Here is a 40,539-nt window from a genome sequence, read left to right as displayed (position 1 = left end):
GCGCGAGACCCCCGCCAAGCTCCCAAGCCGTCAGCAGACGGCGTCAAACCATGGGTAGCGGGCATTCGGCAACAGCCTCATATATTCCATAATATACCGTTCCATGCTCCGGAATACATATCGATGCGCGCACAGGAAATAACATCTAAGAATATCAATCACCGATTTCATGACAGTTATGTGAACATCTCCATCGTTCCCTGATCGATGGAGGACGACATGCCCCTTGACATGCACGCCGACAGCCGCCGGCCCGACAGCCCCGCCACCCGATCCCGCGCATTCCGCGATCTGCTGTCATCGCCCGATCTGACCTTTCTGATGGAGGCGCATAACGCGCTCTCCGCCCGTATCGTCGAGGAGGCGGGCTTTCCCGCCATCTGGGCGTTGGGGCTGTCGGTCGCGACCGCGCTTGGCCTGCGCGATGCCAACGAGGCATCGTGGACCCAGGTTCTGGACGTGGTGGAATTCATGGCCGACGCCACCCGCGTCCCGATCCTGATCAATGGCGATACCGGCTATGGCAACTTCAACAATGTCCGCCGGCTGGTGCGCAAGCTGGGCACGATCGGCGTCGCCGCCGTCTGCCTGGAAGACAAACTGTTCCCGAAGATGAACTCATTCGTGGGTGAGCGTCAGCCGCTGGCCGACGTGGCCGAGTTCTGCGGCCGCATCGCCGCCGGCTGCGACGCACGCCTCGACGACAATTTCTCGATCGTGGCCCGCGTCGAGGCGCTGATCGCCGGCCACGGCATGGACGAGGCGCTGCGGCGCGCCGAGGCCTATCACCGCGCCGGCGCCGACGCGATCCTGATTCATTCCAAACGCGCCGAGCCCGACGAGATCCTGGCCTTCGCGCAGCGCTGGGGCAACCGGGCGCCAGTGGTGATCGTGCCCACGAAATACTACCGCACCCCGGCCGCAGCCTATCGCGGCGCCGGCATTTCCACCGTGATCTGGGCCAACCACAACATGCGCGCATCGATCAGCGCCATGAGCCGTCTGTGCCGGCGGATCCGCGACGACGAGGCGATCGCCGGTGTCGAGGACGAGATCGCCACGCTGGATCAGGTCTTCGCCATGCTCGATTACGACGAGCTGGCCCATGCGGAAGGCGTCTATCTGCCCGCCACCTGATCCGCCCGCCCATCCCGCGCGTCCACCAACATCGTCAAGGACCATGGCCATGACGCTCGCAGACAGCCCCGCTCTCACGCAGGATCGGCCCCCCGCCGGCGGCCGCCCGCAGCGACAGCCGCTTGCCGGCCGGACGGCACTGGTATCGGCCTCCGAAACCGCCCGGATGCGGACGCTGGGCCGCGAGCTTGCGGCGGCCGGCCGGCGGATCGCCAATATGGCCGCCGGCGAACTGGACACAGCCCTGGCGGCGCCGGTGCGGCGGGCGGCGATCGCCGCGATCGAGGCCGGGCACAACCGCTATACCGACACCTCCGGCCTGCCGGGCCTCAGATCCGCGATCGCCGGGCTGGTGGCGGAGAAGACCGGCCTTGCCTGGACCCCGGCCGGCATATCGGTGACGGCGGGAGCGAAGCAGGCACTGTTCAACGCGGCCATGACCCTGATCGATCCCGGCTGCGAGGTTCTGATCCCCTGCCCCTATTGGACGACCTTCCCCACCCAGATCCGCATCGCCGGAGGCACCCCGGTCGCGCTCGACACCACCGCTACCGGCTATCTGCCGACACCCGCCATGATCCGGGCCGCGATCACGCCGGCCACCCGGATGATCGTGCTCAACACGCCCAACAACCCGACCGGCCGGGTCTATGACGCCGGTCTTCTCGACCAGATCGCCAGCATCGCGCAGGACCATGATCTGTGGATCCTGTTCGACGAATGCTATGGCGCGCTGGTGCCGGCGCCGGCCGTGCATGTGAACCTGCTGCGGCTGCGCCCCGATCTGCGCGACCGCGTGGTTCTGGTCGACAGCTTCTCGAAAAGCTGCGCGATGACCGGCTGGCGCATCGGCTATCTGGCGGCACCCGAGCCGGTGATCAAGGCCGCCAGCGCCTTTCAGAGCCATACCGCATCGAACCCCAACGTCATCGCCCAGCATGCGGTATTGGCGGCGCTGACCACCGGCCGCGCCGAGCTTGACGCCTTTCAGGCCGATATCCGCGCCCTGCTGGCGGGCAACCGGGCGCTGGCGCTCGATATCCTGGCCGGGCTCGATCGCGTGACGGTCCGGCCCGGCGAGGGCGGGTTCTATCTCTATCTCGACCTCGGCCGGCTGATCGGCCGGCAATTCGCCGATGGCAGCCCGGTCACCGATGCCGATGCGGTGGCCGAACATCTGCTCAGCGAGGCCGGCGTCGCCTCGGTGCCCGGCAGCGCCTTCGGCGACCCCCGGGGCCTGCGCCTGTCCTATGCGATCGATGGCGACGATCTCGCGACGGGCTTGCGCGCCCTGGTGGCGACATTGAACCGCGTCGCCTGATCCCTCTATCGCCCGATCCGTTCACAGCCTGCCGAAAGCACCCGCCATGACCTTGACCGCCATACCGATCAACGGCACGCCGCGCGGCCCCGGCCGCGCCGTCATCCTGGCCGCCGGCCTGGGCTCGCGCCTGCGCCCCTATACCGACAGCATCCCCAAGCCGCTGGTGCCGGTGGCCGGCCGGCCGATGCTGATCAATGCCCTGGACTGCCTGCACGCGGCCGGTGTGCGCGAGGTGGTGATCGTCACCGGCTATCGCGGCGAGCAGGTGCGCGCCGCCGCCCTGGCGCATGGCCGCAGGCTCGACAATGGCAATGGCCAGACCCTCGATATCCGCTTCGTCGACGCGCCGGATTACAGCGCCAGCAACAACAGCGTCTCGCTCTGGCAGGCGCGCGCCCATCTCGATCGCGACCTGTTCCTGATCGAGGGCGATGTGATGTTCGACCGGCACCTGCTCCCCCGCCTGATCAGCGCCGGTCCCGGCAGTGTGACGGCGGTGGCGCCCTTCCTGCCGCCGATGTCGGGGTCCACGGTCGCGATCGACCATGCGTCGCGGGTACTGAGCTTCCGCACCCGGATGCGGGCGGGCGAGCCCGGCACCGGCCGCCTGCTGAAGACCATAAACATCCATCTGCTGCGACAGGATTTCCTGCAACAGCAACTGGTGCCGGCGCTGGCGGCATCGGTCGCGGGCGGCCATGTGACCGCCTATGTCGAGGAGGTCATGGATCAGGCGCTCACCCGCGGCATGGCCGGCTTGCGGGCGGTGTCGTGCCAGGATCTGCCGTGGTTCGAGGTCGACGACGCCGGCGATCTGGAGACGGCCAACCAACTGTTCCGCAACGTCGCCTGACGGCCGGCCATCCACCACGCCACACAGTCCACGACGCCACACACCCAGACGCCACAGGAGGCCCGATCCATGATCCGTGCGCTTCTCGACCTACCCAATCTCATCACGCTGACCGGGCTGGCGCTGGCCATCGGCGGGTTCGCGGCCCTGCTGTCGGGCGCGCCGGCGGTGGCGATCGTCTGCCTGCTCTGGGCGCTGCTCGCCGACCATTTCGACGGGCTGGTGGCGCGGCGGATGGCGAACCGCGCCGCCGACATGCCGCAGATCGGCAAGCAGCTCGACAGCCTGACCGACATGGTCACCGGCGGCGCGTTTCCGGCGGTGCTGCTGCTTCAGGCCAGCGGCAGCGCGCCCTGGGCGATCGCCATCGGCATCGCCCATGCGGTCGCGGTCGCGGTGCGCCTGGGCTGGTTCACCGTCCACGGGCTGGATGGCGGCCGGTTCCACGGCGTGCCGATGACCTGGAACCTGCCGGTGGTGGCGATCATCCATCTGGCCACCGGCGGTGCAGCACCGCTGTTTCCGGTCGCGCTGGCAGCCGCCCTGGCGATCCTGGCCGTGCTGCATCTGGCGCCGGTCAGGGTGCCGCCGATCGGCGGGGTGATGTATCTGGTCGTCACGGCCTTCGTTGCCGCCACGACCGTGTTTCTGATCGGCTGATCCGCGGAGAGGCGCATTCATGACCACGATCTATGGCATCATCGGCCCCTCGGATGCCGGGGAGATGGCGGCGATGGCCGGCCGGCTGGCCCATCATGGCGCCCCCGGCCCGGTCTGGAGCCCGGCGCCGGATGTCCGCTTCGGCCGGGTCGGCCCAGGTGCCGCACCGGCACTCGATGGCGACCGCGTGCTGTTTGCCGGCCATATCGTCGGCGGTGGCGGCACCGCCGGCCAGCCCGATGGCATCACGCCCGAAGCGCTGCTGATCCAGGCGCTTTCCCTGAACGGACCCGACGCGCTGGCCGGCATCGATGGCGGCTTCGCGGTGGCGCTGGTCGACCCGTCCGGCCGATGGCTTCATCTCGCCCGCGATCCATACGGGCTGGAACCGCTGTCGTTCGCGCGGCTGGGGCGTGGCGGCATCGCCTTCGCGGGCGAATATAAGGCCCTGCTCGCTCTCGACGACGTGATCGCGCGGCCCGATCCGGATGCCATCACCCATTTCCTGCACACCGGCTATTGCCGGCCGGATGAATGCTTTCTGGCCGATATCCGGCCGATCCCGCCCGGGCACGGCATCACGTTCGGGCTCGACCGACCTGCCCCTGCCGATCGGCGCCGGTTCGCCCTGCCCGGCCCCTGCACCAGCACCCGCCCGCCCGAAGCGCATGCCGCCGGGCTGGAGGCAGCACTCACCGATGCCGTGCGCCGCCGCCTGCCGCCCGCCGGGTCACCCCCCACCGGGCCGATCGGGGTCTCGTTGAGCGGCGGGGTCGACAGCGCCTTCATGCTGGCGGCAATCCGGGCCTGCCGGCCGGACGCGGACATCCACAGCTTCACGGTCGGCCATGGCGAGGACGACCCTGAAATCGAGGGCGCCCGCCTGGCCGCCGCCCATATGGAGACCCACCACCACGAGGTGATCCTGTCGCCGCGCGATCTGGCGGCGATCCTTCCCGACGCCATCGCCCATGTCGAGGATCCGATCGGCAACGAGGAATACCCGTGTCTTTTCGCCATGGGCCGTGTGGCGGCGGAGCATGTCGACACGCTGTTCATCGGCAACGGCTCCGACACCCTGTTCGCCGGCATGCCAAGCCACCGCGTCGCCCATGCGGCCTTTGCCCGCCCCCGCCTGCGCCGGGGCCTGGAAGAGCTGATGACCGCCGAGCGGTCGGGCATCCCGCCCGCCAGCCGGGCCGGACGGCTGCTGCTGCATGCCCGTCACGGCGACCACCCGCCGGCGGCACCGCCACCGGTCAACGGCGCACGCCATGTGGTGCCGCCCGTGTCCTTCACGCCCGAGGCACCCGAGCCGCTGACCCGCATGCTTCATCGCAGCATCGCCGATTACGACGGCCGGATGGGCGCCCAGCACATGCTGTTCGCGGGCCCGGGCCTGTCGGTGCGCATGCCCTATTGGGACCGCGACGTCATCCGGGCGGCGATGGAGATGCCCGACGGGGTGAAGATCCACGATGGCCAGGGCAAGCATGTGCTGCGCTCTGCGGCCGCCCGCCGTCTGCTGCCGCCAGCCATCGCCTGGCGACGCAAGGGTATTCAGCAACTGCGCCATGACCGGGATTTCGCCGACATGCTGGACGGGCTGGCCTGCGACCTGCTGCATCCGCAGGCGCTCGATCATCGCGGCCTGTTCACCCGCGACCAGATCGACCGGTTGCAGGCCGCCCGGCGTGATGTCTATGCCAGCGCCGACGCCTATCGGTTGTGGTCGGTGATCGTGGTCGAGATCTGGGCGCGGCTGTTCGTCGATGCCCGGGGCGCGCGGCCGGCCCGTTGATCGGCCATCACGCCATCAATTCACCCCGCGCCCCTGCCCCGCCCAATGGGGTTCGCGCAGCACCCGCTTCAGGATCTTGCCGGCGGGGTTGCGGGGCAGGCGGTCGATGAAGGCCACGTCGCGGATCATCTTGAAGGCGGCGATGGTCTCGCGGGCATGGGCCATCACGGCGGCGCGGGTCAGCCCCGATCCGGGCCGCGCCACCACATAGGCCAGCGGCACCTCGCCCCAGCGCTTGTCGGGGATGCCGATCACCGCCACGTCGTCGATATCGGGATGGGCCGCCAGCACCCGTTCAATCTCGGCCGGATAGATGTTCTCACCGGCCGAGATGATCAGATCCTTGATCCGGTCGGTGATGTGCAGATAGCCATCGGCATCGACATGGCCGGCATCGCCGGTCAGGATCCAGCCATCCACCAGGGCGCGGGCGGTGGCCTCGGGCTGGTTCCAATAGCCCAGCATGCGTGTGGGGGTGTGAAAGGCGATCTCGCCGGTCTGGCCGGGCGGCAGCGGATTGCCCTGGGCGTCGATGATCTTCAGCCCCACCCCGCGCAGCGGCCGGCCGGCGGCGGTGCTGCCGGCGGCCGCAAGCGCCGCGTGTTCCGGCGCCGGCAGGAAGATCGCCATGTTGCTGGTTTCCGACAGGCCGTAATTCTGCGCGAAGCGGCAGCGGAACAGCGCCTGGGCCGCATCCAGAATCGGCCGGGGCATCGGCGATCCGCCATAGATCACCAGCCCCACCGACGAGACATCGGTGGTGGCCGCCGCCGGTTCCGACAGCATGAAGCGCAGCATCGCCGGCACGAAGGCGAGTTTGGTGGCGCGATGGCGGCCGATCGCTGTCAGCGCCGCCGCACCGGTGAAGGCCGGCAGCACGATGTTGGCGGCACCGTTGATCAACCCCTGGATCGCCCACCACAGCCCGCCGACATGGAAGCTGGGCAGGGCCAGCAGCGACACGTCGCCCGGCCGCCAGTCGATGAAATCATCGCCCGCGCGTTCGATCTCGCGCACCAGATCGATGAAGCCGCGATGGCACAGCACCACGCCCTTGGGCCGGCCGCTGGTGCCGCTGGTATAGACCTGGATCACGGGTGCGTCGGGGTCGGCTGCGTCCCGGCCGGGCGCGGCCGCGCCCTTCTCCAGCCAGTCTTCGAACCGTGTGGCGCCGCCCGTCCCCCCATCCGTATCGGCCGTGCCATCCATCACCACCAGCCCGCGCAGGGTTTGGCAGGTATCGGCGATATCGCGCGCCACACCGGCCATATCGGCGCTGACGAACAGCAGTTCGGCGCCGCTATCGGCCATGATATAGCGCAGATCGTCGGGCTCCAGCTTCCAGTTCACCGGAACGAACACCATGCCGGCCCGCGCGCAGCCGAACAGCAGGGCATAGGCGCGGTCGCTGTCCAACCCCAGAAAGCCCACCCGGGCGTGCCGGCCCAACCCCGATGCCACCAGCGCCGCCGCCACCCGGTCGGCGGTGGCGCGCAGATCCGGATAGGTCGTCACGCGGTCGCCGAAGATCAGCGCGGTGCCTTCATCATGCAGGTCTGGAATGTCGGCAAGCGTGCGCGTGGCGTCATAGAAGCTCAGCATCGGCGTCATCCGGCTTGGGTGTCGATCGCGGCAAGGATCAGGTCGCGCACCAGATCGGGCGCATCGGTGTGCAGGTTATGGCTGCCGGCAATGGTCAGACTGCGCGACCCTGGCAGGTTCAAATCCGGGTCCAGCAGCACCGGCGTACCGGCGAACCGGCTCTCGGCGCCGTGAATGCGGGTGCTGGGCACGCGCAAGCCGGCCAGCAGATCCAGATAGCCCTGGCAGGACAGGCCCGGATCGGCGCCAAGCGGGTTGCGCAACCGTGTATCCCAGATCCACGACACGCCACCGGCAACCGGCCGGGTCACCCGCCGGGCCAGCGCCAGCGCCAGCGCCGCATCCAGATGCGGATGGTTCAGCCCCAGCATCCGCGCGGCGGTGGCGATGTCGGGATAGACCGGATGGGCGGGCGCCTCGGTCAGATAGCGCAGGTCGGTCGCCAGCCGCTCCACCACCGGCCGGCCATCGCGCAGCGCCGGGGTCACCGGCTCCACCAGCACCAGATGCGCCAACCCGTCGGGCGCATGGGCGGCATACAGCGCCGCCGCCAGCGAGCCGATCGAATGACCGACCAGCACATAGGGCCGCCCCTCTCCTGACAGATCCACCACCTGGCGCACGACCCTGGCCAGATCGGCCACGAAATCGAACACCGTCGGCAGCACACCGGCGGGCGCATGGTCGCTGACCCCGTGGCCGCGCAGATCCGGGGCCACCACCTCATGGCCCGCCGCCGCCAGCCGGGCCGCGACCGGCCCCCAGATCGCGCCCTGATCCAGAATGCCATGCACGCAGATGATCAGCGGCGCCGGCGCGCGCGCGGCACCGGTCGCGGCCGCCCAGCGGCACAGGCCCAGGCGCGGGCCGCCACCATCGATCACCGCGCCCTCGATCATCCCGGCCTCGATCATCCCGGCCTCCATCGCCCGGCCGCTGTCGCCATCATCATCGGATGACCGGTTATCCGAGCCCGCCGGCACTGCCGCCACCGCCGCCTCGCCGGTCAGCCCCAGCACCGCGCCGGCCAGATGCCGGCCCAGCGCCTGAAGGGTCGGGTGGTCGAACAGCAGGGTCGGGTTCAGCGTGCAGCGCAAGCCGGCCTCGATCCGGTTCTTCAGCTCCACCGCCATCAGCGAGTCGATGCCCAGCTTCAGCAGGGGCTGATCCAGGCCGATATCGTCGGGTGCCGGCAGCCCGACCACGATGGCCACCTCAGCGCGCAGGGCGGCGATCAGCAGCCGCTCACGATCGGCGGGCGCCGCCGCCTTCAGCCGGTCGAACAGCGCGCCGGTCGCGGCGCCGCCCGATGCAACCGCCTGACGGTCGACAAGGGCGAAGGTGGCGCCGGCGGCGGCGGATGGCAGGCCGCGCCGGAACCGGGGCCAGTTGATATCGGCCACCATCGCCACCGGCAGATCCGCTGTCAGCAGATGGCTGAAGACATCCAGATTATGGGCGGCCGGCATCCGGCCCAGCCCCAGCGCCGCGAAACGCGCGTGGTTGGCGGCCTGCGTGCGCGCGGCCATGCCGCCATCGGTGGCGCCGTCGGTGGCGCCCTTATCGGCGTCCCATGGTCCCCAGTTGATGCAGGTGACCGGCAGCCCCTGTGCCTGACGCAGCCGCGCCAGCGCATCCATGGCGGCATTGGCGGCGGCATAATTGGCCTGCCCCGGCGCGCCGGTCACCGATGCGATCGACGAGAACAGCACGAAGACATCCAGCGCCGGCCCGCCGGCCGCCGCCCATGCCTCGGATGCCCGATGCAGGGTCCAGGCTCCATCCACCTTCGGCGCCAGAACACGGGCGAACCGGTCCATGTCCTGACGGGTGATCACGCCATCATCCAGCACGCCGGCCGCATGGATGATGCCGCCGGGTGGCGCCAGCTCGCGCCCCATCCGCGCCAGAACCGCATCGACGGCCGCGCGGTCGGTCACATCCAGCGGCCACACCCGGATATCGGCGCCGGTATCGGCGAAGCGCGCGATCAGGGCCGCCGCCGCGTCGTCGTCGGCATGACGCCCGGCCAGCACCACATGGCGGGCGCCGTCCTCCACCAGCCGCCGGGCGATGGCGCGCCCCAGCGACCCCAACCCGCCGGTGACCAGATAGCTGCGATCGGCGCGGATCGGCCCGGCGCCACCGGCAGCGGCCTCAGCGTCAGCGTCGGGCATGGTCAGCACCACCTTGCCGATATTGCGCGCCTGGGCCAGATGGCGGAACGCGGCCTCGGCGCGGGTGATCGGAAAGCCGCGCACCGGCAGCGGCCGCAGATGGCCGGCCTCCAGCCCGCGCACCACATCGCCCAGCAATTCGGCCTGAAGCCCGCCACCGGTCTCGTCGATCTCGCCCAGATCGAAGGCCGCGTAACTGATATCGGGGCGATAGGCCGCCATCCGCTCGGCGCTCCAGATGCCGATCTTGCCGATTTCGATGAAACGGCCGCCCGGCGCCAGCACGTCGGCGCTCTTCTCGATCACCGCGCCGGTCAGGCTGTTGATCACGATGTCGACGCCGCGGCCCTCGGTCACCGCCATGATCTCGTCGGCGAAATCCAGCGTGCGGGAATGCATCACATGGGCGACACCCTGCGCCTTCAGCACCGGCCATTTCGCCGGGCTGGCGGTGCCATAGACGATGGCGCCGGCGCGCCGGGCAATCTGGATCGCCGCCTGCCCCACGCCACCCGCACAGGCATGGATCAGCACCCGGTCGCCGGGGCGGATGCCGGCCAGCCGCTCAAGGCTGTAGATCGCGGTCATGAACACGGTGGGCAAGGCTGCGGCCTCGGCGAAGCTCAATTCCCCCGACATGCGATGGCCCGCCGGCATGCGGTGGACCAGCCGCCGGTCGACGGTCACGTGGCTGGCCATCGCCGAGGGCGCCATGGCGAAGACGGCATCGCCCACCGCCAGCCCGCGCACCGCCGCGCCCAGCCGCACCACCCGGCCGGCGCATTCGAAACCCAGCGGCTGATCGGGCGCGGTCATGATCCCGGCGGCCTCGCTGAACGCGGTCAGCATGCCCAGGGCATAGAGCACGTCCTTGAAGTTGACCGCGGCCGCCCGAACCTCGATTTCCACCGCGTCATCGGCCGGCGCCACGCGGGCCGCCGGCAGCAGCCGCAGCCGGTCGAAGGCGCCATAGCCGGTCGCGCGCAGCCGGAAGCCCTGATCGGCGCCCACCGGCGGCAGGGTCAGGGCCGGCCGGCCCTGCAACGACACGGCCCGGCTCAACCGCGCCACATGGCGCTGCCCCTGGCGCCAGGCCAGTTGCGGTTCGGTCGCCGGCGCCAGCAGATCGGCCAGAATCCCCGCAACCAGATCGTCGTCCAGCCGGGTTTCATGGGGCGGCAGGTCGATGCAGGTGCAGTCCAGCGCCGGATGTTCCAGCGCGATGCTGCGCCCGAAGCCCCACAACATCGCCTGCATCATCCCGGCCGGGCCGCTATCGGCGACCATCTGGCTGCCGGCGGTGATCAGCCACAGCCGCGGCAGGCGCCGGTCGGGCATCGCCGCCAGCGCCTTCACCAGCCCCAGCGTGCTGCCGCAGATCAACCGCGCCGCCGCCGCGCGCGCGGCCGGATCGTCGCTGTCGGTCACGTCCAGCGCCCACAGGTGCAGGATGCCGGCCAGCGCCATGCCCTCGGCGTCGATCCGCCCGGCGATCAGCCGCATCCAGGCCGCCGGGTCATCCACCGCACCCGCCAGATCATCCGGGCCGATCACCACCACCCGCCGACCACCGGCCGCCAGCGCCGCCGCCAGCCGGGCACCGGCGCCGCCCCGGTCGGCCAGCACCAGCCAGCCGCCATCGCCGGCAGCCGGATCGGGGGCCGTCGGATCGGCGGCTGGCTGCGGTTCCGGGTGCGGCTGCGGCACCCAGCCCGGCACATAGACCTTGTCCTTCCAGCCGGCGGTGACGAAGGCCAGGGCGCGCCGGTCGACCGGCACCGCCTGAAGCCCGTCCACCACCACCACCACCCGGCCATCCGGGTCGATCAGCCGCAGATCGGCAACCGCGCGCGGGTCGCCATCCTGGCGCCGGGGGCGCAGCACGGCATGGCTCCACACCATGGCCGGCACGGCGTGCAGCACGCGGACGGCCTCGATCCCCACCGGCAGCCAGGCGGGGCCCATGCCCAGATCGGCGAAGACCGCGCCAAGTGCCTGGAAGCAGCCATCCAGCAGCGCCGGATGCACGACATGGCCGGCCATGGCCGCCGGATCGACCGCCACCTCGGCCAGACTTTCAAGCACCGGCGGTTCCGGGTCCGCCGCGTCCGACATCCGGAACACCTGCCGCACACTGCGGAAGGCCGGGCCGTATTGCAGCCCCATCGCCGCATAGCGGCCATAGAAATCATCGGCGGTCATCGCGTGGCCACCGGCCGCGAAGCGCCGGCGCAGGCCCGCCAGATCAACGGGCTGTGGCGCGTCCTGGTTATGATCCCCGGTCACGATATCGCCGGCGGCATGCAGCGCCCAGGCGGCATCCGCCTCAGCGCCGCCATCGGTCGCGGCGGTGCTGAAGATCCGGAAACCGCTGCCACCGCCATCATCGCGGGCGCCGATCACGGTCTGCACGACCTGCGGCCGATCGGCGGCCAGCACCATCGCCGCCTGGATCGACAGATTGCGCAGGGCCGGCCGCCCCCTGCCCCCCGATGCCGCGCCGCCCGCCGCCGAGCCGCCCGCCGCCAGGGCCATGTCCACATAAGCGGCCCCCGGCACCACCACCCGGTCATACACCCGGTGATCGGCCAGCAGCCGCGACCGTCCGGTCGACAGCACCGCCTGATACAGCCGGTCGCCGGCCGGCTGGGCGGCATTGATCAGGGGCTGGCCCAGCAAGGGATGATGGCCGGTCTCACCGTCGCGGGCGGCGGCGGCCGCGATCACACCGCCGCCGGCCTTGGGCTCGGGCAGCCAGTACCGGTTGCGCTGGAAGGGATAGACCGGCAGCGCCAGACGCCGGGGCAGCGGCTGATCCAGCCGGCCGGCGCGGCGCCAGTCCAGCGCCACGCCGCCCAGATGCAGCCGGGCCAGCGCGTCGAGCATCCGCAACCAGTCGTCACCATCGGCGGCAAGGCTCGCCACGGTCAGCGGCGGTGCTGGCGTATCGAGGCAGGCGCGGGCAAGCCCGGTCAGCGTCGCGCGCGGACCGATTTCAAGCCACGCACCCACCCCATGCCCGGCCATGCAGGCCACGGCATCCATGAACCGCACCGGCGCCAGCACATGGCGCACCCAGTATTCCGGATCGCGGATCTCGTCGCCGGCCACCCGTCCGGTCAGGCCCGAGACGATGCCGATCGACGGCCGGGCATAGGTCACGCTGCGGGCGACCGCGCGGAAATCATCCAGCATCGGTCGCATCAGCGGCGAATGAAAGGCGTGGGAGACGTCGAGCAGGCCGCGATCGGCGACGCCATAATCGGCCTTCATCCGCGCACACACCGCCAGCACGGCATCGCGTGCGCCGGATATCACCGTCTGATCGGGGGCGTTGATGCCGGCGATCGCCACCACATCGCCCATCCGCTCAACGATCGCCGCCACCGCCGGCGCCACCTGTGCTGCACCCGCCGGCACCACCGCCATGGCGCCGCCGTCCGGCAGAGCCTGCATCAGCCGGCCGCGCGCCGCGATCAGCCGCAGGCCGTCATCCAGGCTGAACACCCCGGCGATACAGGCGGCGGCAAATTCACCCACGCTATGCCCGGCCACGAAGGCCGGCCGCAGCCCCCAGGACAGCCACAGCCGCGCCAGCGCATATTCCAGCGCGAACAGCGCCGGCTGGGTGAAGCCGGTCTCGGACAGGCGATGGCCAGGATCGCCCCACAGCAGATCGCGCAGATCGGCGCCGATCAGCGGTGCCAGGATCGCCGCCGCCCGGTCGATCGCGGCGCGGAACACCGGATGCAGGTCATAGAGCCGCCGGCCCATGCCCGGATATTGCGCGCCCTGGCCCGAGAACAGCAGCCCCAGGCGCGGCGCCGATGCCGGCGCCTGCCCGCGCCGGCCGGCCGCGCCACCATCCGCCGCCCGTTCCAATGCCATGGCCAATCCGGCCATATCGGTCGCGGTCACCGCCAGCCGGTGGGGCAGATGGTCGCGACCGGTGGCGAGTGTCGCACTCAAGGCATCCAGCGGCAGATCGGGATGGGCGCGCAGATGGGCCGCATGGCGCGCGGCAAGCGCGGTGAGCGCCGCATCGCCGCGCGCCGACAGCAGGACCAGATGCGCCGGCTGCGCGGGCGCCGCCTCACCGGTCTTCTCGGGCGTCACCGCCTCCGGCGCCTCGACGATCAGATGGGCATTGGTGCCGCTGAAGCCGAAGCCGCTGATACCGGCGATCCGTGGACCCCGGGGCCAGGGCATGGGCTCGCGCACCACGTTGAACGGCAGCGCCGCCCAGGGGATATGCGGGCTCAGATCGCCAAGCTGCGGATAGCCGGGGATGATGCCGTGGTTCAGCGACAGCACCAGCTTGATCAGCCCGGCCATGCCGGCCGCGACCTCCAGATGCCCGACCAGGGTCTTCACCGATCCCAGATACAGGGGCCGGTCGGCCGAATGGCTTTGGCCGAAGACCTGGCCCAGCGCGCCCACCTCGATCGGGTCGCCCAGCGCCGTGCCGGTGCCATGGGCCTCGATATAGCCGATCTGGTCGGGTGCCAGGCCGGCATTGGCCAGGGCCTGACGGATCAGCGCCACCTGTGACGGGCCGTTGGGCACCGTCAACCCGCCGCTCGCCCCATCCTGATTGACGGCGCTGCCCCGGATCACCGCCCACACCCGGTCGCCATCGGCGCGGGCGCGGCTCAAGGTCTTCAGCACCAGCACCGCCGCCCCTTCAGAGCGGACATAGCCATTGGCGCGGGCATCGAAGGTCTGGCAGCGGCCATCGGGCGACATCATATGCGCCTTGGAAAAGGCGATGGTCGGCTCGGGCGCCAGAACCAGATTGGCGCTGGCAGCCAGCGCCGCGTCGCATTCGCCGCGCCGCAGACTGTCGGCCGCGCAATGCACCGCCACCAGCGCCGACGAACAGGCGGTGTCGATCGACATGCACGGGCCGGTCAACCCGAAGCTATAGGCGATGCGCCCGGCGGCGACGCTCGGCACATTGCCGGTGCCCCAATAGGCGTTGAGGTTATCGGCATCCGCCGCCGCCATCCGGCCGTAATCGGAGGCGCAGATGCCGACGAACACCCCCGCCGGCGTGCCCTGAAGGCTGTCGGGGGCGATGGCCGCATGTTCCAGCGCGTGCCACGACAGTTCCAGCAGCAGCCGCTGCTGCGGGTCCATCAACGCCGCCTCACGCGGTGCAATGTTGAAGAACCCGGCATCGAACCGGTCGACCCCGCTGATGAACCCGCCACGCCGGGTCGACATCCGCCCCGGCCGGTCGGGATCGGGATCATACAGCGCGTCGATGTCCCAACGCTCGGGCGGCACCTCCACCACCGCGTCGCGACCTTGCGACAGCAGCGACCAGAACCCGTCCAGCCCGCCGCCGTCGCCATCGTCGCCGGCCACCCCCGGCATCCGGCAGGCCATGCCGACGATCGCCACCGGCTCGGCCAGGGCATCCGCCGGCGCCCTGGCCCCGCGCAGCGCCGCCACCTCGGCTTCAAGGTGCTGGATGACCCTGAAGGCCTTGTTGAGCTGATCGGATCCCTGCATCATCTGGCGGCGCTCCCGGTCGTCTGGTGTCTGGTGGTCAGAGGTCGTATTTCTCTAGCATCCGGCGCAGCGCCGCGCCGGGATCGTCACCGGCCGCATCGGCATCGGACGCGGCATCGGACGCGGTGTCGGGCGCGGCGTCGGGCGCGGCCTCGGGCGCGGCCTCGGCCAGCCCCACCGCATCGATGATGAAACCGGCCAGCCGGTCGGGGGTGGGGTAGTCGAACATCAGCGTGGTCTGAAGCGGATGGCCCAGCGCCTCTTCCAGATCCTCCTTCATCTCCAGCGCGCGCCGGCTGTCGATGCCCAGATCCTTGAACCGGTCATCGGGGCCGATCGCGGCATCATCCTCCAGCGCCAGCGCATCGCGCAGCCGCGCCATGATGTCGTCGACCAGCATCAACCGCCGGATCGCCGGCGGCGCCTCGGCAAGCCGCACCCGCAAAGCGCCGTTTTCCGCACCCGACCAGGTCATGACAGCGTGGTCTCCATCTGCTGCGCGGCCGGCTCTCGGGCTGGGATCGCCTCGGCCACCTGATTCTCGATGATCTTGGCCAGCAGGTTCAGCCAGCCATGGACGACATCGGCCGCGAACAGCCCGGTGTCGTAATCCAGCTCGATCCGCAGGCCATCGGGCAGCGGGAACAGGTTGATCATCAGATCGCATTCGATCCGCCCGTTCACCGGCGCCACCAGTTCGGGCACCGCCCCGCCGAATGACGGCATCCCGGTCAGCGGCTCGACATTGAAGGTGATGTCGACCGGGGTTTCGCGGCCGGCCACCGCCGCCGATCCGGCAGCGGCGGCCCGTGCCTGATAGGCATCGCAGATGTCGTGATACGCATAGCGGGCATGGTTGAACAGGCGGCTGGTCGCCTCGCGGGTGGCGGCCAGCGCCGCCGCGAAATCGCCCGCCTCGGCCGGCAGCAATGGCAGCAGGTTCACGCAATTGCCCACCAGCCCGCGCAGCCGGCTGGTGCGGTTGGCGACCGGCAGGCCGATCACCGGCAGCCGGTTGCGCGATACCCGGTTCAGAAACAACTGGGTGCAGGCCAGCAGCCAGGTGAAGCTGGTGGTGCCGGCGGCGCGGGCGGCATCGCCCACCCCGCGGCTGACCTCACCCGTCAGCGTCAACCGGGCGCGGGCTCCCGGCCGCGCGCCGATGCGGCCCTGGCGGAACCGCCCGCCGTCATTGCCGGGCGGGGTGGCGGCTGCCACCTGATGCGCGATCAGCGCCTCGATCGCCGGCCCCCAGAACGCCTTGTCGGCCAGATGGCGTTCGCTGGCCCGATAGTCGTGCTCATGGGCGATCCAGTCGCCATAGGCCAGCGCCGGCGCCGGGGTGTCGCCGGTCATGGCGGCCGCGATATTGCCCAGCAGCACGCTCAGGCTCCAGCCATCGGCCACCAGATGATGCAGGGTGATGCCAAGCAGGGCGGCGCCATCCTCGAACACATCGATCCGCAGCCGCAGGGTCTCGCCGCGCGCCAGATCCAGCGGCGTCATCTGCTCGGCGGCCATCATCCGCTCCACCCGATCGGGCGAGGCCGGCCCCGCCTGATCGGCCACCACCACCACCAGCCGTTCAGGATCGGCCGGCGCCTGGGCGCCGAGGTCGAGATCGGGCACCAGCGACAGGGCGTCATGGCGGCGGATCTCATCGGTCACGGCCCGCGCCAGCCGTGCCGGATCGATGCCGGCCTCGAACAGAAAGCCGAAGCTGATATTGCAGGCGGCCCGGCCATCGGGCCCCGACCGGTCCAGCCGATAGAAACGCTGCTGGGCATCGGAGAGCGGCAGGCGGTCGTCCACCACCGCCAGGGCATCGCGACTGGGGGCAGTGGGGCGGGCGGCAGTTGAACCGGCGGCGGCCGGCAGCGCCGGCATCAACCCCAGCGGCACCAGTTCGGCGCAGGTGGCGCGCACGACATCCACCAGCCGGTCAAGATCCGCCTGGGCATGGGCGGTCGACAGGAAGCAGTTGCGGCCTTCCCAGATATAGATGCCATTGGCCAGCAACTGATAGAAGAACAGGTCCAGATTGCCCTTCGACGCGAAGCGGAACAGCGAACTGAACTGTTCGATCGTCACATCGGCGCCGGTCTCGCGGAACACCTGGGTCAGCCGGGCGGCCAGCGTCTCGGTGGTGGCGTTCAGGCGGTCGTGCAGGCTGCCGTCATCGACGGCCAGATGTTCCAGCACCGCCAGCGATGCCGCCATGGTCAGCGGATGCTTGGAGAATGTCCCGGCAAAGAAGATCGTCGATCCGGCCGGATAGCTGGCATCGCCATATTGCCACCAGCCGCCGTCGATGCCGTCGAGGCAGGCGGCACTGCCGGCCACCACGCCGATCGGCATGCCGCCGCCCACCACCTTGCCATAGGTGCAGATATCGGCGCGCACCCCGAAATAGTCCTGGGCGCCGCCACGGGCGCAGCGGAAGCCCGATATCACCTCGTCGAAGATCAGCACGATGTCGCGAGCGGCGGTGATCGCGCGCAATTCCGCCAGGAACGCGGCCGGCCGCATCGCCGGCGCCCGGCTCTGCACCGGCTCCACCAGCACCGCCGCGATCCGGGCATGGTTGTCCTCGATATGGCGCAGCGCCGCGGGGTCGCCGTAATCCAGCACCACGGTGTCGGCGACCATCGATGGCGGCGTGCCCAGGCTGGCCGGCCGGGTCTGCCCGCCGGCGGCACTGCGGGCCAGGAAGCCATCGAAACTGCCATGATAGGAATTGCGGAAGATAACGACCTGCTCACGGCCCGGCGCGGCCTGCCCCGCCTTCAGCCGCGCCAGCCGCAAGGCGGTCATCGTGGCCTCGGTGCCGGAATTGCAGAACACCACCCGGTCATGGCCGGTCAGCTCGGCGATCAATTCGGCCACCCGCCCGGCCATGGGCGATTGCGGCCCGATCGCCATGCCCCGGTCGATCTGCGCGCGCACGCGGCTGGTGATGAATTCGGGCGCATGGCCGAACAGATGCACGCCGAAGCCCATGGTGAAATCGACATAGCGGTTGCCGTCGATATCCACCAGATGCGCGCCCTCGGCGGTTTCAGCCAGCACGGGATAGACCATGTCCTTCAGCAGTGGCCGGAACCCGGCCGATACCCGGTTGTCGGCCAGAACCCGGCGGTATTGCTGCGCCATCGCCTTCGATCCGCCGGTGCGCGCATTATGCGTGCGGGCCAGCGCCGTGATATGGGCCAGCTTGCGCGGATCCTCGTCGCGGCCGTCACGATCCAGCTTCACCGCGAAGGCGCTGAACCGGTCGCCTTCGCCGGCAGGCGTGGCCGGCGCGGTGGCAACCGGTGTGGGGGTGGCCAACACCGGGGGCGTCGCTGCCACGGGCGGCACCACCGCCGGCTGCCCGGCCAGCAGCCGCAACTGCCGCTCCATCAGATCGAGCTGGCGGCGGACGATGTCTTCGACCACCCCCGCCTCTGCCGACACAGCCCCCGCCAGTGCCGGTGCGGGCGCCATCTCTGGTGCGGGCGCCGGCGCCTCGACAGCCTCGCGCCCCGGAACCTTCTGCCCCGGAACCTCCGGCCCCAGAACCATCTGCCATTGACCATGGCTGTGGATGTAATCCGCCACCCTGGCAATGGTGTTGACGGACTCATAGATCTCGCCGATCGGCAGCGACACCCGATAGCACTGGTTGATGTCCTGAAGCGCCTCGGCCAGCATCAGCGAATCCGCGCCCATATCCACGAACAGCACATCCGGATCGATGCTGGCCGGCGGCTGGTCCAGGCTGTGGGCCAGTTCCCGAACGATATGGTCGATGATGGCCGAAACCGCGCCCGGCCTCTGATTGTCAGCCATGACGGCCGCCCTCCCGCTGCATGCTGGTCTGGTGTTTCAGGGTTTCGATCAGGCTCAACTGGTCGCGCATCACATCCAGTTGGCGGGCGATGATCTCCCGCGCCGGTGGCATCGCCACCACATCAGGCACCCGTGGCATCGCCACCACATCAGGCGCCGGCGCCGGCACTGTCGCCTTGTCGGGCGGCGGATCATCGCGCTTAACCGACACGCCCCAGCATGGCCGGCACGCCAGATGGCGCGCCGGCAGCCGCACAGGCTGTGCACCCGCGAACAGCGGTGTGGTGTCCAGGCCGAGCCCGGCCTCGAACGCCCGCCCCAGGGCCCCCAGCAGCGCCATCACCCCATCCGTCCCGCGCTGTTGCAGGCTGATCGCGGCCACGCCGCCACGGTCGCGGGCAATCAGCGGCGCCAGCACCCGGTCGGGGCCGATCTCGATGAACAGGTCGATGCCCGCGCCGTCCAGGTCGTCGCCCGCCACCAGCCTGGCGATGCCGGGCGCGAACGCCACCGGCGCCAACATCTGCCGGCTCCAGTAATCCGACCCGGCCGTCAGCGCCGCCAGCGGCCGGCCGTCCAGGTTCGATATCACCGGAATGGCCGGGGCCGCCGGCCGGATGTCGCGGCTGGCCCGCGCCAGCCGCGCCGCCGCCGCGGCAAAGGCCGGGGAATGAAAGGCATGGCGGGTGCGCAAGGGCCGGCTGGCAATGCCACGGGCGGTCATCGCCGCCGCGAACCGCTCAACCGCCACAGCCGGCCCGCTGATCACACAGGACCGCGCGGCGTTGATCGCCGCCAGATGGCACGGCTCGCCACCGGCATCCGACGCGAGATAGCCGCGAACCGTGTCGGCATCGGCCGTGACGGCGAGCATGGTGCCCCCCGGTGTCGTTCCCTGTGCCGTTCCCTGCATGGCGGCGGCCCGCTCATGCACCAGCCGAACCGCCTGATCCAGGGCCAACATGCCACCAATGGTCTGCGCCACCAGCTCGCCCAGGCTGTGACCGATCAGGGCGGCCGGCACCACCCCCGCCGCCATCACCAGCCGCGCCAGCGCCTGCTCGTGGCAGAACAGCGCCAGTTGCGCCAGATGGGTATCGGCCACAAGCCGGTCGTCGCCATTGGCACCGCCATGCAGCAGGTCATCGGTGGTGAAGCCCGCCACGCCCCGGATCAGCGCCGCGCAATCGTAGAATGCCGCGCGGAACACCGGGTTGCGGGCATGAAGGTCGGCGCCCATGCCGGCATGCTGGCTGCCCTGCCCGGTGAACACCAAGGCCACGCGCGGCGGTGCGGCACCCGCCCGGCCGGCATCGGCCGCCATCACCCGCAAGCGGCGGACGGCGTCGCCCCGGTCGGTTGCGGCCACCGCCACCCGGTGGCGCAGGGCATCGCGATCCCGCGCCAGGGCATGGCCATAGGCGGCCAGCGGCGCGGTGCCATCCTCGATCGCCTGGGCCAGATGCTGCATATCGGCGGACAGCAGCCCGGCATCATGGCTGGACAGCATCAGCAGCGCCGGCCCGTCATCCACCGACGCGACACTGTCGTCGCCGGCCGGTGCGGCCTGAAGGATGACATGGGCATTCGACCCGCCGAAACCGAACGAGCTGATCCCGATACAGGCATCGGCACGGTCGATCGCCACGGCACTGGTCGTAATCGCCAGCCGGCCCCCCGCCCGCGCCACCACATCGTTGAACGGCGGCGGCACCGGATGCGGCGGGATCATGCCGTGTTCCAGCATCAGCATCGCCTTGATCAGCCCGCCCATGCCGGCCGCGGCCTCCATATGGCCCAGATTGGCCTTGGCCGATCCGACATGGCAGGGCGCCGCCGCACCATTGTCCCGCCCCTTGCCCTGGCCCTTGTCCGGGCCGAACACATCGGCCAGCGCCTTGAATTCGATGGCGTCGCCCAGGGTGGTGCCGGTGCCGTGGGCCTCCATATAGGCCATGTCGGCGGGGGTGACGCCGGCGCGCGCCATGGCGCGGCGGATCACCTGCACCTGGGCCAGCCCGTTGGGGGCGGTGATGCCGTTGCTGCGCCCATCCTGATTGGCGGCCGATGCCCGGATCAGCGCGCGGGCCCGGCCATGGCCGCCGCAGGCCGCAAGCCGGTCGGGATGCGCCAGGATGACGACGCCCACGCCTTCGGCGCGGCCATAGCCATCGGCACCGGCGCCGAAGCTGTCGCAGCGCCCCGATGGCGACAGCATATTGGCCTGCGAGAAGGCCAGCGTCAGATCGGGCGACAGGATCAGGCTGACCCCGCCCACGATCGCCAGATCCAGATCATCCTGTGCCAGCGCCCCCAGCGCCACATGCAGCGCGGTCAGCGATGACGAACAGGCGGTGTCCACCGTCAGGCTGGGGCCTTTGAGATTGTAGTAATACGACAGCCGGTTGGCGAGCAGGCTGTGGGAATTGCCAAGGCCGTGATAGGCATCGATGCCGGGTTTGTCGCAGGCGCCCAGCAGCATGTAATCGGTGCTGCCGGCGCCGATGAACACGCCCACCGCCCGGCCGCGCAGGGCATCGCGGGTGATGCCCGCATCTTCCAGCGCATCATGCGCCACCATCATCAGCAACCGCTGCTGCGGGTCCAGCTTCGCCGCCTCGCGGGCCGAAATGCTGAAACAGGCCGGGTCGAAGCCGGCGATGTCGCGCAGATAGCCGCCGGTCAGCGTGGTGATGCGCGGCCCCAGCACCGGATCCGCCGCCGCCCGCCACAGGCTTTCGCGCCGGCGGTCGGGCGCGCCCGCCAACCGGTCGCCCGCCATCAGCCGCCGCCAATAGGCCGCCGGATCGTCGGCGCCGGGAAACCGGCAGGCCGCGCCGATGATGGCGGCGGTGCCGGCGGACGGGCGGGTGTCAGAAACGGGGCTGGCGGGCATGATGGCGGGCGCTTCCGGTGCGGGGGGTATGCGGCGATCAGGCGGCGCGGCGCATCTCGCGGCCACGGGCCAGCAGGCTGTCGAACAGCCCGGCCCAGATGTCGAGCAGCCCGGCGGTGAAGTGCTCGATCTCGTCGTAACGCGCCGGGGTCAGCGCCTGGCGGACCACGTACCAGCTATCCTCGGAATGGTCGTCATCGACGAAATGACCCTCGTCATCCTCGACATGCACCGAGTGATAGCCATTGGGCACGTTCAGCGCCGGGCAGACCTTCAGGCTGTTCATCGCCCAGGGGCTGTAATAGGGCATGAACACGGTCTCGATCCCGGCCAGCAGCACCGCCAGCTTCAGGTGGTCATCCTGGTTCTCGTCCATGGTCCGGCGGGTCGCCGCGGCCTCGGGCGATGGCTGGTGGCCGCGCCAGTCGGCCTCGGTCAGCCCCAGCGTGGTCATGGCATCGGCCAGCCGCCAGTAATGCGCCAGCGACGGATGGCCGACGAAATCGCCGGTGCCCTTGGCATCGGGCTGGAAGCCCAGTTCTTCCAGCACGTTCAACTGCACCAGGAAACGCGCCGCAAGCTTGGCCTTGTAGCCGTGGGTGGGCTCAAGCTGCGAGGTGGTCTGCATCAGCCGCAGCAGGCTTTCGGTGAACACCTCAAGGAAGGCCGCGCGCACTTCCATATGCACCAGCCGGATGCCGTCCATGGTGAATTCACCGGCCTTCCAGGCATCGAGGATCGGGTGATTGTGCAGGCGATGGGCCTGCATGGTCTGCACCAGCCGGCGGGTGAAGGCCTCGTTCTGCGCCCACAGCGCCGGATCGACCGTGTCCTTGATCAACTGGCGGGAGCTGTGGCGCGGGTCGGTGGTCAGGTCGGACATGATTGCCTCCCGGTTTTTTGTGGCACGATGTGTTTGATGGTCTATGGAGCGGGTGTGCTCGATCAGGCAGCACGGACCCGCGCGTTCAGGCCGTGCGCATCCGGCCGCGGGCGCGGCGCTCGGCCAGTTGCGTGCCCCAGCCCTTGCCCTGAAGCTCGGCCGGCATCTTGCCCGCAAGCTCGGCGTGATAGGCCGGAAGCTGGCTCCAATGCAGGGCCTGGCGGAAATGATGGGCGGCGTGATAGCCGGCATTCCAGGTCAGCCAGTTATAGAACCGGCCGGTATTGGTGCGTGACCCGGTATAATCGTCGCCCATCGGCAGCCCGCTGTGATGGGCATAGGCCGCATATTTCAGCATGTAGATCATCATCAGCATCGGCACGATGAACACGATCAGCGACGCCACCGGGTCATAGATCGTCACCGCCGCCAGCAGCACCGCGCACAGCGCCGTATAGACGATGAAGTTGCGCCGCAGCGCCTTCTTGCCCCGGCTGAGCGGAATGCAGGACGGGTAGTGCCACAGCGCCGCCTTGATAGTGAACTCATGCGCGCCCATGGTCGACCCGTCGGGCCGCGTCCAGTTCAGCGTGTCGAGCTTGGGATTGAAGTAGTTGGCATGGTGGCCGACGATGTGGTTCAGCGTGCCCGAGAACGGCGTGGTGCCGGTCTGGAAGAACATCATGATTTCCAGCACGCGGTTCAGCGCCGGCGACACGAAGGTGAAGCTGTGGATGTGGTTGTGGTTATAGGCCACGATCGACAGCCGCGCCGGCAGCAGCAGCACCGAGGCCGCGATCATCCACCAGATATTGTCGACATAGGCATAGATCGCGAACAGGCCCGCGAACAACGCGACGATAAGCGCGGCCGGCCATATGTCGACCGGGTTGCGGAAAAGGGTCTTCAGCACGGCTGATCTCCTGGCGACAGGTCGGTTTCGGCATCAGTGTCGGCATCAATGTCGGGTGGCGGCGGCCTCATGACGGCCGTGGCGTCATCACTTCGCCGTGCACGAAGCCGGCGAGTTCCCGGATGCTGGGATAGTTCCAGAACACGGTCGGATCGAGATCGAGGTCGAAGCGCCGCGACAGATCGATGCTCAATTCCCCTGAATCGATCGACCCCAGCCCCAGCATGGCGAACTCGGTCTCGGGGCTGACGGCGCCGGGCTTCAGCCCGCAGCGACCGGCGATCCAGCGGGCGATGAAGGCCTCGACCTCGGTCAGACGACATGATGCGCCGGCGGGTGCTGCCATGGCGGGCGCCGGTATCTGCGGCTCGGGCACCTCGGATAGTGGCTCATCGGACATCGGCAGATCGGACATCGGCAGATCCGGCGCCAGCAGCGGATCGCAGGCGGTCTCGGGCATGGCGGCATGGCTGTGGCCAAGCCCGATGCGGTCGTCGGTCTGCCGGCCGAAATCGACCAGCGATGCCACATCCGCAAGCGGCGGCCCCGCGCCGTCAAGGCCTGCATCCAGCGCGCGCCGCGCCGCCGCCAGCCGGTCTTCGGCCCAGGCGGTGCCGGCATCGCTGTCTGCCGGTGCCGCATGCAGCACCAGTGCCGAGACATAGGCGCCCATGGCCAGCGCGCGGCCATGCAGCAGCCCGGCATCGCCATCGCCCGCGACATGGCCGATCCCCGGCCGGTCGATCACGCCATCGACATGGCGCGCCACGAAATCCTCTCCGGCCGATGCCGCCAGCCAGTCCCGCAGCCGCGCCGGGTTGCGGATCGCCGCCTGACCGATGAAGTGATGCAGGGTCTCGGTCGGCCCCTCGAAGATCCGGAAGATCCGGGCATCGCGGAACAACTGCGCCACCGGGTTGCTCTCGATATAGCCGCGCCCGCCGGCCATCTGCATGCATTGGTCGATGCTGGTCCACAACTGCTCGGTGGCGATGCATTTGCAGGCCGCCAGAATTTCGGGCAGCGGCTCACGGCCGGCATCGACCTCGGCTGCAACCCGCGCCACCAGCCGTTCGATCGCCACGATCGCGGTCATCGTGTCGCCCAGGATGCGGCGGGTCAGCGGGTTGTCGATCAGCCGGCCGGTTGATACCTCGCGCCGGTCGGCATAACGCCACATCAACTGGTAACAGCGCCGCGTGGCGCCCAGGCAGACCGCGGCAATGGTCAGCCGGCCATGACACATGGTGTCCTGCGCCACCGCCATGCCATGGCCGGGGCTGCCCAGCACCTGATCGACGGTGGCCGGCACATCCTCCAGGATCACGGTGTTCTGGATCATGCCGCGCATGCCCATGGTCAGCGCTTCCGGCCCCTGGCGCAGCCCGGCGGCATCTTCCGGGATCGCGAAGCCGGTGATGCCGGTCATCCGGCCGTCGCGGTCATGGGTTCTGGCGAACACGGTCAGCACCCCGGCCCAGGCGGCCGAGCCGCTCCAGTATTTGGTGCCGCTGATCCGATAGCTGCCATCCGGCATCTGGCGCGCCACCGCCTGGATGGCGGCCGGGTTCGATCCGGCGCCGGGTTCGGTCAAGGCGAAGGCGGCAAGCTGGCGGCCCTGGGCCAGATCGGCCAGAAACCGCGCGCGGGTGGCATCGGTCGCATGACGCAGGATCGGGCGGATGCCCAGCGCGTTGTTCAGCCCCACGAACAGGGCCAGCGTCAGGTCACGCGCGCCCAGCACCTCCAGCACCCGCAAGGTGCAACTGGTGGACAGCCCCAACCCGCCGGCCGATACCGGCGCCACCATGCCAAGCAGGCCGCGCCGGGCGAAATCCAGCACCACATAGGGCGGAATCGTGCGGCGTTCGTCGATCATCCGGCCGTTCACCCGGCGCGGCAGATAATCGTGCAGCCAGGCAATCAGATCGCGCGCGGTATCGGACAGCGCCAGCGGCGCCGGCATCGGCACCGGCATCGGTTCTGGCATCGGTTCTGGCGTCACCGCGCGCTCTGGCGCCGCATCGGCCGACCATTGCGCCAGCAGCGGCAGGTCGCCCGCAACCAGCCGCTGGCGGATCAGGCCACGCTGGATCTTGCCGCTGCTGGTCTTGGCGATCTCGCCCGGATTGACGAAACCCACGAAAGCCGGCGCGATGCCGTGCACATCCCAGACCGCGCGCCGGATGCGGCCGATCTGCTCCATCAGCGCCTCGGGCCCCAGCTTCGACCGGTTCAGCCCCTGGATCACCGCCAGCCGTTCGCCGGGCAGCGCGAAGGCGGCGCCGGCATGGCTGCGGAACAGATCGCCCAGGCCTTGAACCGTGTCCTCCACATCCTGCGGATAGTGGTTCACGCCATTGATGATGATCAGTTCCTTGATCCGGCCGGTGACGTAAAGCCTGCCATCGCGCACGAAGCCCAGATCGCCGGTGCGCATGAACGGCCCCTCACCGGTGTCGGTGGTATAGGCCTGGAAGGTCTCGGCGGTTTCCACCGGCCGGTTCCAATAGCCGCGGGCGATGCTGCGGCTTTTCAGCCAGATCTCACCCACCCGGCCGTCACCGGCCAGGGTCCAGCGGCCGGGATCGACGATCCGCAGCGCCTGATCGCGGAAACCGTGATGCACGCTCACCACCGGCGCCACCGTATCGGCGGCGCCATCCTGGCCAGCGGCCGGCGCCGCATCTTCCACCCGGCCGGCGCTCAACGCCGCGCGGTCGAGCTGCACCGCCTCGGGCGCATCGGGGCGCAGATGGCCGCCGGTCACATACAGCGTGGCCTCCGCCAGCCCGTAACAGGGAAAGAACGCCTCGCGCCGGAATCCGGCGCGCGCGAAGCGGCTGGCGAAACGGTCGAGGGTCGCGGTCCGGATCGGCTCGGAACCGTTGAACGCCGTGCGCCACGACGACAGGTCCAGCCCGTCGATCTCGGCATCGGTGATCTTGTCGGTGCACAGGTCGAAGGCGAAATTGGGCCCGCCCGAAATGGCGCCGCGATAGATCGATATCGCCCGCAGCCAGTTGGCCGGATTGCGCAGGAAGCTGAACGGCGACATCACCACCGCATGCGCGCCCACGGTCAGCGCCTGCAGGATCACGCCGATCAGGCCCATGTCGTGATAGAAAGGCAGCCAGCCGACATTGACCGCATGGCGGTCGTTGCCCATGCCCTGCGCCTGCTGGCGGGCGTTGTGGATGATGTTTTCATGCGACACCATCACGCCCTTGGGCGTGCCGGTCGAGCCGGAGGTGTATTGCAGAAACGCGATCGCCGACGGGTCGGGCGCGGTCAGCGACACCATGGCCGCCGATGCGGCCGACCCGCCGCCGCCCGACACCGATGGCCGCTCATCCATGAAAATCGGCATGCAGCGGTCGGCACCGGGCACGGCATCCAGGTCGCGGCCGAACCGCGCGGCCAGCGCCCGGGTCAGCAGCATCGCCGCCGGCTGGCAATTGCCGATCACCGCCCCAAGCTTGGCCCAGTCGCGCTTCGCCTGTGGCGGATACATCGGCACCGCCACCGCCCCCGCCGCCAGACAGGCCAGGAAGCCCAGCACGTAATCCGGCCCCGACGGCATCATGATCAGCACCCGCTGGCCCACCAGCCCGCGTGACGCCAGATCCGCCGCCAGTGCCGTCACCTCGCCGTGCAGGGCCGCGAAGGTCAGCCCGCCTTCCTGTTGGCCCCGCCCTTCCTGTTGGCCCCGACCTTCATGGCCATCCTGGTGCAGCTTGTCGCCCAGAAAGCTATAGGCCAGGGCATCGGGCGTGACATGGCGCCAGTGCGACAGCAGGTCGACGACCGTGCGGTGGGAAACAAGGTTGGAGATGTCGTTCATGACGATCCGTCCATTCCGTCTGCATGTCTTCCAGGTTGCACGAAACGATCTTTTACCCGCTTGACGGGAAGATCCGCGCACAGGCGGTCCCGGCCGGGGTCGACCGAGCGATCTCACGGGGTGCGGTCGTCGCAGCGGATGCAGCCATCACACCGGGTGCGACCATCACATCGGGTGACTGAGCCCGGCCCGCCGCGCGAGCCATAACACGTGACTAGATTTTGATATGTCTTGAGGGCCGGTGCGCCGTTCTAGGGCGCCGGGTCTCCGCTGCCGGGCGAGGATGATGCCATGGCTGGCGCTCCGCGGTTCTGCAACAGGGGGGGATGTTGGCCGCCGCACCGGGTGGGATGCGGTGCCCGCGATCGCAGGCAGGATTGCGAATGATCCACACTCAGCAATCTGCGATTGTGGACCGAATATACTGATCGGTGCCCGCAGCCGCAACGCTAATTACCCATGGGTCGATCTTTTTCCAGAAGGTCAGCAGATTCAACCTCTTAACAGATTATGAACGAAATGCGCGGATATCACATAACCTAACGGCGTTATTTCTTCATAACATACTCGTATAAGTACTATTATACCCGCAATACGGTTCTTTTCAGCGCTTTTCCAATCTGAAACTGTGCCGCGACTCGCCGCCATGTCGCGATTTGCAACGAAAGATTTGTGCGTATCAATCTTCTGAATTGAATTTTATCGCCGGGGCCGGCATCATTCTGGCGATCAATACGCGCATACGGTGATGATCAAGCCGCCATGCCGGCCAGGCCCGCCCGCCTTGGCGGCGCGCGCCATCAACCTGAACGGGAGGGTTCTTCATGTCGTCACGGGCAGCCCACGACCATCTCGCCACCATCTTCAAATCGGTGCCGATCGCCAGATCGATGGGCCTGACGCTCAGCTATGACGAAGACGGCAATGCCGTCATCTTCATGCCGCGCAATCCCGGCTTCGACCACGGCATGAAGGACACCCATGGCGGTGTGCTGGCGGCGATGCTCGATAGTGCCGGATGGTTCACAGTTGCCGCCCAATGCGCCAAGATGATCCTGACATCGGATCTGCATGTCCGCATGCTGCAGGGGGCCAAACAGCAGGATCTGACCGCGACCGCGCGGATCGTGCGCGCCGGCGCCAAGCTGGTGGTGGCGGAAATGCAGCTCACCTCGGCCGATGGCGAACTGGTCGCCACCGGCAGCGCGTCCTTCTCGGTGCTGGGCGATCTGCCGACCGGATAGGCCGGCCCCCGCCCCAACGAATGCTCACCCCTCGCGCAGATGGGCCGCCCACTCGGCCCGCGCCTTCAGCGCATCGCCATAGCGCCGGCCGATCTTCGCGATCCGTTCCGGCGCGAAATTCTGCTGGGCCAGGGCCATACCGCGGTCGAAGACCTCGCTGTAATGCCGGATCAGGCCGCTTCCGGCATCCAGCTCCAGGCAGGCGATGCCATCGAAACAGACCCGCGCACCCTGAGTTTCATGCGCAGCCTGACCCTCACACCCGGCCTGGGCCTCGGGTGCGGTCGAGGTATAGCTGAACCGATAGCGGGCATAGCCGCGTGTGCCGACCGCCACGGCGTCGTGAAACGTCCAGCGAAACGCCCGCCCGCCCTGATAGAAGCCGGCGAGCACCCGGGCAATGCCCTCGGGGCCTTCATGGGGGCCGAAGAAATAATCGTCATACACCCCGTCCGGGGTGAAGCAGGCGGCCAGGGCTGCCGCATCATCCGCCTCCACCGCCGCCGCGAACCGCGCCAGCACCTGTTCGATCGTCACCATGTCAGCCTCCCGAACCGCATTATCCCCGCCGCATGCCATCGCCGGCGGTGCCTTGCGGTCAGTATGGCCGGGGAGGCGGCAGAATGACCAGACGGGGATGTCGGTCAGGCAGAGCGGCGCCCGCCATCCGGCGCCCGGCGGCCCGCCGCGGCGGTCAGGGCACGGTCGAAGCTCTCGGCCAGGCACATGATCACCTGCAGCAGCGGTGCCGCGCCGATATCGTGACCTTCCGCCAGGGCTGCGGCATGCAGGCCGCGGGCAGCGGCGGCGGCGGCAAGACGTTCGGCCAGAACCGGATCGCCGGCCACCCGCCGCGCCAGCCGGTCGAGGGCCGCCAGATCACCCGGATGCGCCACGGAACCTGCCCGATCGGCCGCACCGGCGGTGACGGCTGCCGGGGCATGCAATGACATAGCCTGCGCGTTCATGGCACCAGATCCTCAAGGCACGTTGTCCTGGGGGCCGGCATGGCGCGTCGCCGAGTGTATCAGGCGGCCGGTCGGCGCACCCGGCGCCGCGTCTCAAAGATCAGGCCATGCGTCTCGATCGGCGGGCGTGATAGTATTGGCAGCCCGATCCTTCGCCCGCCGCGTCCCGGCTTTCCCATCCCGCCGCCACGGTGACCGTGCAGCGCTTCGGCCCGGTGGCACCCGACACGCCCGCCGGCGCCGACGTCTTCGATGCGCCCGACGTCTCCAATGCGACCGGCGCCTTCGACGGCTGGCGCTCGGCCCTGACCGGTGTGTTCGACGTCAGCCTTGAGCCGCGCGCCGCGCAGGATTTCCGGGCGCGCATCGTCGCCCATGATTTCGGGCAGGCGGTGATGGTCGACAGCCGCGCCGGCGCCCGGCGCTTCCGCCGCGACGGTCGCACCATCGCGCGTGGCGGCCTGGATCACATCATGATCCAGCTCTATCGCCAGGGCGGGTTCAGCGGCGAGGCCGAGGGCCGGGCGATGACGGTGACGCCGGCTTGCGTGAACCTGTTCGACATGTCACGGACCATGCAGTCCGATGCCGGTGCCTTCGATGCGCTGACCCTGATCGTGCCGCGCATGCTGCTGATGCCGCTGCTCGACCGGCCGGAGGATCTTCATAGGCTGGTGCTGGGCGCCGACAGCGCCGCCGGCCGCATCCTGGCCGGCCATATGGAAAGCCTGTGGGCGGAAGCCGCCCGCAGCGGTCAGCCGCCGGGTGCGGCACTGATCCAGGGCACCGCCGGCCTGATCGCCGGCTGTGTCGGCGATCCACCACCATATCGATGCCAATCTGGCCTCGCCCGAGCTGTCGCCCCAGCAGTTGATGCGGCAGTTTCACCTGTCGCGCCCCACGCTGTACCGGCTGTTCGAAGCCTCGGGCGGGGTGATGAACGAGATCCGCAACCGCCGGCTGCGGCGCTGCTTCGCCGATATCATCGACCCGGCCCATCAGCACCGACGGCTGGCCGATATCGCCTATGCCTGGGGGTTCAATGACGAGGCTGGCTTCAGCCGCGCCTTCCGCCGCGCCTTCGGCCTGTCGCCCCGCGATGCCCGGCGCGCGGCCAGTGACGGCCTGCCGGCCATCGGCGACGACGCATCCGGGATCGGGCCCGGCCCCCGCGATCAGGCCCTGGACCGCTGGATTCGCCACCTCAGGGCCCTCTGACCCCGCCTGTCGGATATTTTTGCTGCGAGTGCGAAGAGAAATGCATCAGGCTCCTGCAGCGCCACAAGCATTCGCTCGCGCTGGCCCTGGCAATCGGGCACACTGGGCCAAAGCACATCAAAATGACAACCGCAACCGGTGGGGCAGAATGACCAGATTTAAAAGTGGCGGTGCCGCAGATGCGGCGCTGATGACCGGCATGATGCAATTGTGGATGGAAGCGGGGTCGGTGATCGCGATGCGCACCACCATGAGCCTGCTGCAGACGGCACCCGATGGTGAAAACCTGCGGATGGTGACCGAAAAGCCCGCCGTCTTCCTGCGCGCACAGATTGCCGCCACCTCGGCGGCCGGTGCCTCGCTGATGCGCCACCCCTTCGATCCGGCAGCCGCCATGGTCGCCGCCGGCCGCGCCTGGACCGGCACGGTCTCGCGCAAGACCAGCGCCAATCGTCGGCGGCTGAACAAGCACATCGCCGGGGCCTGACCTCGTCCGAGAGTCGTCTATCGCCTGGGCATCTATCGCCTGGGCCGGCCACCGCCCGGGGTTGATCATCCCATGATCAACCCCGGTGACCGGAACCGCCCCTGCCCGCTCCCTGCCGGGTCGATGGCCATGGCGGCTGGGGCCGTGGGGGCTGGTCGTCAGCCATACCGCGCAACGCATCGGCGGCCCGGCCGCTGCCCGCCGCCGCCGCGCGACGCCACACGACCAGAGCCGTCGCGATATCGCCACGCTGATGGAAATGACGGCCGGCCTGATACATGTCATCGGCAGGCAAGGTCAGGATCGCGGCCAGATCGGGCGCCGCCACGGATGCGGGCCCCCTGCCCGCTTCAATCTCTGCCAGAATCTCATCGGCCAGCACGCCCTCGGCCACCGCGCCGGGCATCGGCAGCGGCATGTCCAGGCTCAGGGGCAGCGGCCCGGCCGGTTCGGCCGCGGCAGGCGGGCGCCGGTGGCTGAAGCCCAGCGCCACCAGACCGGCCAGCGCCACCGCACCCAGGCCCATCAGCGCCAGCGCCCGCGGGCTCCAGCCATCGACGGCACAGGAGACCGCACAGGAACGGTCCGGCTGCGCGTCGCGGCCAGGGCCGCCTGCCTCGGTCATACCGGCCATACCGATCATAGAGGGCTTACCGCTGGTCATACCGTCGGTCGGTTCGATCGTATCGATCATGCCTGCCGCGTCGGCACGCGGTGACGGATAAGGATTTGAGGGCGGCGTGTCGGCCATCGGATGGCTCCAGAGACTGGGACGCCGGGTCAGGGCGCATGGGAGATGCGGACATGTCCGCCCCCTGCTTGCCCGCCAACACGCGCCCCGGTCAGGATCGCTCTCCGGTCACAGCCCCACCGTGGCGGTGTCGCCATGGCCGGCCAGTTCCCGCGGCGGCGGGTCGCGAAACGGCTCGGGATCGCGATAGGGGGGCGGCATGTCGTCCGGATCCGGATCGGGAATGCTCTCAGGGTCGCGGATCGGCACCGGATCATGCAGCGGATCGGGATCCGGGTCTTCGACCGGCACCGGGTCGGGATCGCGTGGCGGCACCGGTGGCGCCTTGGGCGGGCCGGGCGGGCGCTCAGGTGTCCCCGGACCGCCGGGCGGCACCGGCGGTGGCGCGGGCGGATCGGCCGGGTCGCGTTCAGGCCCGGCCGATCGCCCGGCTCGGGCCCGCCCGCCGGCCTGTCCGTCATCTACGGCCTCACCGTCACAGGCGGGCGGCCGGACGCGGTTGCGGCATGCCTCTTCGGTCACGGGCTGCATCCTGAAGCTCCTCGTTGCGGCAGGGCGCTGCATCCAGAGCGGATCCGGATCTGGCCTCATCCAGATTATTTGCTGGCCTGATCCAGATTATTTGAACGTCAGGCGCCCGACGCTTGTCCAGCCCACCATATCCCGATGGCCGGTCACATCCAGTGGCATAAGAGTGGCCAGGATGAGGCAGACCGGCGCGCCGAGCTGGTTACGAGACAGCGCGCCTGCCGTCGCCATCCCCGCCGCCGCCGGGCCCGTGAACCTCCACGATCTCCGACACCGCGACCAGGTCTTCATCGGCCAGGAAGCAGCGCTGGCCCAGCCCGACCACCGGTCCCCGGCCGGGCAGCCCGCTGCCGATCCAGTCGGTGCGCCGGCCCAGCTTCGCCGCGTCGTCATCGATCTCGGCGGTGCCGGCATAGATGGTCGGCATGAACAGCGCCCCTTCGGGAAGCGCGCCGACCTCCAGCACCACCGGCCGCCAGATGGCATCGATGAACCGCCGCGGGCGCCGGAAATGCAGGCAGCGGACCTGTTCCATCGGCACCCATAGCAGCAGTCCGCCATCGGTCATGATCTCGAACACGCCCAGGCTGAGGTCGCAGGCATCCCGCAGATCGGTCACATCCTTGCCATCGATGGTCATCGCCACGCGCGGGCGCAGGCTGCGGGCCTCGGCCGCCAGGGTCGCCGCCTCGACCGTCGCACCCTCGGCCAGGGCCTCATGCATCTCGATGGTCTTCTCGACATGATCGGGCGGTGGCGACAGAAAGCCCGGCCGGACCCCGCCCGTCGCCAGAGACAGCCGCAATTGCTCGGCCTCGATCAACCGGATCAGTTCGGTGGCGGCCAACACCTCGGCGGCGGCATCGCCCGGGGCGTCCAGCACGGTCTCCAGATGGCGGCGGGCATCGCCGAAAGCACCGTCGACGATCAGCAATTCCGCCAGCAACAGCCGGGCGCCGACGTCGTCGGGGCGGCTCCAGACCCGATGGGCCTGGGCGCTCAATGCGGCACCCAGATGGCCGGCCTCGATCAGATTGATGGCGCCATGAACATCGACCTGCCGACGCTGGCCCCTCGGTCTCCCGTTATGGGTTGATGTCGCCATACAGGCCGTCCCTTGTTGTGGCTGCAACCACGGTGTCCCCTGTCGTCCGGACGCCCCGCAACGGCGCCGGCCGGTTAGATGCCCGGCAATACGGCTCAGAATGAGCTCGTCATCGGGAAGGGGGCCAGCCCTCAAACCGGCGAGACGCCATAGCGTTGCATCGACCTTACAACATCCGTCAGAGGATGCCACGCCTGACGCCGACGCCGGATCACAGCCTACCCGAATGCGCCGGCCCCGGCCGCCTCGCGGGCGAAGTCGGCAAAGTCCCGCGGCGGGCGGCCCGTCACCTGCAGAACCGTGTCGGTGACCCTGGCATTGCGGCCATCGAACAGGGTCGAGAACAGCGCCGCCATCAGATCCTGAAGCGGCGCCGGAACGCCGGCCTCGGCCAATCCGGCGAGGAAAACATCCAATGGTATTGTGGTATAGGCGATCGGCCGGCCGGTCGCCCGGGCGATCTCGGCCGTGGCATCGGCAAAGCTCAACAAGCGCGGGCCGGTCAGTTCATGAATGCGGCCGATATGGCGCTGCCGGCCGGAATCGACATCAGGGTCGACATCGGTCAATGCCCTGACCGCCACATCGGCGATGTCGCGGGCATCGATGAACGGCTCAGGCATATCGCCCACCGGCAGCGCCAGATGGCCGGCGGCGATGGCGTCCCGCATCAGGCTTTCAGTGAAATTCTGGTTGAACCAGCTTGCGCGGATCACCGTCCAGTCCGCCCCCGAAGCGGCCAGCGCCCGTTCCGCCGCTGCCGCCGCCGGCTCGCCCCGACCCGACAGCAGCACCAGCCGCCGCACCCCCTGATCCATTGCCAGCGCCGCGAAGGCCGCGATGTCATCCACGGCACCTGCCGCCACCAGATCCGGTGCATAGGCGATATAGGCCGCGCGACATCCGGCGAGGGCTGCCGCCCAGCCATCGCGGTCGGCCCAGTCGACGGCCGGGCTGGTGTTGCGCGTGGCGACGCGCACCGCCTGGCCGCGCGCCATCAATCCCGCCGCCACCCGCCGGCCGGTCTTGCCGGTGCCACCCAGAACCAGCACCGGGCGCGGATCATCCGCCTGATCGATCGATGTCATGGCCGTTTCCTCCCCTGCATAAACATGAGACATCCTCATATTTGTAAATGTGAGGGTTTCTCGTATTATCAGTCAAGCGGAATGTCGCAGGCCCGATCGCCGGGCCGCAGACAGCCATCATGCCGTCAAGCACAGGGAACCACCGGATGACGAAGACCAAGCCGATGACCGACAACGACATGCCGGCCGAGGTTCCTGGCGCGGCGCGGCGCCAGCCCAGCCAGCAGCGCAGCCGCGAGCGGGTGGAACGGATGCTGGCGGCCGCGCAGCAGATCATCGCCGAGCGGGGCAGCGATGCCTTGCGCATGGCCGATGTCGCCGAACGGGCAGGTGTGTCGATCGGCTCGCTCTATCAGTTCTTTCCCGACAAGGCCGCGATCATCCGCAGCCTGGCCGAACGATGCACAAGCCAGAGCCGCGCCTGTATCGAAGACGGTCTGGCGGCGGTGACGGATGACGCTGGTCTGCGACAGGCCTTCGCCGGGCTGGTCGACGCGTATTACGCCATGTTCCTGGACGATCCGGCGATGTGCGACATCTGGTCAGGCATGCAGGCCGACAAGGGCTTGCGAGCCCTGGAGGTGGCTGAAAGCCGGATCACCGGGGCGATGCTGGGTGCGGCCATACGCCGTGTCCGTCCCGATGCCGATCCAGCCGAGACCGAACTCCGCGGCTTTCTGATCATGCATCTGGGCGAGGCGACCATGCGGCTTGCCGTTGCCGTGCCCCGTGACGAGGGCGACCGGCTGGTCGCTGCCTACAAGGCCATCGCCGATACCGCCCTTGCCCCGGGCTGACGCGTCACAGACTTGACCATCGCAGGCCTGACCGTCGCAGGCCCGACCGGTTTCGTGGCGCGCCATCGGCCGAGTTGATGGTGTTGCAGCATCGGCGGTGCAAGGCATCAACCCTGCCGCCAGGCCTGCCGGCCCCGTGGCCGTCAATGGGGCCGGCAATGGTGCTGACGACGCAGCTGGCGATGGCCACGGCCACCGCTCGCGGCCCGTCTGCACGATCGCGGCCTCGATCGGTGCTGTCCGGCCCATCCGCCGGCCGGTCTGATCCACCAGATCATTTCCGGTTCCGGAATCCGGATCTGGAGTCTGGAAGAAGACAGGACTCTTTCCAGATGTCTCTCTGGGAGCCAGACCGCCCTGTGAGGGGTGTCTGTCAGGCTGAGCTGTCCTCCGAGGCCTGTCTGGGCCACGCAGCTGCGCGCGCAGATCGGCGGCCTCCGGCGGCATCGGCATCATGCCCTGATCGGCCGCGTGCAGGGCCAGGGCGATCGCCGCCACCGTCTGATCACGAAGCCCCCAGCATGGGGCTGCCCGGCCGCTTGCAACCACCAGCGCATCGAGCTGCCGCCGCCGTGCCGGATCGAGCCCGGCGATCACCACCAGGCTTTCGGCCTCGGTCTTCTGGCGTGGGGGAATGGCATCGGCTGTGGCTGTGCGGGACGGTGCTGCCATCCGGGGCGTGGTATCGGCGGGCTCGGCATCGACCGGCGACAGGGTCGACAAGGGTGAGGGGGTCGACAAGGTCGACAGGGCGACCGCGATCTCATAGGCAGGGCGGCGCGGTTCGGCAGCCATGGCCTCGGCCAGGGCCGCCACGGCCGATATCCCCGCCCGGTCGATGGCAGCCTGGACCGCCAAGGCCGCTTTGCTGCGCTTCCATCCCGGGCTTGCCGCCAGTTGCTGAACCCGGCTGATCAGCCGTTCGACCGGGTCCGGGCCAGCGTTGCCCCCGGTATCCTGTGTGGTGCCGGGTGTGGTGGCGTCCATCTGCCGGCGTGTCGCCGCCGATGATCGCGACGGCGCCGTGCAACCCTCTGCCATCTGATGTGCCGCCTGATCCGGGGCGCAGGCCAACCGGTACAGCCAGCGCGGCCGATGACCGCCGGTCTCGCCGGTGCCGACCATGTCCAGCAGACCTTCACTGGTCAGGCGGTGGATACGGTCATTGGCGGTTTTCGGGCTGATCCGGGCGATATCGGCCACGTCGCGCAGGCTGGCATGGATGATGTCGCGCTCATCGGCCAGAAGCATCAACCCCGCCGCGACCGCGAGGCCATAGGCATCCGTCGACCGGTTGCGTTGCACGGCGTGCAACCAACCGGTCCGGTTCCGTGCAGGTACCGTTTGCACAGCAAAAACTCCCCATGCGGACCTTGCGGTCCGGGGCTTCGTTCGCAGGCAACAGGCAAAGGGATACCGTCAGCGCAGTCAGAGCGCTTGAAAGCGTTTGTCGAAACGCCTAGAATCAGACTTGTCACGGTGCTGATGAAGGCGGCTTCGGCAGTCTGTCAGTCTGAGGTTGGTCCCGTTTGCGGTGTCGCCCAAAGCGGCTTCGTAAACGGGACTATCTCATGTCTGGGCCATGTCTCGATCTCCTGCCATGTCTCGATCTCCTGCCATGTCTCGATCTCCTGCCATGTCTCGATCTCNGCCATGTCTCGATCTCCTGCCATGTCTCGATCTCCTGCCATGTCTCGATCTCCTGCCATGTCTCGATCTCCTGCCATGTCTCGATCTCCGGCATGAGAAAACCGGTGCAACCCCGGTCTGATACAAGAGAAACGCACCGCGAACCCTTGAGTCAAGACGAGTCACGGCCGCAGCCCGGGCCTGTCAACATCCTTATTTGCCGGTTCACCAAATAAATATCGGGGTTTTGGCCCCTGCACCATTCGGGGTTTCGGCCCCCCTGCTCTTCGCTGGTATTGCAACCGTCCGTGCTGGCGGAGACGGGGCTGCCCGGGGCCTTTGCCGGCATGACGCTGTGTCTCGGCGGCTGGATGTGGGCGGATTTGCTGGTGATTCGGTCCGGGGCGGCTATTGCGCCCTTTATTGTGCAGGTTCTGGCGGCAGGGGCCGAAACCCCGAGCCGGCTTTTCCGACGGAGTCTTTGCAGCCGGATTGTTGCGTGACCGCAGCGCAGCGCGTTGTATCGGGGTTTCGGCCCCGCAAAAAAAAACGTTGCCGCAAGGCGGGCCGGCTTGCCGGGCTGCATGTTCGATGTTTTGTCCGGCACAGCGGTCATATTCCGCCGCTCCGCCGCCCGGAGCCGCCGACGGCGGCGGTCGGGCCGCCCTTATGCGGGCATTGTCGGGGTTTCGGCCCCTGAATGCGGCGATATCGGGTCATATCCACGGGGTTTCGGCCCCTGATGTCGCGCATTTCTGCCTGGATCACGGCCGCAAGAGCACGGGGTTTCGGCCCCTGGACGGCGTTGGCGTGGTGCATGACCGCTGGCATCTATCGGGGTTTCGGCCCCTTCTGACTGTCTTCGCCGGCGCGGCATCATGCCCGGCCATCGCGTGAAGGATCGGGGTTTCGGCCCCCGAAGGTGCCTCCGGCCCTGCACAGCCGCGACATCGGGTCAAGAAATCTGCTGTTGCAACAAGGGGTTGCATGTGAGCACCCCTTCTGTTCCGTCCCCGGGCACGGGTCGGGTCGGCGCGGTCCGCTCAGGGGCCGTGTGTGAACGTCATCCGGACGGGCATCAACCAAGGGCGGTCGGCAAGCTCGGGCACAGCATGACGCCGGCATCGGCAGCCGGTCGGCCTCCATTCCAACCTCTTGAAACGACAGCGGAAGCCGTCCGGATTGTGGCTTGTGTCCGTGGGTGTCGACAGTCGGGCCGGGGCCGCATCCGGCGCTATCGGGGTTTCGCCCCCTTGGTCGCGGTGCGGCGGCCGGCCGGCTGTGGCTTGGCACGGGGTGTCGGGGTTTTGGCCCCCGTGGCGCCGCGTCGTGCGCCCGACGTGTCGGCTTTCGGCGCGGCGCTTTGTTCCGCGAGATCGGCGGTCAGGGGCTGGGCGATCGGGGCATCGGCGGTGGTGCCGGCCTTGCGTCGCGGGGCACGTGGCTTGCGTGGCCGGCTGGTGCTGGCGGTTACGGCGGCATCGGGTGCGGGCCCGGCTGTCGCGGAGCCATGCGGCGCCGCATCTTCGGCTGGTCCGGCGTGCCCTGCGGTGCGTGGTGCTGGCGCGGATGATCCGCTGCCGGCCTTGCGGCGGCGTGCAGACGCGCGCGTGGTGCGGCTGGCTGACCCCGTGCTCCCCTGGGCCGGGGGCGCTTCCGCGGCCGCGTCGTCGTCGTTACCCGTGTCGCTGCCGGGTGCAGGACCGGCGCCGCCAGTCTCGTTGAAGCCGTCGGTCTCCCTTTCTGCCTCCGCTCTTTCGGCGCCTGGCCTGTCGGCACCAGATTGGGGATCGGCGATCAGCGCGGGCTGGGAGGCTGCCTCCGCCTTGCGACGGCGCCCGGTGGGCTTTGTGTCGCTGTCTGGCGCCGGCAGGGCGGTGACGTCGAGATGCTCGCGGGCGATGAAATACAGCACCTCGCCCACGCCGTTCTGGCTGCGCAGATCCAGCCAGTAGCCGGGCAGGCGCTGGCGGGCGATGCTGCGGCGCAGTTCCTTGGCAAAATCGGCATAGCGCTGGGTGCTGCCGCTGGTTTCGTGCAGGAACCGCAGCGGCAAGGCATAGCCTTGCGTGTTGCTGGCGCTATAGCGGCGGATCAGCCGGTACAACCAGCGTTCGATACCGCCCGACAACTGGAAGTATGACCGGTCGATGGTCAGCACCAGCCGGTCGGTGACGATGCCCTTGTACAGCCAGTCGGCGATGGTGAATTCGATGCCGAGCGAGCGGCCGTTTTCGTCCAGCGGTGCCGAATACGACTCCAGCCAGTGAAAGCCCTTCGGGTCGCGGCGCCGGCCGCTGCGGACATTGGTGCGGATGAAGGTGGCGTTCAGCCGTTCCAGTGCCTTCAGGATCCGGCGGTATTCATCGCCGCCGGTCGGCCGGCCGATGCCGCGCAGCAATTCATACAGCGAGACGCGGATGGTTGGCGATGTCGCCTCGCCCCGATCGAGCGCGGCACGCAACTGGCTCGCGGCCCAGATCAGGATGTCGGCGTCCCAGATCGTGGCGATGCCGATGCTTTCCGGCGCCGTCACATTGATATGGATCTCGGTATTGCCATCCGTTGCCCGATAGTCGATGGCCGCGCGCCGCGAGGTCGGCGTCGGTTTGGCCAGCGAGAAGAAGGGCAGTTCCATCGTGTCCTGCTGGTCATAGGTCGGGATGGTGCCCGGCAGTGCCACAAACAGGTCGATCTGAGTATCCGTTCGTTTGGTGGGTCGCTTCATCGGTCTCGCCCGGTGGCCGCGCTGGTCGCGACCTGACGCCATGTCGACTATGGCCCATCCGCCCGGTGGAACCGGTCGGGCAAGCGCTGACCGGCAGATTAGCACAGCGTGAGGCGGGGGCACAGCCGACCTGTGCGGGGCCGGATGACCGCCACGTCGATCCGGAGCCGACCCGTCGCTGCCGTATCAGGCGATATCATGACAGATCAAGCTGGAACGATCCTGATAAAAATAGCGTGCGACACTGCCCGCCACCAAGGCTGACTCGACCGCGCCACATTGGCTCGACGTGAGATACCACCTAGGTATATCAATGATATACAGATAGTATGACGGTCTCCGACCACTTTATTCTTGCAGGCGCAATCAGGAAATAGAAAATACATGCAAGTAACAGACTGAACCTGCCTGCCTGTGGCGGGGCAGCCCTGGCTGAGACGCTGCAGGTTGCGGGCGCCCTGCCCTCCCTCCCCGCCCAGGGCAACGAGTCCAGGTTAACGCGCTTGCAGAGCCGCCATGAGGTATTGTGTGTCCCACGTGGCAAGTTTGCGCCTGGCC

General features: G+C 68.9%; 25 protein-coding genes and 2 pseudogenes. 11 read left to right on the top strand and 16 right to left on the bottom strand.

Annotation, left to right across the window (positions count from 1 at the left end):
• Nucleotides 1-231: 231 nt before the first annotated feature.
• The 5 genes and pseudogenes from aepX to IEW15_RS18815 all read left to right on the top strand — a co-directional run.
• Nucleotides 232-1,134: pseudogene (aepX, locus tag IEW15_RS18835) on the top strand (phosphoenolpyruvate mutase); the annotation flags it as partial.
• 52 nt (nt 1,135-1,186) lie between these two features.
• The gene (locus tag IEW15_RS18830) at nt 1,187-2,458 is read left to right on the top strand and encodes an aminotransferase class I/II-fold pyridoxal phosphate-dependent enzyme (protein ID WP_229708299.1); all 1,272 of its coding nucleotides are present in this window, start codon (nt 1,187-1,189) and stop codon (nt 2,456-2,458) included.
• Between the two features lie 46 nt (nt 2,459-2,504).
• Nucleotides 2,505-3,314, top strand: a complete 810-nt coding sequence (locus IEW15_RS18825) for a phosphocholine cytidylyltransferase family protein (RefSeq protein ID WP_188580778.1) — start codon at nt 2,505-2,507, stop codon at nt 3,312-3,314.
• Between the two features lie 69 nt (nt 3,315-3,383).
• Nucleotides 3,384-3,974 (top strand): CDP-alcohol phosphatidyltransferase family protein, encoded by a 591-nt coding sequence (locus IEW15_RS18820; protein WP_188580776.1) that lies wholly within the window; start codon nt 3,384-3,386, stop codon nt 3,972-3,974.
• A 19-nt stretch (nt 3,975-3,993) separates the two neighbouring features.
• On the top strand, nt 3,994-5,775 hold the full coding sequence (locus tag IEW15_RS18815; protein ID WP_188580774.1) for an asparagine synthetase B family protein: 1,782 nt from the start codon (nt 3,994-3,996) through the stop codon (nt 5,773-5,775).
• Nucleotides 5,776-5,790: 15 nt separating this feature from the next.
• Here the strand turns inward: IEW15_RS18815 and IEW15_RS18810 are convergent, their stop codons facing one another.
• From IEW15_RS18810 to IEW15_RS18775, 8 genes are all read right to left on the bottom strand, one after another.
• Nucleotides 5,791-7,377: a long-chain-fatty-acid--CoA ligase gene (locus IEW15_RS18810; protein ID WP_188580772.1), complete on the bottom strand. Its 1,587-nt coding sequence runs from the start codon at nt 7,375-7,377 to the stop codon at nt 5,791-5,793.
• A 5-nt stretch (nt 7,378-7,382) separates the two neighbouring features.
• On the bottom strand, nt 7,383-15,074 hold the full coding sequence (locus IEW15_RS18805) for a type I polyketide synthase (protein WP_188580771.1): 7,692 nt from the start codon (nt 15,072-15,074) through the stop codon (nt 7,383-7,385).
• A gap of 34 nt (nt 15,075-15,108) precedes the next feature.
• Nucleotides 15,109-15,546 carry an acyl carrier protein gene (locus tag IEW15_RS18800; protein WP_188580769.1) on the bottom strand — a complete coding sequence of 146 codons (438 nt, stop codon included), beginning with the start codon at nt 15,544-15,546 and terminating at the stop codon, nt 15,109-15,111.
• Nucleotides 15,543-18,902: an aminotransferase class III-fold pyridoxal phosphate-dependent enzyme gene (locus IEW15_RS18795; protein WP_188580766.1), complete on the bottom strand. Its 3,360-nt coding sequence runs from the start codon at nt 18,900-18,902 to the stop codon at nt 15,543-15,545. The genes IEW15_RS18800 and IEW15_RS18795 overlap by 4 nt, the downstream gene beginning before the upstream one ends.
• A complete protein-coding gene (locus tag IEW15_RS18790) occupies nt 18,895-21,798 on the bottom strand; it encodes a type I polyketide synthase (RefSeq protein ID WP_188580764.1) in 2,904 nt (967 codons plus the stop codon). The genes IEW15_RS18795 and IEW15_RS18790 overlap by 8 nt, the downstream gene beginning before the upstream one ends.
• Nucleotides 21,799-21,835: 37 nt before the next feature.
• Complete coding sequence (locus IEW15_RS18785) at nt 21,836-22,681, bottom strand: hypothetical protein (RefSeq protein WP_188580762.1); 846 nt, start codon at nt 22,679-22,681, stop codon at nt 21,836-21,838.
• A gap of 85 nt (nt 22,682-22,766) precedes the next feature.
• On the bottom strand, nt 22,767-23,594 hold the full coding sequence (locus IEW15_RS18780; RefSeq protein WP_188580760.1) for a fatty acid desaturase: 828 nt from the start codon (nt 23,592-23,594) through the stop codon (nt 22,767-22,769).
• Between the two features lie 67 nt (nt 23,595-23,661).
• Nucleotides 23,662-27,438, bottom strand: coding sequence for an AMP-binding protein (locus IEW15_RS18775; protein WP_188580758.1), 3,777 nt, complete (start codon nt 27,436-27,438; stop codon nt 23,662-23,664).
• 824 nt (nt 27,439-28,262) lie between these two features.
• On the opposite strand from IEW15_RS18775, the gene IEW15_RS18770 reads away from it, so the two are divergent.
• Nucleotides 28,263-28,682, top strand: coding sequence for a PaaI family thioesterase (locus IEW15_RS18770; protein WP_188580757.1), 420 nt, complete (start codon nt 28,263-28,265; stop codon nt 28,680-28,682).
• Nucleotides 28,683-28,706: 24 nt separating this feature from the next.
• On the opposite strand, the gene IEW15_RS18765 is transcribed toward IEW15_RS18770, so the two are convergent.
• From IEW15_RS18765 to IEW15_RS18755, 3 genes are all read right to left on the bottom strand, one after another.
• Nucleotides 28,707-29,222: a nuclear transport factor 2 family protein gene (locus IEW15_RS18765; RefSeq protein WP_188580755.1), complete on the bottom strand. Its 516-nt coding sequence runs from the start codon at nt 29,220-29,222 to the stop codon at nt 28,707-28,709.
• A 104-nt stretch (nt 29,223-29,326) separates the two neighbouring features.
• On the bottom strand, nt 29,327-29,650 hold the full coding sequence (locus IEW15_RS18760) for a hypothetical protein (protein ID WP_229708297.1): 324 nt from the start codon (nt 29,648-29,650) through the stop codon (nt 29,327-29,329).
• A 59-nt stretch (nt 29,651-29,709) separates the two neighbouring features.
• Nucleotides 29,710-30,120 carry a hypothetical protein gene (locus IEW15_RS18755; RefSeq protein ID WP_188580791.1) on the bottom strand — a complete coding sequence of 137 codons (411 nt, stop codon included), beginning with the start codon at nt 30,118-30,120 and terminating at the stop codon, nt 29,710-29,712.
• Between IEW15_RS18755 and IEW15_RS26785 the strand changes: the two are divergent.
• The 3 genes and pseudogenes from IEW15_RS26785 to IEW15_RS18740 form a co-directional block, all read left to right on the top strand.
• Nucleotides 30,016-30,390 (top strand): annotated as a pseudogene (locus tag IEW15_RS26785) (AraC-like ligand-binding domain-containing protein); the annotation flags it as partial. The gene IEW15_RS18755 and the pseudogene IEW15_RS26785 overlap by 105 nt on opposite strands.
• Nucleotides 30,391-30,457: 67 nt before the next feature.
• Nucleotides 30,458-30,868 (top strand): helix-turn-helix domain-containing protein, encoded by a 411-nt coding sequence (locus IEW15_RS18745; protein ID WP_229708295.1) that lies wholly within the window; start codon nt 30,458-30,460, stop codon nt 30,866-30,868.
• A gap of 148 nt (nt 30,869-31,016) precedes the next feature.
• The gene (locus IEW15_RS18740) at nt 31,017-31,355 is read left to right on the top strand and encodes a hypothetical protein (protein WP_188580752.1); all 339 of its coding nucleotides are present in this window, start codon (nt 31,017-31,019) and stop codon (nt 31,353-31,355) included.
• 76 nt (nt 31,356-31,431) lie between these two features.
• Here the strand turns inward: IEW15_RS18740 and IEW15_RS18735 are convergent, their stop codons facing one another.
• The 4 genes from IEW15_RS18735 to IEW15_RS18720 all read right to left on the bottom strand — a co-directional run bounded on the left by IEW15_RS18735 (nt 31,432) and on the right by IEW15_RS18720 (nt 34,827).
• A complete protein-coding gene (locus IEW15_RS18735; RefSeq protein ID WP_188580750.1) occupies nt 31,432-32,049 on the bottom strand; it encodes a hypothetical protein in 618 nt (205 codons plus the stop codon).
• Nucleotides 32,050-32,214: 165 nt separating this feature from the next.
• Nucleotides 32,215-32,637, bottom strand: coding sequence for a hypothetical protein (locus tag IEW15_RS18730; RefSeq protein ID WP_188580748.1), 423 nt, complete (start codon nt 32,635-32,637; stop codon nt 32,215-32,217).
• A 199-nt stretch (nt 32,638-32,836) separates the two neighbouring features.
• Complete coding sequence (locus IEW15_RS18725) at nt 32,837-33,739, bottom strand: type VI secretion system accessory protein TagJ (protein WP_188580746.1); 903 nt, start codon at nt 33,737-33,739, stop codon at nt 32,837-32,839.
• Between the two features lie 218 nt (nt 33,740-33,957).
• A complete protein-coding gene (locus tag IEW15_RS18720) occupies nt 33,958-34,827 on the bottom strand; it encodes an NAD(P)H-binding protein (RefSeq protein ID WP_188580744.1) in 870 nt (289 codons plus the stop codon).
• 146 nt (nt 34,828-34,973) lie between these two features.
• Here IEW15_RS18720 and IEW15_RS18715 point away from each other — a divergent pair, with 146 nt between their 5' ends.
• Both IEW15_RS18715 and IEW15_RS26395 read left to right on the top strand, forming a co-directional pair.
• Nucleotides 34,974-35,624, top strand: a complete 651-nt coding sequence (locus IEW15_RS18715; RefSeq protein WP_229708293.1) for a TetR/AcrR family transcriptional regulator — start codon at nt 34,974-34,976, stop codon at nt 35,622-35,624.
• A gap of 646 nt (nt 35,625-36,270) precedes the next feature.
• Nucleotides 36,271-36,393, top strand: coding sequence for a hypothetical protein (locus tag IEW15_RS26395; RefSeq protein WP_268237179.1), 123 nt, complete (start codon nt 36,271-36,273; stop codon nt 36,391-36,393).
• Nucleotides 36,394-38,487: 2,094 nt separating this feature from the next.
• On the opposite strand, the gene IEW15_RS26035 is transcribed toward IEW15_RS26395, so the two are convergent.
• Nucleotides 38,488-39,981 carry a replication initiator protein A gene (locus IEW15_RS26035; RefSeq protein WP_229708291.1) on the bottom strand — a complete coding sequence of 498 codons (1,494 nt, stop codon included), beginning with the start codon at nt 39,979-39,981 and terminating at the stop codon, nt 38,488-38,490.
• Between the last annotated feature and the right edge of the window lie 558 nt (nt 39,982-40,539).

The organism is Tistrella bauzanensis (assembly GCF_014636235.1).
In the GTDB taxonomy this organism is placed as follows: Bacteria; Pseudomonadota; Alphaproteobacteria; order Tistrellales; family Tistrellaceae; genus Tistrella; species Tistrella bauzanensis.
This window is presented reverse-complemented; position numbering and strand designations above follow the sequence as displayed.

Bases quoted from the DNA above. Each gene is read 5' to 3' on its own strand.
- IEW15_RS18830 (WP_229708299.1), top strand. From the start codon at position 1,187: ATGACGCTCGCAGACAGCCCCGCTCTCACGCAGGATCGGCCCCCCGCC.
- IEW15_RS18825 (WP_188580778.1), top strand. From the start codon at position 2,505: ATGACCTTGACCGCCATACCGATCAACGGCACGCCGCGCGGCCCCGGC.
- IEW15_RS18820 (WP_188580776.1), top strand. From the start codon at position 3,384: ATGATCCGTGCGCTTCTCGACCTACCCAATCTCATCACGCTGACCGGG.
- IEW15_RS18815 (WP_188580774.1), top strand. From the start codon at position 3,994: ATGACCACGATCTATGGCATCATCGGCCCCTCGGATGCCGGGGAGATG.
- IEW15_RS18810 (WP_188580772.1), bottom strand. From the start codon at position 7,377: ATGCTGAGCTTCTATGACGCCACGCGCACGCTTGCCGACATTCCAGAC.
- IEW15_RS18805 (WP_188580771.1), bottom strand. From the start codon at position 15,074: ATGATGCAGGGATCCGATCAGCTCAACAAGGCCTTCAGGGTCATCCAG.
- IEW15_RS18800 (WP_188580769.1), bottom strand. From the start codon at position 15,546: ATGACCTGGTCGGGTGCGGAAAACGGCGCTTTGCGGGTGCGGCTTGCC.
- IEW15_RS18795 (WP_188580766.1), bottom strand. From the start codon at position 18,902: ATGGCTGACAATCAGAGGCCGGGCGCGGTTTCGGCCATCATCGACCAT.
- IEW15_RS18790 (WP_188580764.1), bottom strand. From the start codon at position 21,798: ATGCCCGCCAGCCCCGTTTCTGACACCCGCCCGTCCGCCGGCACCGCC.
- IEW15_RS18785 (WP_188580762.1), bottom strand. From the start codon at position 22,681: ATGTCCGACCTGACCACCGACCCGCGCCACAGCTCCCGCCAGTTGATC.
- IEW15_RS18775 (WP_188580758.1), bottom strand. From the start codon at position 27,438: ATGAACGACATCTCCAACCTTGTTTCCCACCGCACGGTCGTCGACCTG.
- IEW15_RS18770 (WP_188580757.1), top strand. From the start codon at position 28,263: ATGTCGTCACGGGCAGCCCACGACCATCTCGCCACCATCTTCAAATCG.
- IEW15_RS18765 (WP_188580755.1), bottom strand. From the start codon at position 29,222: ATGGTGACGATCGAACAGGTGCTGGCGCGGTTCGCGGCGGCGGTGGAG.
- IEW15_RS18760 (WP_229708297.1), bottom strand. From the start codon at position 29,650: ATGAACGCGCAGGCTATGTCATTGCATGCCCCGGCAGCCGTCACCGCC.
- IEW15_RS18740 (WP_188580752.1), top strand. From the start codon at position 31,017: ATGACCAGATTTAAAAGTGGCGGTGCCGCAGATGCGGCGCTGATGACC.
- IEW15_RS18735 (WP_188580750.1), bottom strand. From the start codon at position 32,049: ATGATCGATACGATCGAACCGACCGACGGTATGACCAGCGGTAAGCCC.
- IEW15_RS18730 (WP_188580748.1), bottom strand. From the start codon at position 32,637: ATGCAGCCCGTGACCGAAGAGGCATGCCGCAACCGCGTCCGGCCGCCC.
- IEW15_RS18725 (WP_188580746.1), bottom strand. From the start codon at position 33,739: ATGGCGACATCAACCCATAACGGGAGACCGAGGGGCCAGCGTCGGCAG.
- IEW15_RS18720 (WP_188580744.1), bottom strand. From the start codon at position 34,827: ATGACATCGATCGATCAGGCGGATGATCCGCGCCCGGTGCTGGTTCTG.
- IEW15_RS18715 (WP_229708293.1), top strand. From the start codon at position 34,974: ATGACGAAGACCAAGCCGATGACCGACAACGACATGCCGGCCGAGGTT.
- IEW15_RS26035 (WP_229708291.1), bottom strand. From the start codon at position 39,981: ATGAAGCGACCCACCAAACGAACGGATACTCAGATCGACCTGTTTGTG.